Here is a 57,671-nt window from a genome sequence, read left to right as displayed (position 1 = left end):
CGCCGGCCTTGTCGCGGGGTGATTTCATCTGTGGTTGAGCGCCAGGGGTTGCGTGGCTGCTCATGGATTGGGCCATGGCCCAGTCGCAGCTCGCACTCAGCAAGGCCGCCGTCCCTAAAACGCGTAAGATCGCTCGCATTTTTTTTATAACCCTGAAACCCAAGGACTGGCCTGCCGGAAGCAGCATTGTCGTCGTTGGTAAGAATTTAGAGCGCCAAGCCGATATTTGTTGCGCCGGCGGAGGGATTATCTCGACCTCGTCCAAGCCGGCGCTTCGACACGGGAGCGGCCGGTCAATTGCGGCGCCCCATAGGGCGCGCGCAAAATCCGGCCCAGACATTCCTATGGCGAGCCCTGGTCTGAGGTGTTGCTGATCTCCAGTCCCTGGAACGCCATCGCGCCGATGGCCGCCATCAGGCGATCTGGCGTCAAACCCTCTATTTCGGGCACCCATTTGGCCAGCCAGATCAGCATGCCAAGCATCAGATTGACCACCAGCTGCGCCTCGCAGCGCATGATCGAGCCGTCCTCCATGCCATCGGTCAGGAAGCGCTCCAGGTGGCCTTTCAGGAGATCACCCCACTGGGTGATCTCGCGACTCTGATCGTCGTCGAGATAGGAAAACTCCCCATAGTAGAGCTGGGGGCCGTTGCGCGCCGAGTCGCACAAAAGGACGTTGAAAAAGAAGCGCAGTTTTGCCGCGCCCGACCCGCTGGTCTGATCAGCTGAGGCCAGCAGCGCGGCAAACCGTTCCAGGGATTGGCGATGGCAGGCGAAAACCAAAGCCTGCTTGTTGGGAAAATAATAATAAAGCGCGCCTTCGCCTAGATCGAGCGTCGCGGCGATCTCCGCCATCGTGGTGTTGGCGTAGCCCTTAACATTGATGATTTCGATCGCGGCTCGAAGGATCGCGTCGCGCTTCTTGGCCGACTTGCGGCTGTTGGCCAGAGTCCGGGGCTGATCGCGGGCAGCGGGCTTCAAGGCGCTGAGCTTGTTCACGGAAGGCTATCCATCGGCCTTGGTTTAGCGGCCCAGCGAGGCCTGATGCAAGCAAACTTAAATTTTGAGCTTGTGTTGAATTATTGAGGTCTGCTTTAAATTAAGCCTGGATCGAAGGGCGTAGCATAACGCCACGGTCCGGGAGGGAACCCACGGACGCCCGCCACTCGTCGCGCCGTCGTCCGCGCAAAAGCCGATCAAGGCTGCAATCGAGGGAGGACTACCGTGAAGAAGCTTCAGTTTCTGGGCGTTTCATTGGCCGCGCTGATGGCCGCCAATACGGCGTGGGCTCAAGCTCCGGCGCCCGCTGCGCAAGCTGCGCCGCCCGCCCCGTCTGCATCAACGGTTGAGGAGATCATCGTCACAGCGACCAAGCGCGAGCAGACCTTGCAGGACGTGCCAATCTCGGTGGCCGTGACCGGTCAGCAGACCATTGAGCGGGCCCAGGTGCGCGACCTGATTGACCTGCAGTCGGTCGTACCTTCGCTGAAGGTTTCTCAGCTCAACGCCGTAAGTCAGACCAACTTCATCATTCGCGGTTTTGGCAACGGCAACGGTAATGACGGCATCGAAAGCTCGGTCGGGGTTTTCATCGACGGCGTCTATCGCTCCCGCTCGGGCTCGGCCCTGGACGACCTGCCTGAGGTCGCGCGCATCGAGGTGCTGCGTGGCCCGCAATCGACGCTGTTTGGCAAGAACGTCTCGGCCGGCGCGATCAGCATCGTGACGAAGCAGCCTTCGTTCGACTTCGGAGGCAAGGCCGAGGTCAGCCTCGGCAATTACAGCCTTCGCCAGTTCAAGGGCACGATCACCGGGCCTATCGCCAAGGATCTGGCCCTGCGCGTTTCGGGCAGCGTCAACAAGCGCGATGGCTACTCGCATAATCTGACCACAGACAACGACGTCAACAATCGCGATCGCTGGTCATTGCGCGGCGATCTCTTGTGGGAGCCCACAGACCAAACCTCGGTGCGGATCATCGCCGACTACAACAAGATCCACGAGGTCTGTTGCGCGGTGTCGTCGATCTATAACGGTCCCGCCACCCAATTCGTCGGCGCGCCCGCACCGTTCGGCCTTGGCAAACCGGTTGGCGATCCCTCGAAGGTCTTTTCCCGCGATATCATCTTCAACACCGATCCGGACAATCGCCTGACCGGCAAAGGGATTTCGGGGCAGGTCGATCAGGATCTAGGCTTCGCCGCCCTGACCTCGATCACCGCGTATCGCAAACAGACCACCCAATCAGTACAAGACGTCGACTTCACCGGCGCTGATTTGGCCAACAAGGCAGACGGCAACGACATCAAGACCTTCACCCAGGAACTACGCCTGGCGTCCAAGGGCGACGGGCCGTTCAGCTGGCTGATCGGCGGGTTCTACCAACACGAAAAACTCCAAACCGGCCGGACGATCAACTATGGGCGCGACATTCGCGCCTATGGCGATGGTCTAAGCGGCCAGGCGCCCGCGAGCCTGATCGGCGCCCTGCCGCCGGCCCTGCGGCCGGCCCTGACCGGCCGTTCGAACCTCTACGCCCTGGAGTTCCTGCAAAGCCTGGTCACCCCTTCCATCGTGCCCGGTAAGACCTATTTCCAGGCCGGCCAAGGCATCGACGATGACTATGCGATGAAGCAGACCTCGTACTCGATCTTCGGCCAAGCTGACTACAAGGTCACCGACAAGCTGACGATCACCGGCGGGTTGGCCTATCTGAACGATGACAAGCAGGCCACCTCGGGTGTGGTGCTGCGCGATCCGTTCTCGGCCCTCAATCTGAACGCCGTGCCGCAGTTCATCGCCCTGGGCCTGCCAGGTAATATCTACGCGCCCCTAGGCGGCCTGCAGTTCTACTACGGCAACACCCCCAACCACGGGCCGGTCAACTTCCCCAACGCCGCAGAGTCCGGCCAGTTGAAGGGCGACAAGGTCACCTACGCGGTTCGCGCCGCCTACGACTTTGGCTGGATCAACGCCTATCTCAGCTATTCCACGGGCTGGAAGGCGGGGGCGTTCAACCTGTCGTCCGACAGCCGACCAGCGAACGCCAATGGCGTCGGCCGCACGGCGGCTCCCGAGAATGTCAGCGTTTACGAGGCGGGGCTGAAGGCCAAGTTCCAGGGCGGCTACCTCAACCTCGCGGTCTTCGACCAGTCGATCAAGGGCTTCCAGTCCAACGCCTATACCGGGATCGGCTACAGCCTGGTCAATGCCGGCGAGGAGTCGGTCAAGGGCTTCGAGGTCGATAGCGCCTGGCGGCCGACCAGTTGGCTGGCCCTGACCGGCTCGGTCACCTATCTCGACCCCACCTATGACAGTTTCACGGGCGCAGCTTGCGTCAACTATGACACCACCCGCTGTCCGGTGAACCCGGCGACGGGCCTGCGGCCCAACTTCCGCGACCTGACCGGCGATCGGCCGGCCGGCATCGCCAAGTGGAGCTATTCGACCTCCGCGACGCTGTCGCACGACTTGGGCCGGGGCTTTAGCGGCTATCTGCGGGCCGAATATGACCACACCAGCAAAACCCAGCTGACGGAGACCACGCCGCCCAGCCTATCGACCTGGGGCCAGAACCTCGTCAACGCCAGCCTGGGCGTGGTTCACGCCGACAGCCAGGTGGAAGTCATGCTCTGGGCGCGCAACCTGACCAAGGACGACAGTCTGATCGCGACGTTCCCGACGGTCGCCCAGGACGGCAGCTACAGCGGCTATCCCAATGCCCCACGCACCTATGGCGTGACGGTGCGCAAGACGTTCTGACCTACCTCGGAACGCACCTGCCGCCCGGCTCATCCTTCCCGAGCCGGGCGGCTATTTTTCCCATTCCTCGACGGAACCAAGATGTCTGAGCCCGACGAAACGCCCCAAGCCAACGCGCCGGACATGGCCGCCCTGCGAGAGCGCTATCGCCAGGAAAAAGATCGGCGGGCCAGTGCGGGCGACCGCCGCTACCTAGACCTCAGCGGCGACCTTTCGCACCTATTGGCAGACCCCTACGCCGCGCCTGTTGCGCGCGGCCCCGTCGATGACTCGGTCGATGTGCTGGTGGTCGGCGGCGGCTTCGGCGGCCTGCTTTCGGCCGCGCGCTTGAAAGAGGCGGGCGTCGCCTCGGTGCGGATTGTCGAGGTCGCCTCCGATGTTGGCGGGACCTGGTACTGGAACCGCTATCCCGGCGCGGCTTGCGATATCGAGTCCTACATCTACTTCCCGCTCTTGGAAGAGACCGGCTACATGCCCGCCGAGCGCTACTCCAAGGCGCCGGAAATCCGGGCCCATACACAGCGCATCGCCAAGCATTTCGGTCTCTACGACAATGCTCTGTTCTCTACCCAGGTCACGGCCCTGGACTGGGACGACCAGGCCGCGCACTGGGTCGTCGCCACCGATCGCGGCGACACGATCCGCGCCCGCTTCGTGGTCCTGGCCACCGGTCCCCTCAACAAGCCCAAGCTGGCGGCGATCCCCGGCGTCGAGACCTTCAAGGGCCACAGCTTCCACACCAGCCGCTGGGACTATGACTACACCGGCGGCAGCTCGACGACGCCGCTCGACAAGCTAGGCGACAAGCGCGTGGGGGTGATCGGCACCGGCGCGACGGCGATCCAGTGCGTGCCGCCCTTGGCCGCCAGCGCGCAACACCTCTACGTCTTCCAGCGCACGCCCTCGTCGGTCGATGCGCGCAACAACAGCCCAACCGATCCGGCTTGGGCCGCGAGCCTTCAGCCGGGCTGGCAACAGGCGCGGATGGAAAACTTCACGGCCCAGATGGCCGGTCACCTGGCCGACGAGGACATGGTCGCCGACGGCTGGACCGTCCTGGCCCGGGCGATCAAGAAAATGTTCGCGGAAGACCAGGGCGCCGACTTTGGCCAGCTGCTCGAGCGCGCCGACATGGAAAAGATGGTTCAGGTGCGCGCCCGTATCGAGGACCTGGTCGAGGATCCGGCCACCGCCGAGGCCCTGAAGCCGTGGTTCAGCCTGTTCTGCAAGCGGCCCTGTTTTCACGACGGCTATCTGGGCGTCTTCAACCAACCCAACGTCACCCTGGTCGACACCGCCGGACGCGGGGTCGAGAAGATCACCGAGACGGGCGTGGTCGTGGACGGCCAGGAATATCCGCTCGACTGCCTGGTGTTCGCCACCGGCTTCGAGGTCGGCGGCGATTTCGCCAAGCGCTCGGGTTTTGATCTGCGCGGCGTGGATGGCCAGTCCCTGTCGGACAAGTGGGCGCAGGGGCCGGCCACCTATCACGGCATGCACAGCCGCGGCTTTCCCAACTGCTTCATCATCAGCCAGGCCCAGTCGGGCATGTCGCCCAATTTCCCCCACATGCTCAGCGAGCAGGCCAAGCATCTGGCTCACATCATCGGCCATTGCGTCCAGACAGGCGTCGCCACCGTCGAGGCTTCGGCCCAGGCGCAGGACGACTGGGTCGATCAGATCGTTCAGACCAGCGCCGACCGCATCAGGAAGCTCGAGACCTGCACGCCGGGCTATTACAACAACGAAGGTCGCCCCTCGATGGAGACCGCCCGGGCCCTCCCGCACGGCGCGGGCCCGGTGATGTTCATCGACATGCTGCGCCAATGGCGTGAGAGCGGCGATTTCGCCGGCCTGGAACTCGACGGCGCCCCCGTGCGCGCCAAGGAAAGCGTTTGACCATGACCGAGCAAAGCGGCCGCAAGGCCATCTTCATCACCGGCGCGGCCTCAGGGATGGGCCGCGAAACCGCCCTGCTGTTCGCGCGCCAGGGGTGGTTTGTCGGCGCCTATGACGTCAATGCCGAAGGGCTCGTCTCCCTGGAGGCGGAAATCGGCTCCGGCAACGGTCTGTGCTCGACCCTTGATGTCACAGATCCAGAGGCCTTCGCCACGGCGATGACGCGGTTTGGCGAGGCCACGGGCGGGCGCCTGGACCTGATGTTCAACAATGCCGGCATCGCCGTGGCGGGCCTCTTTGACGAGGTCGCCTGGGAGGACATCGTCAAGGTCGTGCAGGTCAATCTGCTGGGGGTGATGATCGGCGTGCGCGCCGCCATTGGCCTGCTGAAGGTGACGCCCGGTTCGCTGTGCCTGACCACCTCCTCGTCATCGGCGATCTTCGGCACGGCCGGTATCGCCACCTATTCGGCCACCAAGCACGCGGTGCGCGGGCTGACCGAGGCGCTGTCTATCGAATTCATGCGCCACGGCGTTCGCGCCGCCGATCTCCTGCCGGGCCTGATCGACACTCCGATCCTGTCGGACACGATCAAGGCGATGGCCCCGCCCGACGGGATGTGGCGACTGACGCCGCCCTCCGAGGTCGCCCAGACCGTCTGGTCCGCCTACCACGGCGACAAGCTGCACTGGTATGTGCCCGAAGAGCTCAAGGCCTTCGACATACAGGCCACCGCCGAGCCAGAGGTGGTGCGCCAGGAGCGCGCGGCCCTGGCGGCTTTCCGCGAGTAGAGAAAGGCAAACCGATGTCGATCCTCGAAGCCTCCGCGCCGATTTCACCACCTGTTGAACGACAAGACCGGGCTATAGCCAACCTTCACATTGGCTTCGGCGCCCAGCGTGAAGCCTTCGCGGCCGATCGCTATCCGTCCCGGCAAGAGCGCAAGCGCCGCATCGAAGCCCTCATCGGCATGATGCTGGCCAATCGCGAGGCCATCAGCGGGCTTCCGATCGCGGCTTTATCCGCAGACGGACGGGGAGGCGGGGCAGACAGTATAGCGCGCACCTGTCTCTACCGCCATCAGCCGCACGCAGGGCGGCGGTGCATCTCGGCAATCAGAGCGAGAACACACCAAAACATGCCCTTAGTTTGCGACGGCGATCTGAGGTTCGAATCGTGATCGTCGCACCTACGCTATGTTGCGCCTGGGTATCCCAGACCTGCCCCGGAACCGCCGAAGCTACGCCAGGAGCTGCCCACTACGATGCGACACGGAGACTTGCTGGCCGTCAGAACTGGGACGTTTTCATCGTCTGAGAAGGGGCGAAAAAGTGGACTTGGCGCCGGTGCAAACCGACAAGCCCATCGACAAATCGCAAGATGCACTCTGGCAAAGATCTGAGCGCGGACGAGCGGAGAGAGAAAAAAACGTAGACTCTTTTTAGATACACGGCGAGGACTCCAATAGTCACCTGGACGGGAGGCCCGGCATGCCGACCTTAGAACCTGAAGTTAAAACGGTGGCTGTGACGATCGTCTCGGCAAGGTCACGTTAGTGCAACTTGAGCTACACAGCGGCGTTTCGCAAACGTGAAAGAGCACGCGGGCTACGACATGGATGCCGTCATCATAACCGGCGATCTCGATCGCCGGCCGTCTAGGGTGTCCGACTTCCAAGCTGAAAATCAGGCGCTCAACTCGCTTGCCGAAGCGATGAACAACAGCCCCGACACGGTGTTTCAACACCTGGTCGAGGTGGCGATGGAACTGACAGGTTCCGATTCCGCAGGGATCAGCCTGCTGGAGCCTGGTGGCGAGAACGGCGCCTTTCGCTGGGTCGCGACAGCCGGAGCCTGGTCGCCTTATCGTGACAAAACGATGCCGCGTGAGGCCAGCCCGTGCGGTGAAGTCATTGCGCGGGAAGCGGTCCTGCTGATGAAGAACCCCGCACGATTGTTCCCGGCGTTGCTACAGGCAGAACCCGGCATCAGTGAGGGGCTGTTCGCTCCGTTTTACATTAGCGGGGTTCCGGTCGGCACGGTATGGACGATTAAGCATAGCCCCAACAATCATTTTGAGGCTGAAGACGCTCGCATCATCAAGAGCCTGGCTCGTTTCGCCTCGGCCGCACATCAGACAGTGCAGGCTCTTCAGTTGGCAAAGTCCTCCGAGCAGCGGGCCGAGTTGCGTTTCCAGCAGCTAGTCACGCTGGCGGAAGTCAGCAGCGAGTTCTTTGGCACGTGCGACATGGAGTTCATGCCGATCTACGGCAACGCTGCGGCAATGCGAATGGTCGGACTAACCGATCTGGAACAGGTTCAGAGAACGCCGCTGCAGGAGTTTTTCTTTCCCGAAGATCTGGCCTTCATCACTGAAGAATTATTGCCGCGCGTGGTGCGTGAAGGTCAAGCCAAGGTCGAGATTCGTTTTCGCCATTTCGTCACAGGTGAGCCAGTCTGGGTCGATTACAGCCTTGTCGTCCTAAAGGACGAGACGGGGCGAGCGACTGGCTTGGGTACTGTCACTCACGACCTTACCGAACGCAAACGAGCCGAGGTCGCGCTTCGGGTCAGTGAGGCGCGGTTTCGTGCGCTTGCAACGGTCGGATCATCCTCAATCTATCGGATGAGTCCGGACTGGCGCGAGATGCGCCATCTCGACGGGGCCGCCTTTCTTGCTGACAGCGACGAGCCGACTGCCGACTGGGTTGATACCTACATTCCGTCCGATGAGCGTCCGCGCGTCCGCGAAGCGATTCATCGGGCGATCGGCGCCAAGGATGTCTTTGAGCTGGAGCACCGCGTGCTGCGCGCGGACGGTACGGTTGGTTGGACGTTTTCGCGCGCTATCCCGCTTTTCGACGACGTTGGGGAGATTTCCGAATGGTTCGGGGCGGCGACGGACGTAACCGCGCGCGTTAAGGCGGATCAGAGCTTCACACGGTTGTTCCGTGCATCACCAGCACCGTTCCTGGTCGTCAAGCCCGACGCGCCGCGCTTCACCATCGCCGAAGTCAACGACGCCTACCTGTCCGCTACCATGCGGACGCGCGACGAGGTGGTCGGGCGTGGGATTTTCGAGGCCTACCCCGATAATCCGTCCGACGAGACGACTGGAAGCGTGAGCACCTTGCGGGCCTCGCTTGAACATGTGCTCGCTTCACGACAGCCAAACACACTGCCCCGCCTGAAGTACGACGTCGCGCGGTCAGATGGCACATTCGAGGAACGCTGGTGGAGCCCAGTCAACTCAGTGGTGCTCGATGACGACGGCGAGGTGGAGGCCCTCATCCACAATGCCAACGACGTGACCGAGGAGCGCCGGGCCGCAGTCCTGTTGCGCGAAAGCGAGGTGCGGCAGACGTTTCTGCTCCAGCTGAGCGACGCTCTTCGTCCGCTTTCCGACGCGGCTGAAATTCTCGCTACCACAACTCATCTGCTGGGCAAGCACATAGGCGCGGACCGAGTGATGTATGCTGAGGTCGATGGCGAACTCGGCGCGGAGACAGGGACCATACGCGGCCAATATGTCCGGCCATCGAGTGGGGGGACGCCGTCAGCCGCGCCCTTTCCGGAGCGCTTCGCATTCTGTCCTTTTGGCACGCATACAATGGCCGCACGCCATCGTGGCGAAACGCTGGTCGTTGCAAACATCGACACCAACCCTGGCTTCGCCGATTTGGAGCGAACGGCTTGGGCCGTCGCCGACGTGCGGGCCGCCGTAGTCGCGGCCTTGGCCAAGGGCGGCCGACTGGTGGCCGAATTTGGCGTGCACGCCACGGCTCCTCGCGATTGGACCAAGGCGGAGGTTTCGCTCGTTGAAGAAGTCGCCGAGCGTAGCTGGGCAGCGGTCGAGCGCGCCCGCGCCGAAGCAGCGCTGCGAGACAGCGAGGCCCGCTTCCGCGAGTTCAGCGAAGCTTCTACCAATATCCTCTGGATTCGGAATGCGGCGACGATGCGGATGGAGTTCGCTAGTCCGGCGTTCGATAGGATTTATGGAATTGCGGGTCCCGATCGGGGCGGCGACCCCGGTTTGCGGGCCTGGGCTCGGCTGATCGAGCCGAAAAGTCGCAAGACCGCGCTGGCTAACTTTCGGCGGGTTCGCGCCGGCGAGCGGATCGAGGCGGAGCTTCAAGCCAGACGGGCCACAGACGGCTCGCTGCGCTGGGTCCGTAACACCGACTTCCCGATGTTTGATGCGGCAGGGCGCGTAACGCGGATCGCGGGACTGGGTGAAGATATCACTGACCTGAAGGCGGCGGAACATGCGCTGGCAGACGCCGAAGCGCGCCAACGCACGTTGATGGAAGGCATTCCGCAACTTGTCTGGCGGTCACGCGACGAGGGGCTCTGGACCTGGGCAAGCCCGCAGTGGCTCGAATTTACGGGGCAGGGGCAGGAGGAGAGCCACGGAATGGGCTGGCTCGACACCGTTCACGTAGATGATCGCGCGGCGACCACGCTCGCCTGGGAACAGGCTCGGTCGCACGGGAGGCTGGACGTGGAATACCGCGTGCGGCGAGCGGCCGATGGGGCGTGGGTATGGCACCATACCCGCTCTGCCCCGGTGCTCGACGCCGAGGGACGGATCTTGGAATGGCTTGGCACTTGCACCGACGTTCAAGACTTGCGCGAGTTGCAGGAGCGACAAAAAGTGCTGGTCGGCGAGCTCCAGCACCGCACCCGTAACGTCATCGGGATCGTCAGATCGATTGCGGAAAAGACTGTGCGGGAGAGTGCCGACCTGGCGGATTTCCGCGCCCGGTTCACGGACCGGCTCGACAGTCTCGCGCGAGTACAAGGCTTGCTCTCACGCCTGAACGAGCATGATCGGGTCTCCTTCGACGAGCTGATCGAGGCCGAACTCTCAGCTATGGATGCGGCTGGAGAGCGGGTGACGCTGGTGGGGCCGGTAGGCGTTCGTCTGCGCTCCTCGACAGTTCAGACCTTGGCCATGGCTCTTCACGAGCTGGCTACCAATGCGGTCAAATACGGCGCCCTCGGCCAGGCCTCGGCTGGAGCGCGCTTGGCCATCACCTGGTCCTTGGAGCCCATCGGACCCAAGGACCAGCCGTGGCTTCACGTTGATTGGCGAGAGAGCGGTGTCCAGATGGCGTCGGATGGAGCGCCGCCGCGAGGCGGGGGCCATGGGAGGGAGCTGATCGAGCGCGCCTTGCCCTATCAACTCGGCGCGAAGACCAGCTACTCGCTTGGACCGGATGGCGTGCATTGCACGATCTCGATGCCGGTCTCGGCAGACGAACCGGTGGGAATGCAAGTATGACTGAGCGGACACTGAGGGACTGCCACATACTTGTTGTTGAAGACGAGTATCTGCTCGCCGACGAACTCGCCACAAACTTGAGCGATGCCGGCGCCGTGGTGATTGGACCGGTTGCGACGGTTGAGGACGCCTTGGCGTTGATTGACGCCGAGCCGCGCATCGATGGCGCCGTTCTTGACGCGAACCTACAGGGTGCGTTGAGTTTTCCCGTGGCTGACCGGCTGCTTGAGCGCGGCGTGCCTTTTGTCTTCACCACAGGCTATAACAGGTCCATGATTCCGAGCCCCTACCGAGAAATCGTCCGATGCGACAAGCCCGTGGATTTAGCTCAGGTAGCGCGCGTCATCGGAAAGGTGATCCACTCGGAGGCCAAGTAATGGCCGCTTGAACGAGGCTGAGTGGCGTCGCGTGAAACCGACCAGATCAGCGCGCTTCACAGATCATCTGGGCAACGTCATTGCATTGACGGCAGTGCTGACCGATTGTTAGGTATGGCAAAGCGTCGATCATCTTCACCTATCCAGCCTGCGGTTCCTCCGCCGTCAGCCGCTAAGGTGCAGTCGGGCGGCGGCGCAATCGATAGCGGCCCCCCGCGGGTAGATCATCTGATCGTAGGCATCGGCGCCTCAGCGGGCGGACTTGATGCTTTCCGGGCATTTTTCGCGCAAATGCCAGCCGATAGCGGCATGGCCTTTGTCTTGGTCCAGCACCTGGACCCGGACTACAAGAGCGCCTTGGCCGAAATCATTGGCGAATGCACCGCGATGCCCGTGGTGCAGGCCTCCGACGGAACGGTCGCCGCCCCGAACACCGTCGCGGTCATTCCTCAAAACGCCATCCTGAAGATCGAGGCTGGCGTCTTGCGAGTCGCCCTCCCGGAAAGCCCGACGGCGCGACGGTCCTCCGTCGACACCTTTCTCGTGTCGCTGGCAGACGATCAGGGTGAAAACGCCGTCGGGATCATCCTCTCGGGCTACGGGAGCGACGGGACGATTGGGATCGCGGCGATCAAGGAAGGGGGGGGGCTGACCCTAAGCGAAGCGGCGTTCGACCACCGCGCAAAGTTTGGGATGCCGCAGAGCGCCACCGCCGGCGGCTTTGTTGACTACGTCCTCCAACCCGAGGAGATGCCTGCACGCCTGTTGGAGCACCGAGACTTCAAATCCCGAGAGGCGATCCATGGCCTCAATGAAACCGCCGAGCCCGGCCGGGTCAACCACCTGATGACCATTTGTGCGGTGCTCAACAGCCGCCTGGGTCGCGATTTTGGGCAATACAAATCCAGCACGCTGATGCGTCGCGTTCGCCGGCGAATGCAGGTGCTCCATATCGAAGACCCGGCCGAATATATCGCCCAGCTACGCAGTCTGCCGAATGAACCCGAGCTGCTGTTCCGCGAGATCTTGATCGGCGTAACCCGCTTTTTCCGCGACCCAGCCATGTTTGATGCCTTGGCAGCGACAGTCTTGCCGGACTTGATCGCCAACGGCGGTGCTGAAGGACCGATCCGGGTATGGGTCGCTGGCTGTGCGACGGGCGAGGAGGCCTATTCTCTCGCTATCCTGTTCCGAGAAGCGTTGGCCCGTGCGGAGTCGCCACGAAAGGTAACGATTTTCGCCACCGATATAGATGATCGCGCCGTCACGGTTGCCCGGGCAGGCCTCTACAGCGATGCAATCGAGGCAGATACCACAGTCATCCGACTCGAGCAGAATTTTTGTAGAGAAGGCCAACGCTATCGCGTCGCGAAACACATTAGAGAAATGTGCGTTTTCTCAACACATGACTTAGTTAAAGACCCGCCGTTTTCGAGGCTCGACATGGTTACTTGTCGAAATTTGCTAATCTACTTTGAGTCTCCGCTACAGCAGCGCGTCATTGCAACCTTTCATTATGGACTTAAAGCCAATGGCCTCCTTTGGCTCGGCCCTTCAGAGACGATCGCCGCGAGTGGGCGTCTGTTTAAGGCGTTCGACAAGCGCAGCAAAATCTTCAGGCGTCTCGACGTCGCCCCCGAAATCCCGCGCCCCAAACCAAGTAGCCGAATGAGCCCAGCTTCTCCTTCTCAGCGAACCGCTGAGCCCGACAACATCGACGCTCAAGCAACGCGGATGATCGCGCAATACGCGCCCGCCTATATCGTTTTCGATGGCCAGCACGAGATCCAGCGGTTCTCGGGACCGGTCGAAAAGTTCATGCAGCCAACAACCGGCGGCGCCAGCCTGAATCTCTTCCGGATGCTGCACGCTCAGTTGCGGTCACCCGTACGCAGCCTCATTCGCAAGGCGCTCGAGCAGCAGCGTCCGGCCCAGGAATACGTCACCTTCCAGGTGGCCGGCCAGCCGCACACCATCAATCTGATCGCTGAACCGATGGCGGAGCCGGCCGGGGGGCAGCGATGTTTCTTGCTGGCGTTCCAAGAGCTGACGTCGGCAGCGCCACAAGCTGATTCCGCGAAGCCTGATCAGCCCGTCGCGGCTGCGGATCCGGAGCATAGCGAACTGATCACGGCACGCGAAAAGCTGCAGACCATCACTGAGGAACTGGAGACGGCGAACGAGGAATTGCAGAGTTCCAATGAAGAGTTCCAATCCGTCAATGAAGAATTGCATTCGACTGTTGAGGAATTAGAGACTTCGAAGGAGGAGTTGTCGTCGATCAATGAAGAGCTCCAGACCGTAAACGCAGAGTTGAATAACCGCGCGGACAGCTTGGTGCGATCCAACAGCGATCTCGCCAACCTGTTCGATAGTACTTCGATCGCGACGCTCTTCCTCGACAATGAATCACATATTCGGAGGTTCACCCCGGCGATCACCGAGATTTTCAATGTCCGGGAAGGGGACGAAGGTCGCCTCATCAGCGATTTTTCATCCCGCCTGGCCGGCTCCGCCCTGACCCAAGACATCGTCACGGTGCTGCGTGATCTGGGCTCGATCGAACGCGAGGCGGAGTCTGAGGACGGCGCCGCGACCTATCTGGTTCGCGTGAAGCCATATCGTGACCTGAACAATGTCATCGACGGCGTCGTCATCACGCTCATCGATATTTCCGACCGCAAGAAGCTTGAGCGGGACCGGGCTCACCTTGCCGCCATTGTCGCGTCCTCTGAGGACGCGATCATCAGCCACGATCTCGAGGGGACGATCAGAAGCTGGAACGCTGGCGCGGAGAAGATTTACGGCTATACGGCGAGTGAGATGATTGGGCAGCCGATGTCGACCTTGCTGGACGACGTGCAGATCGACGAATGGCCGACCAATCTGGCCCGCCTACGGCAGGGCGAGCCCATTACCGACATCGACATCAGCCGGGTCACCAAGGGCGACCGGGTCATCTACGTATCACTGAACATCTCACCGATGCGCGACGCGCAAGGCGTTATCATTGGAGCCTCGGCCGTGGCGCGGGACATCGCCATGCGAAAGATGGCGGAAGAGCGCGCTGAGATGCTGATGGAGGAACTCGATCATCGTGTGAAAAACATTTTGGCCGTTGTCTCGTCAGTGGTCACTCAAACGCTCAAGGCAGGGGGCACTGCGGAGGCTGCGGGAGCCGAGATTGAAGGTCGGATCCAGGCAATCTCGCGCGCTCACGGCCTCTTGACCGAACTTGGCGGCGTGGAGGGGTCGCTGCGCGGGCTCGTGGCGACGGAGTTACAGCCTTACCAGCACCGCTCGAACGTCACGATGTCGGGCGAAGATGTTGTGCTTTTATCGAGGGCAAACCTGAGCGTGGCGTTGGCGATCCACGAACTGGCGACAAATTCGGCCAAATACGGAGCCCTTTCGACCGAGGAGGGGCGCCTTAACGTCACCTGGCGCGTTGTTCGAGTTGATGGGAAATCAGAGCTCGAAATCATGTGGCTAGAAACCGGCGGCCCGCCCGTTACTCCCCCCACGCGCCGGGGCTTCGGAACCAAGCTCATCGAGCTTAGCCTGGTTCGAGGACTGAAGGCCAAGGTGGATCGGGAGTTCCTTGCAACCGGGGTCCGGTGCCAAATCTCGGTGCCGTTTACCGAGGAGATCGGTCGCGTCCTTTCCGCAGCGGGTTCTGAGACGCCATCTCGATGACTGGTGGTTTAGCCAGATTGCGTGTGCTCGTGGTCGAGGATGAGCCTCTGATCGGGATGGACATAGAGGACGCCGTTGCAGGACTTGGTCATGAAGTCGTCGGTCCGATAGCCGAGCTCGATGAAGCCTTGAACGTAGCCACCATCGCGACGCTCGGTTGCGCAATTCTCGACATCAATATCATCGGCGGCCATTCCTATCCCGTCGTTGACATACTTCTAAAGCGTGGCTTGCCAGTCTTGCTGCTGAGCAGCTACCGCGCCGAGACGCTGCCGGTGCGACTGCACCAAGAGTCGCGCCTTCCCAAGCCCTTCACGAGCACGCAACTGGTCGAAGAAATACGAGATCTGTGCGCCAGGGCCGTAGACTCGAGTCGTTAGAGGCCCGGGCCCCTTTGCTAGGAGGGGGACGACGATCAAACTAGCGGCGTTGGCGCGGGGCTCGCTGAGGTAGGCATCCGCTTTCGGCAACTTGCATAGGTGGCTAGGTTATGGCGAAGGACTTCCCGGTCGTTTGTGTCGGCGGCTCAGCTGGCGGTCTAGAGGCCTATATCCGGCTACTGAAAAATCTGCCGAGCGACCTGGGTGTGGCGGTCGTCATCGTCAATCACATCCGAACCGTTGCCACCAGGCTGCACCAAATTCTTCCGAACTCCACGCGCATGCCCGTGGAGTTGATTTCAGACAGGCTGGTCGTCCGCCCCAACTGCGTGTTCATCATCCCAGAAGATCGTGATCTGCACGTCCTGAACGGGGAGTTTCGACTAAAGCCAATCTCGAAACCAAGGGGTTGGCCCGACGTCATTACGGTCTTTCTGCGCTCGCTGACGGAGAACTGGTCCGGCCAGCTGATCGCGGTGATTGTCTCGGGCTATGACGGAGACGGGGCAGCCGCATTGTGCGGGATAAAGGGCGTCGGCGGGATCACGATCGCTCAGAAACTCGACACTGCCGGTCAGCCCGACATGCCGCAAAGCGCCATCGACAGTGGCTGTATTGATTTCGTTCTTTCCCCGGAGGAAATCGCACATGAAATTCGGCGGATTGCGGACGGGGACCCGGTTATCCGCTGACGCCTCCATCCTGGGCGACGGGCGACGGGCGCCGTGGCGACGCCGATGTTCGGGTCGCCGCCGGGGATGCGCTAGAGCATTTCACGGCCTGACTGGGTCAGGCCGTGAGCTCCAACCTTCTGTTTTGACGCATTTTTCTTGACGCGAACCGGAACCACTTCGCTCGAAAAATGCTCTAGTGGCGGTGATGGACTGGGCGATGAGGAAGGTGCTGTCCTGGCGGCTGTCCAACAGCATGGACGCCGAGTTCTGCATCCAGGCCCTGGAGCAGGCCATGGCCCGTTACAGGCCGCCAGAGATCTTCAACACCGACCAGGGCAGCCCGTTTACCTCGCCCCGCTTCGTCGACGTGCTGAAGGACGCCGGCGTGCGGGCCTCCATGGACGGCCGCGGCCGCTGGATAGACAATGTCTTCATCGAGCGGCTCTGGCGATCGCTGAAATACGAGTGCGTCTACATCCATGCCTTCAAGACCGGATCGGAGCTGCGGGCCGGCCTGACCAAGTGGATCGGCTACTACAACACCAACCGGCCCCACTCGGCCCTTGCCGGGGCCACCCCCGATGAGGCCTATGGGCAAATCCAGGCGCCGCCCTGTCCGGGGCTCGCCCCGGATAGGGCCAACCTCGAGCACAAACTGGCGGCGTGATCTGAACCTGAACCAACCTTAGCCAAGCCGCCAAACCGTGCGGAGAACCGGCGCCACCTCAGACCCTTCCGGCTTCAACCCGAAGCCCGCTGTTTGTCTAGGGCAGCACTATAATTAGTAGTCCGCGTTTTAATGGTGCAAGGTGAAGACTGACCTGTCCCGAGGCGGCCGTAGTATGTCAACGAAGTCAGCTGGACGCTCAATGCCCTCACCTCGATCGCGAGCAAGGTTTTCTCTGAATAGCGCCGCGTTCGAGCATGTTCCTGAATGAACCGAACTACTCCGAAGCTGCGTATCTACGCTGAGCGTCTCATCGCCTATGAGATGGGCCAAAATGCGTATTCTAAATCAAAACCCACTGCGGGCTTTGTCGTCATAGAGACGTTGAATCCACATTTTGGCGCACTCATGGGCGCCGCAGGGTTTCGCGCGCTCATTTCGCGCGCCCTCGTGCTGGCTAGCGCGGAAGTTGCTTGGCTGAGTGATCTGAATGTCAAAGCGGATTGCTCTTTCGAAGGGCTGAACCAAGTTGAAGCCCAAGCGAACCCAGAAGAAATCGCTACTGGCGGGCTTGTTCTGCTTGCCCGGCTGCTAGGGTTGCTAGTAACTCTCATTGGCGAAAATTTAACACTGCAGTTGTTGAACAACGTCAACGGCTTTCAGTTGGTCCCGGAAGACTAAGATGGCAAAGAAACCTAACCCCGCAGCTACCCGCAAACTGACGGACAACGCCGCGAGCCAACCGGCAAAGGTCGCGATCCGTAAACTGCCGACCGGCGTTCGCGGCCTCGACGACATCATGGGCGGCGGCGTTCCGGAATTTTCGTTCAACGTCATCGCCGGCCTGCCCGGCTGCGGCAAGACCACGATGGCCCATCAGATCGTTTTCGCCAACGCGACGGCGGAAAAACCCGCGCTCTTCTTCACCGTCCTCGGTGAGCCCGCCATAAAAATGTTGCGCTACCAACAGCAGTTTTCATTCTTCGACGGATCCAAGTTGGGAAAGGCCGTCCGCTTCATCAATCTCAGCGACCTGGTGTTGAATCAGAACCTGGATGCGGTCCTTGCTGAAATTATCAAGCAGGTCACAGCGACCAATCCGGGCGTCGTGGTGGTGGACTCCTTTCGCACCGTGATGCGCAAACCACAGGCCGCCGCCGGTGAAATGGAGATGCAATCGTTCATTCAGCAGCTCACTCAGTTTCTAACCAGTTGGGAAGCCACGACGTTTTTGGTCGGCGAATTTGGGCAGGAAGAGACCCAAGGCAATCCGCTGTTCACCATCGCTGACGGCCTCTTCTGGCTTTCGCAGAAGGTGGAAAGAAATTCCGTGGTGCGAAAACTGCAAATCCTGAAAGTGCGCGGGTCCGGTTCGGTGCCGGGACTGCACACCGTCCGCATCAACGACGACGGGTTGCAAGCCTTCTCGCGCACGCTGGGATTCATCCCCAAAACGGGGAAGCCGGCCAAGCCCCGGCGGCTTTCAATGGGCATTCCCGATTTGGACAAGATGATGGGCGGCGGCGTTCTCGAAGGCGACAGCCTGCTCATCGCGGGGCCGTCGGGAACGGGCAAGACGGCGCTGGCCACCCAATTCATCGCCGCGGGGCTGCGCAATGGCGAGCCGGGGATCATGGCGATCTTCGAAGAACGACCGAAAGGCTATGCCGATCGCGCCGACGGCTTTGGTTTGAATTTGAAGACGCCGCTGGAGAAGGGAAAGCTGGAAATCATCTACCTTCGTCCGCTCGACCTTTCGGTGGATGAAACCATGCAAGAGATTCTCGACGCCGTCGAAAGGGTCGGCGCGAAACGTCTGGTGATCGATTCTTTGGTCAGTCTCGAGATGGCGCTGGCGCCCGGTTTCCGCGAGGACTTTCGCGAGTCGCTGTACCGGCTGATCGTGGCGTTGACGGGAGCCGGGGTCACGATTCTCAGCACCGTCGAAATCGAGGATACGTTCACCGGGTTTTCCTTCAGCCATTACACGATCTCGTTCCTGACCGATGACATCATCAGGATGCGCTATGTGGAAATCGACGGCCAGCTACGGAAGGTCATGGTCGTGATCAAGATGCGCGGCGGCAATCACAGCAAAGACATCCGCGAGTATGTCATCACCGACAAGGGCGTGGTCGTCATCCAGCCGCGATCCACCGACTATGACGGACTGACCACCGGAATTCCCACGCGAACCGGCCCGAGCCCGGCGCAAAAAGCAGAGCCCCCTCCGGAGCCGAAGGCTGGGGCGAAGCCGAAGGCGAAGGCGAGGATTGTGAAATAGAAGCCTGGCAGCAAATAGACTTGAGGTCCGGTCTCTGGCAGGCCATCCGGGCCGCGCTTACCCTCGACAGGAGGGGGGTAGCCAAGCCTAGCCGCCCGTTCGATTTTCCGGCGCTGCCTCACGGTTGTGGTATACACGTTGGGAGACGAGCCTCTCGTCGGGCCGATGACCCAAATGACTGAAGCCACGCAGTTCCATAAAAATACGATCGCGATGAACGAGGCGCTGATCCTCAGTTCGTTGCGCCAGCAAGAATTCGTCGACACAGCAGACGCATTGAACGTTAGACTGCAACTCGAAATCACTGAGCGAAAGCTAGCGGAGGCAACGCTAAGCGCGAGCGAGGCGAGATTTCGGATGCTCTTCGAGTTCATCGACGAGGGCTTCTGCACACTCGAAAAGCTCGTTACCCGCGCCGGCGCGCCCAGCGACTTCCGCTACCTCTCCGCCAATGCCGGTTTTGAGAAACAAACTGGTGTCGGCGGCGTCGTCGGCAAGACCATTCGGGAAGCGTTTCCTGACGAGCCCCAGGAGTGGTTCGACACCTACGACGCCGTCATGGCGACGGGAGAGCCGATTCGTTTCGAGCGCGAGCTGGCGTCGCAAGGGCGGACACTGGAGTTGTTCGCTTTTCGCTTCTTGGATGGGGCCGTCCTGAAAATCGGTGTGATCTTCCTCGATGTGAGCCTGCGCAAACATCATGAGGAGCAGCAGGATCTGCTCCTCAAAGAGATGGATCACCGGGTCAAAAACCTGTTCGCCATCGTTGGGGGAATGGTGGCGTTGAGCGCCAAGTCGGCGACCACGCCCAAGGAACTGGCCGAGACAATTCAAGGCCGGCTCGGCGCGCTCGCCAGCGCCCACCAGTTGATCAGACCGCGGCTTGCGGCGGCCCCGGCCGAAAAGCGGGAAACCACCTTGGGCGAATTGGTCCGGCACGTGCTCTCGCCCTACGTCGATCCGGCGGGGACGGGCGAAGGCGCGCGCACCGAAATCGACGGGCCGGAGATCGCGATCGGCGCGGAGGCCGCCACGAACGTCGCGCTCGTCGTGCATGAGTTGGCGACGAACGCAGCCAAGTACGGCGCCCTCTCGGTCCCCGGCGGGCGTGTCCGCATTTCGTGGGCGGTGGCCGAGGGCCGCCTCGCTCTCTCGTGGCAAGAGAAGGACGGACCCGTGATCGAGGCCCCGCCCGACCGAGAGGGCTTCGGCAGCGTGTTGGCCCGCAGAAGCGTCAACGGGGGGCTCCGCGGGGACCTGATTTTCCACTGGAATCCCGATGGGTTGGTGGCCCTTCTTTCAGCAGAAACGGAACGTTTGGCACTTTGAGCGCTTACCCGTATGCGACGTTTTCCAACTTCGCGTCGCGGCGCCTTAATTGCTCAACCACTATCAGTCCTCGTGGCCGAGGATCAGCCGCCCATTGCCTTGGACATGACGCTCGTCGTGGAGGGCGCCGGCGGCAGAGTTCTCGGTCATGGCCCGGACTGCCATGTCCCGATCGGTGAACATTCCCACCAATCGGTCGTTCTCACCGACCGGCAAGAGACCGGCGTCGTTCTCCTTCATGGTCCGCGCCGCGTCCCCGATGGTGTCGTCCAGCGCGCAGACGCGCACATCGGTGCTCATGCATTCGCTGACGTTCATGTCGATTGTCCTTCGCTGACCAGAACTGCCTGATGAAGCAACCGTTCAGACACTTGAGAGACGACAACATGGATCAGTACACGTTTCGATAGAGCGGAGGTCGAGGCGGACCTGTGTCTTGCCTTGGCTCGGTGGCCTCGCGAAAGCCACCAGGAGGACGTCATGAACAGGCACTTGCCTCGGGCCGCGCGCCCAACACGCTGCCGGCCGGCATCGGCGGGCAGCGGCCGCTTGAGGGACGCGACCATCGCTGGTGAGGCCCCGGACATTCTGAAGGGCGAAAACACGGTGGAGGGCGGTGTCGAGAACAACGCCGGTCTCGTCGGCGGCGTCGATTCTGATCAGCGCCGCCGAAGCAAGTCCCTGAGGGTTCCGCCATGTTGGATCTGACCCATGCCCGCGAGTTGATGGTCGATCGCCAGATTCGGCGTCGCGGGGTGAATGACGACTACGTGCTGGCGGCGATGAGCGAGGTCCCACGCGAGATCTTTGTGCCTGAAGGCCTGCAGGAGTTCGCCTATGAAGACTCGCCGCTGCCGATCGAAGCCGGACAGACCATCTCCCAGCCCTATATTGTCGGGCTGATGATTCAGGCCGCCGCGATCCGTCCGGGCGACCGGGTGCTCGAGATCGGCGCCGGGTCAGGCTATGCGGCAGCGGTGATGAGCCGAATCGCCGACCAGGTCTTCGCCGTCGAACGCCACGACGCCCTCACAGAACTCGCCCGAGAGCGCCTGCAGCGTCTGGGTTATGACAACGTCGAGCTGCGCACCGGCGACGGCACGCGTGGCTGGCCCGAGGCGGGACCGTTCGACGCGATTCTGGCGGCAGCCGGCGGTCCGGCGATCCCTCAGGCGTTGAAGGACCAACTCGACCTGGGCGGGCGTCTGGTCATGCCGGTAGGCGAGAGCCAAGCCGAGCAGCGCCTGGTCAAGGTCACCCGGGTCAGCGCCAGCCATTTTGAGGAGGACGACCTGGGCGGGGTCCGCTTCGTTCCGCTGATCGGCGAGCATGGCTGGCCGGAGGCTAAGAATGAGCCCCGCCGGGACGCCGAGCCACGCAGCTTCCGCAAGGTTGAGCCGGAGCCTTCAATCTCGGCGCTGATCCGCGCGGCCGCCGAGCCGCTGCCAGACCTCGACGACCCTGCCTTCGGCCCGCTGTTTGACCGTTTCTCCGAGGCGCGCGTGGTGCTGCTCGGCGAGGCCAGCCACGGCACCTCGGAATTCTACCGCGCCCGCGCCGCCATTACCCGCCGGTTGGTCGAGCATCACGGCTTTACGATCGTCGCGGTCGAAGCGGACTGGCCGGATGCGGCCAGCCTGGATCGCTACGTCCGCCAGCGCCCGTCGCCGACGCATGCGCAGCCGCCATTCCGGCGCTTTCCGACCTGGATGTGGCGCAACACCGATGTCGAGGCCTTCATCGAATGGATGCGCGGCTGGAACGAGGGGCGGCCGGCTGAAGCGCGCACGGGCTTCTACGGCCTCGACCTGTACAATCTGTCCGGCTCGATCCAGGCCGTGCTGGATTACCTAGACCGGGTCGATCCCGAGGCGGCCAAGGTCGCGCGCGAACGATATGGCTGCCTGACGCCCTGGGCCACGGAGCCGCAGGGCTATGGTCGCATGGCTTTGACCGCCGGCTACTCGCGGTGCGAACAGGGCGTGGTCAGGACCCTGACGGAGATGCTGGAGCGACGCCTCGAGTACACCGCCCAAGACGGCGACAGCTTCCTCGACGCCAGCGCCAACGCGCGGCTGGTCAAGAACGCGGAGGCCTACTATCGCGAAATGTATTACGGCGCCGCTGCGAGCTGGAACCGGCGCGACACTCATATGTTCGAAACGCTTTGCGCCATCCTCGACGCCAAGGGACCGGACGCCAAGGCGGTGGTCTGGGCCCACAACTCGCATATCGGCGATGCGTCCAAGACCGAAATGGGCTTGGTCCGGGAAGAGCTCAACATCGGCCAGCTGTGCCGCGAGCGCTTTGGCCGCGACGCCGCCCTGATCGGCCTTGGAACGCATGCCGGCACGGTCGCCTGCGCCAGCGACTGGGGCGAGCCGATGGAGGTCAAGCCCATCAACCCTTCACGACCCGACAGCTACGAGCGCCTGGCCCACGACAGCGGGGTCAGACGCTTCCTCCTCGACTTGCGCGAGGGTGTGCATGAACCGCTGCGACAGCTTCTGCTCGCTCCGAAGCTGGAACGCTTCATCGGCGTCATCTACCGGCCGGAAACCGAGCGCTGGAGCCACTATTCGGGCTGTTCCCTGCCGCAGCAGTTCGACGCCTGGGTCTGGTTCGACGAGACTACTGCTGTCACGCCCCTGCCCACGCGCCAGTTGGAAGGCGAGGACGAAACCTGGCCGTTTGGTCTCTGATCAACCCGACCTTCTGATCCGACGAGGAAGAGAGGCCTGCTGTGTCTCAACGGCAGGGCTCCCCTCAGCAACGGCTCCCGCGTGACGACGACACGGGGGGTGTCAGGATGAGTTTTTCGGCTCGTGCAACAGGATCTTGAGCGAAAACCGGCGGCTGAGATCATTCCGAATTTGGCTGGCCGCTGTGTGGGTCTAAGCCTAGAGCATTTTTCGAGCGAAGTGGTTCCGTTTTGCGTGAAGAAAAATGCGTCAAAACAAAAGATTAGAGCTCACGGCCTGACGCAGTCAGGTCGGGAGATGCTATAGACGCAGTTAAGGCGACGGCAGATGTAGTGACGCTCGCGGACCATGGCACGGGCGCCGTCCACGCCGAAGGGCCGGACAATATCAACAGCATCTTCGACCGCATGGCGCGCGGCGAGATCGAAGGCCGGTTGGCGCTGGACTTCGATGATCGGCTGTGAGCGGCGTAAGGACGATCGGCGCTGGACTGGTCGCCATCTTGGTCCTGGGCATGGCGGCCCAAGCTTCGCCAAACCCAAGCCGCTGCGGTCTTCGCAGACGTTTTGGCGCCAGGCGATCGCCCAGTGCGATTGCGGGATCTGCCATGCCGTGGACGCCCGGCCCAGCCCGCTGGCCGATGCGCCGCCGTTCGCGACCTTGTATCGGCGCTGCCCGCCAGGCGGTCTTGACCAGATCCTGACCGAAGGCATGCTGGCGCCCAGCCGCAACCCGGGGAGGGCTCTGCCGAACGCCATCCGCGCTTGCCGACGGTCGAACTGGGTGACGAGGAAGTTGCTCAGTTGAAGGCCTCTCTCCGGAGCCTTGATCCTCGGCCTGGGACCAAGCTGCGGAAGGCGGCGCATTGAGAAGCCGTCTCGCGGAGCGCCGACAGCGCCTGCGGCGGCCAAGTTTTTTTCCCGCGATTGAGCAAGATCAAGTTCATCGGCGCGGCGCGGCGAGATCATCGGACAACGAACAGGAGGTTCGCGTCATGACCGTTCTTCAACTGGCCTTCGTCATCTTGAATGTCGCCGCATTCGCGACCGTCGTCCTGACCTTGAGCGCGGTGTCGGTGCAGGCCGCCGCCGGCGAAGGGACGGTCATGCGCAGGTCAAAAAGGCCCTGGGACGGGAGAACCGAACGATGACCCGCCGGCCTTCCTTCAAGCTTCAAGCCGCTTTGGTCGCGGGTCTTGTCGTTCTGGCCGTGGCGTCGGCGGCCGGCTGCCAACTGCGGCAGTTTCGTCAGCCCCATCACGAGCCAGCCATTCGGCCGCTGAGCGTTCGCTAGCCCTAGGACGTCCAAGGAGCCTTCCCGATGCCTATCCTTGCGGACATGCCCATCGACGCCCCTCGGATCATGGGGCGCGACGGGTGAAGCGACGATCGGCGCGGCGGTTATGCCTTGACCCGCGCTGGATCTTTCCAACCGTCGCGCTGGCCGCTCCGCTGGCGAGCGGCTCCTCGGCTTCGCTGTTGCAGTTTCGCCCTGCTCGCCTGAGGCGGCTTAACTAGCGGCTTCGGCGCCCTGCTGGCCATCCGCGATGCGCCCAACGGCCAGAGCCTCACCCTGGTGGTGCTGGTCGTGGCTGGGGCGCAGGCCTTGGCGCTGCTGGCCCTCGCCAGCCTCGCGACGACTGCGGGATGGCGCGCGCGAATACGGGCGCTGCTTTCGCTTTGCGGGCTCTTGGCCTTGGTGATCCTGGCCGTCAACGCCATGCCCGACTGGCGCAGCCTCGGGGCCGCCTTGGCGGTGGCGCTCGATCGGAGTGTCGCGCACCAAGATAGGGAACCAGGGGGAAATCGGAGAGTTGAGTGGAGGCGCCGCTTGCCCTGAGCGATCCCGCTTGTGGCGTCCAACTCGCTTATGGCCTCGTTTTATGGCCTGGTTTCAAGGAACGCATCGAGGCAGCCTCCAAGACGGCCGGATTGCCAATGAACCGTCTTCTGCTCGTGGCCCTGGCCTCCGTTAGCATGACCGCCGCCGCCGCGAACGCTGCATCTCCGGCCTCGACGCTGAAGGGCCACGAACTCGCAGCCCGGGCCAAAATCACGCTCGTAGCCTTGGCAAGGAGCTCGAGGTCGGGGTCGATGCCAAGACCGGAAAGGCGCCTGAGAACGGTTCCGAGACATTGGTCAAGGAGGCCCAGGAAGCCGTTGGGAAGGTCACCGCAGAAGTATTAAAAGCATCTCGGCGCATCGCCAGCATCGGCTTTTGGCGAGCGGGCATCTGGCTGTTTCTGGCGCGAACCCGCCGCCAGGGCCATCGATCCGATGGCCACTCTCCACCGAGCATGGGCGGATGCAGCGAGAGTAGCTTAGATTTCTGACCATCAGCTTTGGGTTGGGCTGAAGCGGTTCCCCGCGCCGCTCCGGCTCAGCATTCAGTAGATGTCAGGCCAAGCGCTTGATGTCGCTCAAGGCAGGGTGGGAGCCAGGGGTAGAAGAGTGAATGAAGCAGGAGCGACCGCCATGACCTATGCCAGCATTCTCGCCATCCTGACCAGCGGCCCGGACGATGCCGTCGTCCTATCCGCTGGCGCGCAGTTTGTCCGCGGACAAGGCGGCGAAGTGAGGGCCAGGCTGGCCCTGCCCACGGCCTCCAGCCTGATGTTCTCGGAAGGAATGTCCGGCGGCTATATCAGCCAGGAGATCGTCGCTCTCATCCAGCAGGCCAATGACGACGCTCGTCGCAATACCGAGACGTTGGTCTGCGAGACGTCCAAGCGCGAGGGCCTTACACTCGACGCAGAGGGCGGTCGCATTGTCTTACTACCGGAGGGGTCTATGGCCGAGTCGGACATGCTGGGCGAGACTCCGCTCTGCGATCTCATCATCGTCGGCCAATCGACGTTCAAGAGCCTAGGGCTCTGGAGCGGCCTGGTTTCTGGGGCGTTGATGCAGGCCAGGCTGCCATTCTACATCGCGCGCCGGGTGGCGCCCGAACATGGCGTCGCCGCGATCGCCTGGGATGGAAGCCAAGGAGCCGGTCGCGCGGTGCGTGCTGCTCTGCCGCTGCTGACCGCCGCATCGAAGGTAGTCCTCCTGCAGGATGCCGACCACATCAGCGCCACCGATCGTCTCGCCGCAGACCTGACAAGTCTGGGGGCCTACCTCAAGCTCCACGGCGTCAAAAACATCCTTGCCGTTAGCCAGTCTGGGCTGAGCCGTGGCGGCGGCCTGGGCGCAGCCGCGCGGCAAGCCCGCGCTGATGTGCTCATCGCCGGCGCGTTCAGCCATGCGCGCGCCATGGAGGCCCTTTTCGGCGGCGCCACCGACGACATGCTGCTGCAGCCCGCAGGCGATTTCAACCTGCTGCTGGTCCACTAGCCAGGTCACCCTTAGGCGCGTCTTCGCCCCGCCGAGCGACGCAGCGCTGCTTGAGAGCATCCGCCGATGAGGGCGCGCAGGTTTTTCATGGGTCAAAGTTTCTTACTTCCCACGAACCTGGAAGTTTGCCTCCTGCTCCGGTTATACTTGGACGAAAATGGGTGTGCTTCTCACCATGGATCTGACGCCTCTTAGCGTCCCAACGCTGCGCATTGGCGCGCTCGTCAATACGTCGAGCGGTGGCTACGCACCCGGTTTCGAAAACGAGTTGGAAGCCGTGCTGAAGGAGATGGGCTGCCGGGTAGCCAAGATCTGGTGTGTCCGGGGCGAGGCCGTGGACGCCGCATTGCAGGAGGCCCGGTCTCTTCAGCTCGCCGTCCTAATCGTGTTGGGAGGCGATGGCACGCACCGCGCCGCCGCCGAGGCGTTTCCGATTGGTGGCCCTTACCTGGTCCCACTTCCCGGCGGGACGATGAACAGACTACCCAAGGCCCTCTATGGCGCCCTCAGTTGGCAAGACGCGCTGGGCGCAACGCTAGCGGCGCCTACCGTGCAATCGATTGGCGGCGGACGCATAGGGGAGAAGCCGTTTTTTGTTTCCGCCATCATCGGCAATATCTCCCTGTTCGCCGAAGCTCGCGAGGCCCTTCGGGATGGCGATATCGGCGAGGCTGTTCGCGAAGGCCTTGAGGCGATTGGCAAGAGTTTCGAGGGATCCCTGCACTACGATTTCGAAGGCCAATCCGGCCAGGCGCAGGTCGTGTATGTTGGATGTCCGCTAAAGCCGATGGGCCTAAAACCCGATATCGTGGCCTTCCGCGTTGCAGTGATCACGCGCGATGGGGCTCTCGACGCCCTAATGCTGGCGCTACGAAAAGTTATTCCGGGGGCGGCAGCAGATCAAATGATCCGGAGCGCCAATGTCCGGCACGTGGAAGTACGATCGGACGAGCCCATGTCGGCGGTTCTCGACGGCGAAACCGTCGATCTAGGCAAAGTCGCCATCGTGGACTTCGTGCAGGCGGCTTTCAACGCCCTAGTCCCCCGTACACTGCCGGATCCTGCACAACTCAAGCGGGGGCGCTCCCTAGGTTGAGAATGTAGGCGATGACGTCTTCGCGATGACGCCACCGTCGGTCAGGCTCCAGACCGCCCACGATCACGTGGAATCGGTGCCCACCATCGCCTGGTACGGCTGCCCACGATCACTGGAATGCGCACGTGTCCGTAGCGGCTGGTCGTGCAGCCATTCCACGAAGAGAGCCGCAACGCCGGCCAGTCGAGGTCATCTTGTAGGCGCCCACCATGATTTCGATCAAGCCCATCGTCGATCGGTATCGACAGCCAGATCCGGTCTCGACGCTTGGTGGTCACGACGCTAATCCGGCGCCTCCATGGTCTGTGCCGCTTCACGTAAGGAACCCGGAACGACACGAACCGGCGATCGCCACGGACCGAGCCGCATCTTCGGAGTCATCCTGGCCCTAATGCCTGTCGACGTGAATCAAAGCGGCTCGCGCAGCACGACGCTTACTTGCGCTGGGATTACCCGCAGCAGCCTTTGCCAAGGTCGCGCGTTGCTAAACCACCAGCCAATAGAGGGCCTGCGCGATGATCACCTTCAACGTCGTCAAAGAGAGGCACGGATGGGCCATCCGGCTGGGTGAGGGCATGTCGACGCCATTCTGGTCAAGGGATTTGGCCGTTCGAGAGGCGAACTGCATCGCCGATGCGATCGGCCGTCACGGCGAGCGTACTGAGGTGGTCGTCGAACCCTCAGATCACCATGAGCGGGCGCGGGGTTGAGTTAGCCCGCCCACAAAGAGCGCACCGCCGCGGTTGCTGGGTAGGACTGTGGCGCACCAATGACTCCCCGCCCGGTAGAGGGCCTGCAACATCATGCGTTACGAGACAAATGCTCCCTCGCGCGAGCGCCGACTGCGCCACGGGTCGGATTTGATCGCCCCGCTCCACGGCTTGCTCGCTAGCGCTCGACAGAGACCACCCTGGGACGACGGAGCCCCCATCCGCGCCGAACTTTTCAGCGTCGATCGGCTTGAGGAGCACGCGAGAAGCCTGGCGTCCGCGCAGGCCGTGACGCCTCGCGAGGTGAAGGGCGCTTCGCTCGCGAAGCGGCTCGCCGACAACGAGGTTGTGCTCCTGTCAGCCTACCGTGACGTCTCTGACGCAATCGACGCGGGCGCAGCCATCACGCCCGCAGCCGAATGGTTGATCGACAATTTCCATGTCGTCGAAAAGCAGATTCGTGAAGTCCGGGGCGATCTGCCGCCGGGCTATTATCGGCAGCTGCCCAAACTTGCAGGGGGGCCCTTGGCGGGGTACCCGCGGGTCTTCGGGGTGGCCTGGGCGTTCGTGGCCCATACCGACAGTCTCTTCGATCCCGAAATCCTGCGTCGCTACCTCCGCGCCTACCAAGAAGTTCAGCCGCTGACCATCGGCGAGCTTTGGGCCGTCGCCATCACGCTCCGGATCGTTCTTGTCGAAAACCTCAGACGGATCGCCAAGCGAGTCATGGACAGCCGCGCCGGTCGCCGGAGCGCCGACATACTGGCTGACCGACTACTGGGCGCCAGGGGCCGTGAACCTGAACCGGCCGCGGCTGTCCTTCAGTCGCATCCCAAAATGACCTTCCCCGACGCCTTTCTGGTGCAACTGGTCCAGCGGCTCCGCGATCAGGATCCTAGCATCTCACCGGCGTTAGACTGGCTCGAAGAACAACTTCGACGAGCGGGAACGACCGCTGACGCCGTCGTCCGCGATGAGCACCAGAGGCAAGTGTCCGGCAGTGTCACAGTGCGAAACATCATCACCAGCATGCGTCTGATCTCTGACGTGGATTGGACGGAGCTGTTCGAGCGCGTCAGCCTGGTCGATGAAGTGTTTGAGGCCGGAAGCCCCTTTGGCGACATGGATTTCCCGACACGAAATCTCTACCGCAGCGCCGTCGAGCACCTCGCACGCAGCTCCGATCTCACCGAACTTGAAGTCGCGCATCGGGCCGTGGCGGCTGCGTCACGAGCGCTAAAGACCGACCAAGATGCGAGCGACGCTCGGATGGCCGACCCGGGCTACTATCTGATCGCTGGAGGCCGGGCCGGGTTCGAAGCGGCGATCGGCTTTCGACCGCCTGCCCAGGCCTGGCCGGGACAGTTCTATCGCACGTTGGGGATCGGAGGCTATGTCGCCGCGGGCGCCGCGGTCGCAGCCAGTCTCTTGGCCATTCCTCTAGCCATCGCGGCTGCAAGCGGCCTCGGCGCGACCTCGCTACTTGTGCTTGGGATTCTGGGACTGATCCCGGCGGTGGACGTCGCCGTCGCCATCGTGAACCACGTGGTGACCCAAGGATTTCGGGCCACCCTGCTGCCGGCGATGGCGTTACGTGGCGGGATCAGCGCGGATCTCCGCACGCTGGTGGCAGTGCCCACTCTCCTGACTTCGCTCTCGGAGGTCGGGGAATTGGTCGCCCGCCTGGAGGTTCACTACCTGGCGAGCCCCCCGGGGGACCTCCACTTTGCGCTGCTGTCGGACTGGTCCGACGCGACGAGCGAGCACGTAGGGGGCGACGAAGAACTATTGGCCGCAGCCAAGGAAGGCATCGACCGTCTGAATCGACGGTACGGGCCAGCTGCGGGCGGAGAGCGCTTCCTGCTGCTGCACCGGCGGCGGGTCTGGAATAAGGGCGAAGGACGCTGGATCGGTTGGGAGCGTAAGCGCGGAAAACTTTGTGAACTCAATAGGCTTCTTCGCGGTGCTTCGAACACGACATTTCTCTCGCCGCCTGTTGTGCCATCAAGTGTCCGTTTCGTCATCACCCTCGACTCAGACACACGCCTCCCGCGCGAGACCGTCGGTCGACTCATCGGCAAGATGGCCCATCCTCTCAATCGACCGCGCTTCGACGCTGAGCTAGGCCGGGTCGTCGAGGGCTACGCCGTGCTGCAGCCGCGGGTGACGCCGGCGCTTCCGGTCGGGCGCGAGGGCTCGCTGTTCCTTCGTATCTTCTCCGGCGCTTCCGGCATTGATCCTTACGCGGCCGCCGTGTCCGACGTGTACCAAGACCTGTTCGGCGAAGGGTCTTACACGGGTAAGGGCATCTACGATGTAGACGCCTTCGAGGCGGCGCTTGCAGGCCGTGTCCCCGAATCCAGCCTCCTCAGCCACGACTTGTTCGAGGGGATTTTCGCCCGCGCTGGACTCGCCTCGGACGTGGAAGTCGTGGAGGAGTTTCCTGCCCGTTATGAGGTCGCCGCCCAGCGTCACCATCGCTGGGTCCGGGGGGACTGGCAACTTCTGCCATGGATCGTTGGGCGCGGGCCGAAGGGGGCCTCCCATCGGCCGCGACGCGGCGTTCCCGCTATCGGGCGCTGGAAGATGCTCGACAATGTCCGACGTTCGCTCTCTGCGCCCTCGATCGTCATCGCGCTTATCGCCGGTTGGGCCCTTCCCATCCACGCCGCCGCGACCTGGACGATCTTCATCCTGTCGACGATGGCCCTGCCGCCCCTAATCCCGGTGATAATCGGGCTCGTCCCGCGTCGGCCCGGCGTGGCGCTTCGCAGCAATCTCCGCGCCCTGGACGCGGAGATTCGTGTCGCGCTTATCCAGGTCGGCCTGATGATCGTCTTTCTCGCGGACCAAGCCTGGCTGATGGGAGACGCCATCGCCCGCACCCTGATCCGCCTCGCGCTGACCCGCCGCCACCTGCTCGAATGGGTACCGGCGGCCCAGGCGGCGTCGGGTTCTAGCTTGGGGGTGCGCGGCTCCTACAAGCGGATGGGCGGCGCGGTGCTAACCGGCGCCGCAGCCATCAGCGTGGCGTGGATTTGGGGCCACGGCACTTGGCCCCTGGCCTTGGCGTTTGCGCTCGCCTGGTTCGCCTCCCCGGCGGTGGCGTTTTGGGCGAGCCTCTCGCCTCGGGTATTGGGCCGGCGTCCGTTGGCCGAGGCGGACGCCCGGTCCTTGCGATTGATCGCCAGACGGACATGGCGCTTCTTCGAGGACTTCGTCACGCCCGCCGAAAATGCCTTGCCGCCAGACAACTTCCAGGAGTCGCCGGAGCCTGTGGTGGCCCACAGGACCTCACCAACCAATATCGGCCTTTACCTGTTGTCGGTCGCTAGCGCGCGGGACTTCGCCTGGATCGGAACCGTCGAGGCCGTAGATCGGCTGGAAGCGACCCTGGCCACCATGGCTCGCATGGCTAAGCATCGCGGTCACCTTTACAATTGGTATGATACGCGTGACTTGCGTCCGCTCGATCCGCAGTACGTATCCTCGGTCGATAGCGGAAATCTGGCCGGACATCTGATCGCTTTGGCCAACGCCTGCGGTCAATGGCGAGGGGACACGTTGCCAGAACAGCGGCGGTTCCAAGGTGTCGCCGACGCTCTAGATTTGGTCCGGGACGAGGCACGTCGATTGCGCGATCTGCGCGATCTGCGCAAATCGCAAGACGTGTCGTGGCGGAGGCTAGGCGAAGAGATCGAACGTCTCGCGGGCGGTCTGCTTGAAGCAACCGCGCTCGGCGGCACGGTTGAAGGGCGTGTTGAGAAATTCTCGGAGCAGGCTGCGATCCTGGGGGACGCGGTTCGTGAAATTGTCCTTGAAGAACACGACGACGCTGGCGCGGATCTGCAGTTCTGGGCGGACGCCGTAGGCGCCTGCATTGAAAGTCATGGGCGTGATCGCCGGGCGCCTTTGGCCGCTCCGCTTGTAGCAAGACTTCAGGCGCTTGAAGATGCCGCGCGGTCGATGGCGATGGCGATGGAATTTGGCTTTCTGATCGACCCCGACCGCCTTCTGCTATCGATTGGGTATCTGCCGTCCGAGGGCGCGCTAGATCCGAGCTGTTACGACCTCCTTGCTTCTGAGGCTCGGCTGGCAAGCTTCATGGCGATCGCTAAGGGCGACGCGCCCGCCCGCCACTGGTTTCGCCTGGGCCGCGCTGTGACGCCGGTGGCCAATGGCGCGGCGCTGATCTCGTGGTCCGGATCGATGTTCGAGTACCTGATGCCGTCCATCGTCATGCGGGCGCCGGCGGACAGCCTTGTGGAACAGACCAATCGGCTCGTCGTCCGCCGTCAGATTGACTACGCGGCGACACGGGGGACCCCGTGGGGCGTATCGGAATCTGCCTACAATGCGCGCGACCTCGACTTGACCTATCAGTATTCCAACTTCGGCGTGCCTGGCCTCGGCCTAAAACGCGGGCTCGCCGACAACGCCGTCGTTGCGCCTTACGCCACCGCCCTTGCTTGCATGATCGATCCTCAGGCGGCAGCGCGCAACTTCGAGCGCCTCGAAGCTCTCGGCGCGCGCGGTCGCTATGGATTCGTCGAAGCGCTGGACTTTACCCCGGCCCGGATCCCGGACGGCGGGACTGTCGCCTTAGTGAGCGCTTTCATGGCGCACCACCAGGGTATGACGATCACTGCGATCGCCGATACCCTGCTGGATGGCTTGATGCGCAGCCGCTTCCACGCAGAGCGCATGGTGCAGGCGACGGAGCTCCTTCTGCAGGAGCGGGCGCCTCGCGAGGTTACCGCGACGCCGCCGTTGGTTTCCGAGACCACCTCTGAAGCGAAGGTCCGCGAGATTGAAGGGCCTGCTGCTTGGCGCAACACCAGCCCGCATAGCGCCACCCCCGCCACGCAGTTGCTGTCAAACGGCCGCTACGCGGTCATGCTGACGGCCGCGGGATCTGGCTACAGCGCCTGGGGGGATCTAATGGTGACCCGCTGGCGAGAGGACGCCACCAGCGATGACTGGGGCTCGTACGTCTTTCTGAAAGACGTCGCCAACGGGGACGTCTGGACGGCGGCGTACCAGTCGATCGGGAGCGAGCCGGAGGCTTACGAGGTCACGTTCAACGAAGATCGGGCCGAGTTTGCCCGCCGAGACGGGGCATTCGCGACCAATCTCCAGGTGCTTGTCTCTGCGGAAGACGACGCAGAGGTGCGCCGCGTGACGATCTCAAACCTCAGCGATAGCGCCCGCGAAGTCGAGGTCACATCCTACGCCGAACTGGTTCTGGCGCCCCAGGCCTCTGACGTGGCGCACCCGGCCTTCTCCAAGCTGTTCATCGAGACCGAGCACCTCGCCGGACTGGGCGCCATTCTCGCTACGCGGCGGCAGCGGTCGCCGACGGAGCCTCAGGTCTGGGCAGCGCACTTGGCGGTTGTCGATGGCGAGGCCGTGGGCAAACGTGAGTTTGAGACAGACCGAGCGCGATTCCTCGGTCGTGGCGGCAGCATTCGTGCGCCCGGCGCTATCATGAGCGGCCGGCCGCTTTCAGGCGCCACCGGCGCGGTGCTCGATCCAATCTTCGCACTGCGCCGGCGTGTACGGATTGCGCCCGGGGCGACAGCTCGCATTGATTTCTGGACGATGGTCGCCTCGTCCCGCGAAGCGGCGCTAGATCTGGTCGACAAGCACCATGACTTGGGCGCGTTCCAGCGCACGGCGGTTCTGGCCTGGACCCAGGCCCAAGTGCAATTACACCACCTTGGCATCAATCGAAACGAAGCGGGCCAGTACCAGCGTCTTGCCGGTCACATGCTCTACGCCGCGCCGATGCTGCGTCCGCCATCTCAGACCATCGGCAGCGGGAGTGGCGGTCAGCCGGGTCTGTGGTCTCTGGGGATTTCCGGCGACTTGCCGATCATTTTAGTCCGGATCGATGACGTCCATCAGCTGGGTCTCGTGAAGGAGGCGCTTCAGGCCGTCGAGTATTGGCGGATGAAGCAACTCGCGGTCGATCTAGTGATCCTCAACGAGCGCGCTTCATCCTATGTACAAGAACTGCAGATCGCGCTTGAGACCTTGGTGAGAGCGAGCCAGTCCCGGCCACAGATCGGCGACAAGCGGCCACCCGGGCATACCTTCATGCTTCGGTCGGACCTTGTTCCGCCCGAGGCCCGAGCCCTCCTTGGGTCTGTCGCGCGGGTCGTACTGGTAGGCGACCGCGGGCGGCTGGTCGATCAACTCGAGCGAGCTTCAGACGCCGGGCTTGCGAGACGCGTCCCTCCAAGGCGTCCTCTCGCCACCTCCCAGCTTCAAGTGTCGCGTCCGGCGCCGGGAGTGGAATTTTTCAACGGACTTGGTGGCTTCGCCGAAGACGGCCGAGAATATGTGACGATCCTGGGGCCAGGCCAGTCAACGCCCGCCCCCTGGATCAACGTAATCGCCAATCCAGGCTTCGGCTTCCAGGTGTCGGCGGAGGGTGGCGGCTACGCCTGGTCGGTGAACAGCCGCGAACATCAGCTAACGCCCTGGTCGAATGACCCGGTGACCGACCGACCTGGTCAGGCCTTCTATCTGAGAGACGAGGATAGCGGAGATCTGTGGAGCCCCACAGCGCTGCCGATCAGGGATGAAGCGGCGACCTATGTTGCGCGGCATGGCTGGGGGTATAGCCGGTTTGAGCATACCTCTCACGGGATCGCCGCCGAGCTGCTGGAGTACGTGCCGCTCGCCGACCCGCTGAAAATCTCCCGGCTGAAACTGCGCAACCTCACTGGCCGCGCAAGGCGCCTCTCGGTGACAGCGTATGTCGAGTGGGTGCTCGGACCTTCACGGGCGGCAGCGGCGGCCTTCGTGACAACGCGGGTCGATGCCGAGAGCGGGGCGGTGCTTGCGAACAATCCGTGGAACCCGGCGTTTGGCGAACGGGTCGCCTTCGCCGATCTCGCGGGACGCCAGACGGCCTGGACGGGTGACCGACGAGAGTTTATCGGCCGAAATGGAACGCTGGCTTGGCCTGCGGTCCTGGCCAACGGCACTTTGCTTTCGGGGCGGGTCGGCTCTGGCCTCGACCCCTGTGCCGCGCTACAGACCACGGTCGAGATTGCGCCGAACGGAGTCGTCGAGATCGATTTCTTCCTCGGCGACGCTCTGGACGAGACCGAGGCGCGGTCACTGATCGCCCGCTACCGCGGGACCGATCTGGACACCGTGCTCTCCGACGTCCGGGCCTTCTGGGACGATATCGTCGGCACGGTTCAGGTGAAGACCCCCGACCGGTCGATGGACATTATGCTCAATGGCTGGCTGACCTATCAGACCCTTGCCTGCCGGGTCTGGGCCCGGTCGGGGTTCTACCAGGCCAGCGGGGCCTACGGCTTCCGCGACCAGTTGCAGGACTGCATGGCCCTGGCCACGGTGCGGCCATCGATGACCCGTGAGCACCTGCTGAGAGCCGCGAGCCGGCAGTTCGGGGAGGGCGATGTCCAACACTGGTGGTTGCCTCATTCCGGCCAAGGCGTGCGGACGCGGATCTCGGACGATCGGGCCTGGCTCGCCTATGCAGCGGCGCACTACATCAAGGTGACTGGTGACGCCGCCATACTGGATGAAGTGCGACCCTTCCTGACTGGTCCGATGCTTGAGCCGGGCGAGGGCGACAGCTTCTTTCTGCCGACCGTAAGTGATGAACTCGGCAGCCTCTACGAACATTGCGCTCGCGCCTTGGACGCCAGTCTGGCGGTCGGCCGCCACGGACTGCCGCTGATCGGCGGCGGCGATTGGAACGACGGCATGAACCGCGTCGGGGAGGGCGGAAAGGGTGAGAGCGTCTGGCTCGGCTGGCTATTGTACGCCGCGCTGGGCGACTTCGCAGACGTCGCTGTGATCCGCGGTGACAAGGCGCGAGTCGCGAAGTGGCGGGCGCACACCAAGGCGCTGAGCGACGCCCTTGAACGCGAGGCCTGGGATGGCCACTGGTATCGGCGAGGCTGGTTCGACGATGGCTCCCCGCTCGGCTCGGCGACCAGCGAGGAGTGCCGCATCGACTCCATCGCCCAGTCGTGGGCGGTCCTGTCCGGCGCTGCGCGGCCGGACCGCGCGGCCCAGGCGATGGAAGCCGTTGATCGCGAATTGATTCTGCCAAACGACAGACTGGCCTTGCTGTTCACGCCGCCGTTCGATCATTCGGCGCCCGACCCCGGCTATATCAAGGGCTATCCGCCGGGCCTGCGCGAGAACGGCGGGCAGTACACCCACGCCGCCCTATGGTCCGTGATGGCTTTCGCGGGCCTGGGGGAGGGCGACAAGGCCGCCGCCCTCTTCGGGCTGCTTAACCCGATCAACCACGCTCGTACACGCACCGACATGCATCGCTATAAGGTCGAGCCCTATGTGGTCGCGGCCGATGTCTACGCCGCACCAGGCCACGTGGGGCGGGGCGGCTGGACTTGGTACACGGGCTCGGCCGGCTGGATGCAGCGCGCTGGCGTCGAGAGCATCCTTGGGCTTCGGATTGAAGGCGGCCTGCTACGGCTCGACCCCTGTATCCCAGGGTCCTGGCCTGGCTTCAATATGACATTACGTCATGGTGCGTCACACTACGAAATCACGGTCGAAAACCCGCAGGGCGTGCAGCGGGGGGTCGCGGTCGCCGAATTCGATGGCGTGGCGATCGCGGCGAGGCCGGTGTCAGTCCCCCTGGATGACGACGGCGCCGTTCATCGCCTCGTCGTCCGGCTCGGGTGATCGATCAGGGCTGCAAGGCGAGACCGTGGACCTCATCAATCCGATGGCGGCCCGGGGCCCTGAGTGGTGACGGGCAGGCCAATTCGATCCGCATCAGAGGCCGCAGGTGCGGGACGCGGGAGCCAAAGGAGATAGAAGCTGATGTTAGGCGATGTCGATCCAGGGCTCACCTCATATGTGGACGACCCCCTCCTCGCAAGTTGATAGGCAGTCGTTTGGATTAGATCTGTAGGGTCCCGGAATGAGGTGGCGCGGGTTGATCTTGAAGATTGACGGGCCTTTCGTCCAGGCCTCGCAGATCACCTGGTAGGGTGTTCGCCATCGCAGGACTTCAGGTGCTTGGCGAAGTTGTAGGCGGTGACGAAGACCACGACATGGACCTTGAGGCTTTCCAGGTCGTCGTAGTGGTAAATCTTCACCGTGGCGTCCTTGATGGTGCGGTTTATCCGCTCGGCTTGGACGTTGGTCCACGGATAGTAGGGCTTGGTCAGCCTATGCTCGATACCGGTTTCGATGCAGACGCGGCCGAAGATGTGACCGCCGGCGGAGCCATGGCCTTGGCTATCGCGATATGTGGGCAGGTCGGCGAAGGCCATGCCGTCGTCGGTAAGCACGATATGGATCTTGTAGGGGAAGGCCTCCACGACGTTCCTGAGGAAGGCTGAGCCTGCCATCTTGCCGGCTTTGTCGTGGAACTCGACGTAGGTGAACTTCGAGACCCGGTCGATGGCCAGGAACATGATCGGCTTGCCGTCGGCATGGCGCAGCTCGCAGCTGTCGATGTGGACATAGCCGATCTCGTAGGTCTTGAACCGCTTGCGCTTGTCCTTGGTCTCTTCGACCGGCAGCCGGGAGATGCAGTGGCGCTGCAGGCAGCGGTGCAGAGCGCTGGGGCTGAGGTTGGGAATGGTGTCCCTCAGGCAGCCGAGCACGTCGTCCAGCGGCAGCAGCGTCTTCTGCCGGCAGGCCACCACGATGGCTTCCTCGGCCGGCGTCAGAACCGGCTTTTGGGAACCTTCGGCCCCATAGGCGCATCGGCCGTCGTCGTGCGCTGGCGCCACTTGCGTACCGTCTTGGGGTTCACGCCGTAGCGGGCGGCAAGGGTCCGGCTACTCTCTTGCGACGCTTGGAACTCGGCTCGAACACGCGGTGTCGTGCGGGCGCCGCCGTGAAGAACGCTTGCCATAGGCCATCCTCCTCCTGACGAGACAGGACCGATGATGCACCATCAGATTCCGGGACTACACACCTATTACCAGCTTCCCCGATTGCCTGATTCAGGATTCAGCGTTGGGGATGGTTCCCAAGGCTGCTGTGGTCCGGTTGCGTCCGGAAGGTCGTGTTGTTCTGGAGGCTCGGGTTCGGGCCCCGACGTCGCAGCAGCGTGACGTGCTTCGGGCACGGATAGTGTTGCTGGCTGACGAAGGGCGCTCGACGCGTTCGATCGCCAAGGCGGTGGCGGTGATGCCGCGCACGGTGAGCCTTTGGCGCGGTCGCTGTGCGCGCGAGGGGCTTGCGGGACTGGCGGAAAGGCCGCGCCGCGGGCCGCCGGCCAAGTACGACGCCCATACCGGACGGCGGGTTCTGGCGGGTTTGGATCGGCCGCCGCCGGCGGGGTTCGCCCGCTGGACGGGGCCGCTGATCGCCGCCGCGTTGGGGGATGTGCATGCCCAGCACGTCTGGCGGGTGCTGCGCGCGCAAAAGCTCGACCTGGCGGCCAGCAAGTCCTGGTGCGGGAGCCGCGATCCGGATTTCGTGGCCAAGGCCGCAGACGTGGTCGGGCTCCACATGGAGCCGCCCGAAAATGCGGTGGTGATCTGTGTTGACGACAAGCCGTCGATTCAGGCCCTGAAATTGCCCAACGGCCGGGCGCTCAGCGGCCATAGCCACGACGACAAGCGCCACGGCACAGTGAGGTGGCGCCGGTTCTCCGCACGGTTTGGCGGCTTGGCCAAGGTTGGTTCGGGTTCAGATCACGCCGCCAGTTTGGGCTCGAGGTTGGCCCTATCCGGGGCGAGCCCCGGATAGGGCGGCGCCTGGATTTGGCCACAGGCCTCGTCGGGGGTGGCCCCGGCAAGAGCCGAGTGGGGCCGGTTGGTGTTGTCGTAGCCGATCCACTTGGTCAGGCCGGCCCGCGTCTCCGATCCGGTCTCGAAGGCATGGATTTAGGCGCACTCATATTTGAGGCTGCGCCAGAGCCGCTCGATGAATACATTGTCCATCCAGCGGCCGCGGCCGTCCATGGAGACCCGCACGCCGGCGTCCTTCAGCACGTCGACGAAGCGGGGCGAGGTAAACGGGCTGCCCTGGTCGGTGTGGAAGATTTCTGGCGGCCCAGGTACAGGAAGCCCCGCCGCATCGGGATGTACGTAATGTCGGCGCACCAGACCTGATTGGGCTTGTCGATGGTCAGCCCGCGCAGCAGGTACTTGCAGGCCCGGTGCTCCGGGTGCGGGATCGTCGTACGCGGCTTCTGATAGATCGGCGCCAGGCCCATCCTGGCCATCAGCCTGCGCACCCGCATCCGGCCGACCCTGTAGCCTTGGCGGCGGAGATGGCGGGCCATCTGGCGCGAGCCGTACCAGGGCGTCTCCAGGAACGCCTCGTCGATCAGCCGCATCAGCGCCAGGTTCAGCGGGGTCTCGCCCGGCGGCTGGTAATAGAAGGCCGAGCGGCTGATCGACACCAGGGCGCACTGGCGCTGGATCGAGATCTTCGGGTCGTTGGGGTCGATCATCGATCGCCTCCCCTCGGTCGCCTCGGCCTTGCCCGACAACACCCCGGAAAGCCCCTCGATGGCCTGTTTGCGCCACGCTGCGATCATCGTCTGGTGGACGCCGTGCTTTGTCGCTCGCCAACTGCGACAGGGTCAGCTCCCCCTTCAACGCCTCCAGCGCCACCTTGGCCTTGAAATCAGCCGCGTATCGCTTCCGCTTCCCAGTCATAAAGTCCGCCCTTCATCGAGGTCAAACCTACCTTGGCCAACTGTCCGAATTTCCGGCGCCGCCACATTGGTCAACAGCGACCACGCCGAGGCCGGCGATTATGTGGCGATCACAGTGACCGACACGGGCCTCGGCATGCCGCCCGACGTGCTGCAGAAGGTTTTCGACCCCTTCTACACGACCAAGCCTCTGGGGGAGGGCTCCGGCCTGGGGCTGTCGATGATCTATGGCTTCATCCAGCAGTCCAGGGGCCACGTTGTCATTGACAGCAAAGAGGGACGGGGCACCACCATCCAGCTTTTCCTTCCACGTCATCAAGGTCCCGTGGAGCCGACGGCTCCGATCGACGAGGCCTTCGCACCGGCCGGCGCCGGCGAAATCGTTCTCGTTATCGAGGATGGCGCCGCTGTGCGCCTGCTGGTGATGCAGGTGCTGGAGGAGCTTGGCTATCGGGGCGTCGAGACCGCAGATGGTCGCCAGGCTGTGCCTATCCTTGAATCCTCGATGCATATCGACCTGCTGATCAGCGACGTGGGCCTGCTGGGCCTGAACGGGCGACAGCTGGCCGAGATCGCCCGCGAGAGCCGGCCGCAACTTCCGATCCTGTTCATGACGGGCTACACCAGGCAGGCCGCCGACCAGGCGGCTTTCCTCGACGGCGGCATGGAGATCATCAGCAAGCCGTTCGCCATCGAACAGCTTGGTCGTCGCATCGGTGAAATCCTGCGGCGCAACATCTCCTGAGGTCCACGACCGGATCCCGATGCGGCGAATTCCAAGCGGGAAATTGGCGCCTCAGCCGAACGATAAATTCAGGAACCTTGTCGGGTTGAAAAGTCTTTCTCTCCCACCTCTGGGAGATCCAAGACATGCTGAAATCAATGACGGGCCTTGCGCTGGCCGCGATACTGCTGGCCGCTTGCGGCCAGAAAAATGCCGACCATGAAAAGGTCGAGGGTCCCGCCGTCTCCACAGCTGAAGCGCCGACCAACGCCGCTGTCGACACGGCGCCGACGACCGGTGAAACAGGTCCCACGCCGGGCGCCAGCTCCTACACCGCCGACCAGGCACGGGCCGCGATTGAGAAGGCTGGATACACCGAACTTGGTCCGTTGAACCAGAACGCCAACGGCGTCTGGCAAGGCAACGCGACCAAGGACGGCAAGCAGGTCAGCGTTTCGATCGACTACAAGGGCGCGATCACCACGCTCTAGCTCTGACTAACCGCACCACAATCCATAAAAACCATAAAAATCTCGGGAAAAAGCCATGAGCAAGACGATTACCCGGCTGTTCGACAGCCATACCCAAGCCCTTGACGCGGTTTCCGACCTGGAAGCCCGCGGCATTGATCACGACAAGATCAGCCTGGTCTCCAACAACACCGATAAATGGCACGACGGCCACGCGCACGCCGGCGGGGCGCCCGGCGCTGACGGCCCGCTTGGCGATCGTAATGGCGACGGCGAGAACGATGTCGCCGACGGTGCTGGCAAGGGCGCGGCCACGGGCGGCGTCATCGGCGGCGGCGCGGGCCTGCTGGCCGGTCTTGGCATGCTGGCCATTCCGGGCCTGGGTCCAGTCGTGGCTGCGGGCTGGTTGGCGGCCACCGCCGTCGGCGCCGTGGTCGGCGCCATGGCTGGCGGCGCGACCGGTGGCCTGCTGGGCGCGCTGAAGGAAGCGGGTCACAGCGACGAAGAGGCCAATGTCTATGCCGAGGGGGTGCGCCGCGGCGGCGCCTTGGTCAGCGTCAAGGCGCACGACGACGAGATCGCGACCGTCGAGACCATCCTCAATGAGCGCCGTGGTGTCGACGCAACTAGCCGTGGTGGAGCCTATCGCGACACGGGCTGGACCGGCTTTGACTCGGCCGCAACACCCTATAGCGCCGACCAGATCGGTCGGGAGCGCACCTTGTACGGCGAAGATCGGGCTTTCAACTCGAATGATGAAGTCGCCGTCACGGACGACGAGTTGAGCCGCAGCGATCGTCCGGCCGCGCCGCCGACCACACGGTCCTACTGATCAGGCGCCGCATCCCCGGTTCGCCGGGGGTGCGGTCGTATCAGACCCAGAGGCCGTAACGAATCGTGATGCGACTCTATGCTGCACTGCAGCATTGTCTTGCTGGGCTCGTTAGCGGCCCGGGCGGACACACCGATGCAAGGCCTTGGCGAAACCACCGCGATGCTGGCGCGCCTGCGCCGTTCGATGCCCGGTTTGTTGAATCCTGCCGTTACCTCGCTGGACGGAATGGTGGACACTGAGACCTTCGGTGAGAACCCCGGTGCGCTACGCATGCTATCCTACTCGCCACCCGGCCTACCCCCGGGCGCGCCCTTGGTGGTCGTGCTCCATGGCTGCACCCAGAACGGTCAGGGTTACGCGCGCGACGCTGGCTGGATCACCTTAGCCGATCGCCTGGGCTTTTCCGTGCTGGCCCCCGAACAGCGGGCCGCCAACAATCCCAATCGTTGCTTCAACTGGTTTGAGCCAGGAGACACTCGGCGCGGCCAGGGCGAGGCCGCCTCGATCGCCGCCATGGTGACTACCGCGCTGGCGGCGTGCGAAGGCGATCCTCGCCAAGTGTTCGTCACCGGCCTGTCAGCGGGCGGAGCGATGAGCGCGGTGATGCTCTCCGCATACCCCGAGATGTTCGCGGGCGCGGCGATCATCGCCGGATTGCCCTATGGCGTGGCGCGCGGCGTTCCCGACGCGCTGCGGGTGATGGGCCAGGGAGACGGGCGCTCGGGCGCGGCCCTGGGCGGTCTGGTGGCCCGCAAGACAGGGGCGACCCTCAGGCTGTCGATCTGGCACGGCGACGCTGACTATACCGTCAATCGGGCCAATGCCGAAAATCTTGCCGATCAGTGGACAGCGGCGACGGCGCTGGACGGCGGGTCGGCGACGATCGAGCGACTGAAGGGCAGGACCCGTTCGGTCTGGCGGGGCGAGACTGGCGGTTCGGTGGTCGAACTCAACATCGTCCACGGCCTGGGTCACGGTACGCCGCTCGCGACCAAGGAAGCGGACGGGATTGGCCGTCCGGCGCCCTACATGCTGGAGGCGGGCATCTCTTCGACGCAGGAGATCGCGCGATTCTGGGGCTTGGGCGCCGGTGTGGCGCGTCGGGCTGAGGCGGGGCAATCCCCCGTGCGGCCGGAAGAGCAAGACGCCGCCGCCGAGGAGGCTCCCGTGCAGAAGTTGGGCCAGGACGCCGGTCCCGCGCGACCTTCGGGTGAGGCGGCGCAGGTGCTGGACGCGGTATCGGCCCACGTGCCAGCCGATGTGCGCGCGGTCATTGCCAAGGCGTTGCGCGCCGCCGGACTCATGACCTGATCGGCTGCGGCGCAGCAGGCCGAGTGCGCTATGAGCGACGCAGTCCAGCCGGCCATCTCTCTCTCTGCGGTGATCAACCCGCCGCGTCCACGGCGCAGGGTCGCGCCGACCGCAAGGAACTCGCGTTCGTCGCGGTCGAGCGCACGCGCATGCCCATGGTGATTGCCGACGCGCGAAATGGCGACCATCCAATCGTCCTGGCCAACCAGGCGTTTCTGGACCTGACGGGCTAAGGGCCTGATGAGGTGGTCGGGCGCAATTGCCGATTTTTACAAAGGTGGGAAACCTCGAAAGGGGCCATTGCCGAGATTCGCGCGGCTGTTGGCGAGGGCCAGGAGTGCGACGTCGAGATTCTCAACGATCGCAAGGACGGATCGGCGTTCTGGAACCAGTTGCATCTGAGCCCGGTCCGCGATGAAACTGGACAGTTGCTGTACATTTTCGCCACCCAGCGCGATGTCACCGAGTCTCGCAAGATCCGCAGTCTGGAGGCCGCCGAGCACCGGCTGCTTCGGGAAGTCGATCACCGGGCAATGAACGCTCTGGCCATTGTTGAAGGCATCGTCCGGCTGACCCGAGCCGATAATCCGTCTCAGTATGCCGCCGCTATCCAGATCCGAGTGCAACCCCTCGCCAGGGCCCACGCGCTCTTGGGGCCAGAAGGTTGGCGCGATCTTCAAGTCGACGTGCTGCTGCGTGCATTGGTCGAGATGCAAGGTGGCCGGCGTATCACGTTGCAGCGGCCGCCGATCGAGGTCGGCGCGGCGCTGGTTCAGCCCTTGGCGATTGTTCTGCATGAAATGATCGCCAATGCGGCCCAGCATGGGGCTCTGTCGGCGCCGAATGGCGAGGTTCGCCTGGGGTGGTCGCAAGGGGGCGGTGGGGGTCTCGTCCTGACCTGAACGGAAATGGGCGGACCGCCACCGGCGGCCGCGCGCCCACGCGGGTTCGGCGCGACAATGATTTCGGCGATCATCGAGCGGCAACTGCGAGGCCAGGCGCTGCTGGAATGGCGGCCGGAAGGCCTGTCGGCGCGATTTGACCTTCCGCGGCGCAACCACGCGCGGGGTTTCACGCTTTCGGCGGCGAACGAGGACGGCGCGTCGCGAGGCTGAACACGACGGCTGTGTTTTGCTGGGGCTCCGTGTCGGCAGGCCTCCAGCGAGCCAAGGTCGAGCTGAATCCTGATCATCGGTCGGTGGCTGTAGAGATGCGGCCCGCGATAGGTGGGCACCTCTGACGCGCATGTCAGGCGGCTTTGGCGCTGATCAAATGATGATCTCGGACGGGCGCTTGCGCCGCGCAGATGTCGCGGATCACCAGAGCCGCAGCCAAGACCTTGGATCGGACGACGCCACTCGTGCGCCTTCGGCCTTGCGCATCCAAGGTCTCCCAGCGCCAGCCGTCAGCCCGCAGACGGATTGAAAACCGCACCATGCTTGATTGGTCGTTCATAGTTCCCGCCCTGCCGGAGAAGGATGCAAAAACGGCAGGTGGTCAGCGTGGTTGCCTAGGGCGGGTTGGCGACACATCGCCTGATGGCCCACGGCTCTGGCCATCGGTCGCGGCGCTGCGCCGCCGATCGTCTCAAGTGAGCGGAATTGGCGAGTCGCAGTTCCCGTGTTTCAAGACCTGCCACAGCGATCTGTGTTTTCGCTTAACGGTCCCACACGGGAGCCAAGCCCGTGCGGCCTGTAATTATGCGAAATGGAAAGACGAAACGGCCGGAACAAAATTTTTCCCTGGGCCTTATTGCTGGCGACCGGCGCGAAGGCGCGCCATTCTTTAGGGAGGCAAACATGTCTATTCTCGCATGGATCGTTCTTGGCCTTGTCGCCGGGTTCATCGCCAGCAAGATCGTGAATCGTTCGGGCGGAAGCCTAGTCCTCGACTTGGTTCTGGGCATCATCGGCGCCGTCGTCGGCGGCTTTCTGTTCAATCAGTTCGGTAGCGCCGGCGTTTCTGGCCTCAACCTCTACAGCCTGCTCGTCGCCACGATTGGCGCGGTGGTCGTTCTGGTGATCTACCACATGCTTTCGGGCCGCCGCGCGCTCTAGCGCCGAGGTTCATCACGAACGCGAAAGCCCCCTGGCGACAGGGGGCTTTTTGCGTTTGGTCCCCCGCCGAAGGTCCATCAAATGAGGTCACTGGACCCGAACATTGGGCTTCGCGCGATGGGCAAAGGCGTTCCGTGGGCTAGCACGGAACAGCCTGACGCACTGGGATTGGGATTGGAGGCGAGCATTTCCATTGAAGGGGGTGTCCTGGCCCGCCTGCGACTGAACTTCACCATCGAGACACAATCCTGATCGCGGTGCGATCTTCCGCCTGCCGAAGCTGGGCGCCCTTCAATCTTCTTGAGGCTCTGCAGAGTTCGGTGGGTATGGACGACCGACATGCCAGGGGCGTTCGCGGTGTCCGACTGCGGGGCGGGGAAGGGACAGCGGCCGCGCACATAGCTCGGGATTGGAACGGGCCAGGGGTAAAGAGCCTATCGGCGTCCCATGCGCCTTGGTTCGGCGCATGGGACGAAACGACGGTTCAGGAGACCTAGAACACCTTGCGAACCGTGGGCTCGCGCGCCCAGATCCGCCCCGCCTGGGCCGCTGCGATGAAGTCGGCGACGGCCGCCTTGGGCAGGTTGATCAAACCGGCGTCGGCGTCCGGATTGGCCTCGGAGAGGCCGCCCTTGACGAACAGCGGCGCGGCTGACGGCAGGTAGGCGATCACCTTCAGATGGCCGAACGCGTCACGCACGAAATTTATCGCCGTGGCCTCTAGCGCCAGAGCCGCCCCGCCTTCATCCGACGGCAGCAGGACCACGGCGTCGAACAGCATCGAGGGACCACCATCAACCCGGAAGTCGGCGGCAACGAGTTCGCCGCTCGCCGTCACCACGCCGGAGATCGTCGGTGCGACGATGGCCAGCTTGGCGCCAGCGGCCGCCACCGCTTGGCGGACTTCAGCCAGAATGGCGTCGTCCACGCCGTCGGTCACCAGGCAGCCGACCTTTCGACCGATCAAACCCGGCGCGGCCTTGGCCAGGATACTGAGGGCCGGGGAGAGCTCCATCTCGCTAGCGGGGATGGGCGCAGGCGCCGGCGTGATTTCGCCACGCAGGCCAAGACCGGTCGCGACGCGCAAGGCCAGTGTTTCGTCGATATTGACCAGGCGCGACAGCATGGCTTCACGAACGGAGGCCAGATCGCATTTGCTCAGCTCGAAGATCAAGGCGGCGACGATATGGTTCCGTTCCGGCTCGGTCTGGCTGAAGAAGAACATCCGAGCCTGGGTGTAGTGGTCGGCGAAAGCGTCTGGACGCACACGCAACTGCTCGCCCGTCTCGAGCGCGGGGAAGGTCTTGTAGCCCGTCGCCTGGGATTCCCGCGCCACGTCCGCACCCATGTTGGAGGGCTCGTAGTTCACCTGACCCTTGGGGACGTTCATCTGCATGTGGCCGTCGCGCTGCAGATTGTGGAACGGACACTTGGGCTGGTTGATCGGGATCTGGTGGAAATTGGGTGAGCCCAGGCGCTTGAGCTGGGTGTCCTGGTAGGAGAACAGCCGGCCTTGCAGCAGCGGATCGTTGGTGAAGTCGATGCCGGGCACAACGTGCGAGGCGCAATAGGCGACCTGCTCGGTCTCCGCGAAGAAGTTGTCGGGGTTACGGTCAAGCACCATGCGACCGACGACGCGTAGCGGAATGACTTCCTCGGGAATGAGCTTGGTGGGGTCCAGGACGTCGAACGGGAGGGCGTCGGCCTGTTCCTGGGTGAAGGTCTGCAGGCAGAACTGCCATTCGGGGAAGTCGCCGGTGTCGATGGCCTCCCACAGGTCGCGGCGGTGGAAGTCGGGATCGGCGCCGTTGATCTTCACCGCTTCATCCCAGACGACGGACTGGGCATTGAGCTTGGGCCGCCAGTGGAACTTGACGAAGGTCGAGGCGCCGGCGGCGTTGACCAGCCGGAAGGTGTGAACACCGAAGCCCTCCATCATCCGGTAGGAGCGCGGGATGGTCCGATCTGACATGATCCACATGATCATGTGCATGCTCTCGGGCGTCAGGGAGATGTAGTCCCAGAAGGTGTCATGGGCCGTTTGGGCCTGCGGAAATTCCCGGTCGGGATCCTGCTTGGCCGCATGGATCAGGTCGGGAAACTTGATGGCGTCCTGGATAAAGAACACCGGGATATTGTTCCCGACGAGGTCGAAATTGCCCTGTTGAGTGTAAAACTTCACCGCAAAGCCGCGCACATCGCGGGCCAGGTCGGGCGAGCCCTTGTTTCCGGCCACCGTCGAGAACCGGGTGAACACCGGGGTTCGCTCGCCGGGCCGCTGCAGGAAGTCAGCGGACGTGATGTCGGACAGGTTCTCGAGACACTCGAAAAAGCCGTGGGCCGCCGAGCCGCGGGCATGGACAACGCGCTCGGGAATCCGCTCGTGGTCGAAGTGCATGATCTTTTCGCGCAGGATGAAGTCCTGCAGCAGCACCGGTCCGCGCGGGCCGACCTTCAGCGAATTCTGATTGTCGCTGATCGGCACGCCCTGATTGGTGGTCAACTGGCTGGCCGGGTCGCCGGCCTGCTGGTGCAGTTCGCCGCCCGGCGCGACCAGGGTTTCACCGACGGAGCCATTTCGGTCCTGGGCGCCGTTCACGGGAGATTTCGCAGTGGTGTTGGAGGGGCTCTTGGCCATGGGGTGTCCTTCGAGCCGCGTGGGCTCGCCGTGGAGGGAGGGGGGGGCTGTCAGACGGGAACGGGGGGAACGGCCAGCAAAGCCATCAGCTCTGCCTTACGCGCGACGAGCTTGGCGCCCAGAGCGTCCAGGTCGATCGTGGTCTGGCGGACTTCGGGAAAGAGCTCCTCCTCCTCCTCCTTGACGTGGTGGCGGACCTGCTCGCCCAGCACCTTGACCTTGGCGTCGTAGAGGGGCTGACGTGGCGCGCCGGCCTTGATCTGAGCGATGAGGGTCTTGGGCCCCATGTGCTCGACGATGGCCTCATCGATCAGGTCGTTGTCGCCAGTCTCTTCGCGGGCTGTTGGGTAGAAGAGCTCTTCCTCGATCCGGGCGTGAACCTTGAGCGCCAGGCAGATCTTGTCGGCCAGCGCCTTCTTGGCCGTGTCGTCGGTGAGGGTCTCGTATTGGTCGAAATAGTCGTCCACGTCGCGGTGGTCGGCGATGAGCAGCGAAAGGGCGTCGGGTCGGCTGGCCTTGGGTGCGGCAGCGGCCTTGGTCGCCGCGCGTGTCGAAGTCTTCCTGGCTTTGGTCTTAGCCGTGCTGGCCATGAGAGGAATTCCAAACGGGGATGAAGCCTGATCAACCGACCCCGTGGCCCCTCGTTCCAGTCATCGCGGGCAGCAACGTTTTTCCGAGCGGCTTGCAGGACTCACCAGCGAGGAGGGTTTGCGCGTGCGCGCCACCGAAATGGCCGGCAACACCCAATTTCATGGCTGTCGACCAGTTTGGCTTGATTGAGGATCACGCCGGCCAGATCGGTCGGCCGGTCGTCCCATCGGTCTCAGCGGGCTCGGAGCTCATTTATCAAATGATACATTGGCGGCGCGCTGTGGAGACTGCTCGATATCGTCGTCAATGAACTGGCCGTCGTTGCGAGGACGCCCCACAATCCGCGCCACGGCCAGGTCCGTGGTTACATTGCCCAAGGTTCGGAAGATGTCGGGGACAGTCTCGACCGCCAGCAAGACCGGCAGGGCGTCGAGGGGCACGCCCATCGCCAGACAGACCGGGCCGATGGTCGCGAAGAATGAGACCTGAGCGGGCAGGCCGACGGCCGCAAGGCTCACCGCCGCGGCGACGAGAACGCCTATGCCCAGATTGGCTGGCGACAGACCGACGCCGTGAAGATGGGCCAGATAGATGGCCACGGCGATATTGGCCGCCGCGCTCGCGGCCCGGAAGATTGACACCGAAAGCGGCAAAACGACCTCTGCGGCCCCGGGTGAGGTTCGCAGAGCACGGGTCGCGGTGATCATCGCGGGCAGGCAGGCGAGCGAGGACTGCGTGCCCAGGGCCACGACCTGAACGGGCAGGGCCGCCTTGGCGAAGGTCATGGGAGAAATTCGCCCCACCAACGCCGCCAGGACATACGCCGCAAGGGTGATCGCCAGGCAGGCGGCGACCACGATCAGGACGTAATGAGCCAACGCGCCAGCCGCCCCCAGCCCCATCTTGGCCCCAACCCCGAAGCCGAGCGCCATCACGCCAAGCGGGCCGGCCAGCAGCACCCAGCGAACGATGACCAACATGGTCGCCACGACCGCCTCGAAGAAGGTCGTCAGCGATGTCCGCAGGTGGGTTTCGATCCGGCTCGCCGCGAACCCGAAGAAGAGGGCGAAGACGACCAGGGGGGCCATGTTCATCTCGGCTGCGGCCTTGACCGGGTTCGCGGGGATCACGCCCTTGAACCATGCCCCAGCTTCGGCCACGACGGGCGGAGCTGAGCCGGCCACATGCAGGGCGCCGCTGCCCGCGAGGATCGGCGCCCAGGTCAGCGCCAGGGTCGTGAGCACCGCGCTCAGCGCGCAAGCCGCGACCAGCAAGACCACGAACCAGACCATCGCCCGGGCCGCGACGCCGCCCGCCGCGGCGCTGGCCGTCGCCGAGCCGACCCCCGTGACAAGCAGGCCAAACACCAGGGGAACGACCGTCATCGTCAAGGCGTCGAGCCACAGCTGGCCCATGGGCGCGGCGATGGCCGAGAGCAGATCGAGCATCCCCGAAGAACGCCCGCTGAGCGCCGCGCCAGCCAAGAGCCCGACGACAAGCCCCAGGAGGATTCGCGTGGACAATGTGTTCCAAAGTCTGGTGGTCAAACCTGGTCGCGGCGGGCTCATCGTCTGGCTCCTGTTGAGCAACGCAAACGACGATGAGGGACAATCGCTCCGCCGTGACGGCCGACTCGCGCTCGCGGAACAAGGCGCGAAGACAGGGGTTTGAGGAGGGCTTCGCGATCAAGCGGGCGTCAAACCAGCGGGAACCGGTGATGGACGAGCAAATGACGGGCGTGGCCAACCAGGGCCTGGGACGCCTTCAAGACGGGATTGGCGGCCTGACCGGCAACGACGAGCTCCAGGCCAAGGGCAAGCTCAAGGAAGCTGTCGGCTCGGTGCAGCAGGCGTTCGGCGAGGCCAAGAGCAGCGTCCAGGATGCGTTCGAAGACACGCTGGAAGGCGTGCGGGGCCAAGTTCACGAACAGCTCAATGCGGTTGAGACCTATGTGGTCTCCAAGCCGCTGCCTGCGGTGGCCATCGCCGGCGCCATCGGCATCGTCCTGGGGCTTCTCCTGCGCGGCCGCAGCAAGACCATCTATCTTCGCGACGCGCGCTGATATTTCGCAGCCGGCGACGATGAAGACGCTCTCGGAACGCGGTTCCGAGGGCGTTTTCCATGGGGCGACCACCAGCAGCAGGCGTTCGACGGGCTCGCGTCGCTCCGCGTCGCTGTCGGTCGGCGACGTAACCACGATCTTGCCGTTGTCCAGAGAGAACCCGGCCGCCACGCGCGACAGACGTTTCGCGGCGGCCTGGGCGGCGAGGGCCGTCAGGGTCAAGGCCACGCCCTTGGGGACGGCTCGGACCTGACGCACACCCGTGGCACGGGCGATGGCCTGTAGACGCGCCCGAGATAGCAGCGTCGTGCCCTGGGTTGGGATCGTGCCGAGCGCGGGACGACGACGAAGCTCTGGCCTCGCCGCTTCTCGCGAAGCAGGGCGACATCATTTGATGTGGAGCCCCAGACCCTGTCGATTGTCGCGCCCAAGCGCTCGCCGCGCCATACTTCAGGCGTTTGCGCCTAAGCGCCCTGTCGCATTTCAGACATGGGAAGCCTTTGACTTCGCGGCAGGAACACCTGTCCGCGCGAGCGGTTGGAGCCGGGCAGGAGGAACTTCCCCATGTCCGATAAGACCATTGCCCGCGTCTTGGAAAGCGATGCGCCTCTGACCGCCACCGTCCACCAGCGCGACATCGCCCACGAGGTCGCCGAGGAACACGGCTGGAACAACGCCGCCCTGGTCGGCCGTACGGTGACGACCAATCGGCCGCGCGCTGAGCTCTACGCCTTCTGGCGCGATTTCCGGAACCTGGCCCTGTTCATGGAGAACGTCGAGAGCGTCACGCCAAGCGACGGTGAGCGCTCGCACTGGGTCGTCAAGGCGCCGGCCGGCAAGACGGTGGAGTGGGACTCGGTCCTGACCGAAGAGGTCGAGAACGAGGTCCTGGCCTGGGAGTCGGCCGAGGGGGCCGACATCAAGAACGCTGGCCGGATCGAGTTTCGCGACGGCCCGCCCGGACGAGAGACCGAGGTCACCGCGACCATCGTCTACGCCCCCCCGGCGGCGACCTTGGAAAGCTGACCGCGAAGCACTTCCAGAAAAAGCCGAAAATCCAGGCCCGCCGCGAGCTTCGCCGCTTCAAGCAGTTGATGGAGACCGGCGAGATCTCGACCACCAAATCCGCGGACGCCGCGCCGCAAGGCTGACCCAAACCTCACATTGATGGAGAATCCCACGTCGCCGGAGCTTTGGCCCTGTCGCCGAACCTGGGCTACCGCAAAGGCGGAACAAGTGCTCTGATCCGCAGTTGCTTTGGCGACGGCGTCCTCTGGCGCGAACGCTTCGCTGACCTCAGAACTCTGTTGAAGGAAATTGAGCCATGACCGACGTCGCCCTGAAGCCCGGCACGCAGGACATCGTGGCCGACGAGGTGTTTTCCACATGCGCAGGAGACGCTTTGGAAGGCACTCACGACAGGTGACCTGATTGCCCGCCGGCTGATGGAGCCCACCGGCTTGGCGTGGATTGGAAAGTTTCGGAGTTCGTTCTGATCCACAGCCTGGTCGGCCAAACCCGGCACATTCCCTTGGGGCGACGGAAGCTTGCCTGATGTCCCAAAGGACATCGCTCTCCGGACTGAACCAATCGTCAGCTGGCGAATTGTCTAGCCGTATCCCCCTCTTGATTTGCACTGTCCCGGAGCTTCGCGCTCCGGGACTTTTTCGTTCAGACGACCAGGCGCTGGCCCGGTCCCCTGGCGAGTAGCGCCGCGACATGGCTCAACGCCTCGCGCAGCACAGATTGCTTGGCCGGGCCGCCCAGCGAGATGCGCAGGCCGTTGGCGTGGTCTGGCGTAGTGGCGAAGGCCTCGGCGGCGACCAGCGACAGGCTTTGGGCGGCCCCCTGGGCGTGCACCCGTCCCGCATGCCAGCCCGGAGGCAGGTCGAGCCACACATGAATAGACTCCGCCGCGCCCCTCGCGGTCGGCAGGATTTCGCCGGCCAGGGCCCGCCGCGCGCGAGCCTCGAGACGGACCGCCGAAAGAACGCGCTCGGCGGCGCCGTCGCGGATCCAGCGCACGGCCACCGCCGTGGTCAAGGGCGAGCCCATCAAGGCCGTGGCGCGCAGGCGCGACGTGATCCGCTCGGCCATTCCGCTGGACGGCGCGACCACGAACGCCGTCCGTAAACCCGGAGACAGCGTCTTGGACAGTGTCGCTACATGGAAGGCCAGATCCGGCGCAAGCGTGGTCAGGGCCGGAAGCGGAGCGTCGAACAGGCGGCTATAAGGATCGTCCTCGATCAGCCAGACGCGGTGTGCGCTGGCGATCGCGGCGACCTCGCGGCGTCGGGCCAGGCCCATCGTCGTGGCGACCGGGTTCTGGGTCGTCGGCACCACATAGATCGCCGCAGGCCGCTGCTCGCCGCAAAGTCTGTCCAGCGCCTCGGGCACGAAGCCCTGGTCATCGACCGGACAGGCCAGCAAGCGAAGGTCCAAGGTCTCGGCCAGGGCGAGCAGGCCGGGATAGGTCAGCGGCTCGACGACCAGACTCTGGCCGCGGCCGGCGATCGTCAGCAGGAGAGCGGTGAGGGCGGCCTGGGCGCCGGGGCAGACCATGATGCGGTCAAGGGCGATCTCGCCCATGACGGGGGCGAGCCAGGCCGCGCCGGCCGCGCGCTGACCCGGCGTGCCGGGTCCAGCGTGATAGGCCATCAGGGTGGCGAAGTCGGTGCGATCCAGGATGGCGGCGGTGGTCTCCTTCAACAGCGCGGCCAGCGACAGGCCGGTCGGCGGCGGCGGAAGGTTCATGCTCAGATCCACTACCCCCGCGTCATCGTCGCCGACCCGGCGGCGCACGAAGGTGCCGCGTCCGACAGCCCCCTCCACCAGGCCCTTGGCCCGGGCCGCGCCATAGGCGCGGGTTACCGTCGTGAAGTCGATGCCGAGCTGAGCGGCGACGGCGCGCTGTGGAGGAAGTTGGTCGCCTGGTTGCAACTCTCCCCCCCGGATCGCGGTTTCAAGAGCCTGGACCAGCGCCAGATAGATCGGCAGGCCGCCGTGTGGCTCGATACGCCTCAGCCAGCCGGCGATGGGAAGGTCGCGGGTCACGGTTGTGTATCCATGACGAAATACATACATTCTAATCATAATGTATGCAATTCGCTCCACTTTGTATGTAAGGCCCGGCGATGACTCCCGTCCTCAATTCTCCATCGAGCCTGAAGGCGGGTTTGCTCTGCCGGTGTCCGCGCTGCGGTGAAGGGCGGCTCTACAGCGGGTTCCTGACGCTGGCGAAGGCCTGCGATCGCTGCGGCCAGGACTTCGCCTTCGCAGAACCCGCCGACGGCCCGGCCTTCTTCGTCATGACCGGCGTCGGCATATTGGTGATCGCCGTCTGGGCCTGGAGCGTCGTGGCTTTCCAGCCGCCGATCTGGGTTCAGTTCGCGACGGTTTTCCCCGCGCTGCTGGTGGGTTGCCTGGGCACGCTACGGCCGGTGAAGGCCTGGCTGGTCGCCGAGCAATATATTCACAAGGCCAGCGAGGGCGGCGCTTCGAGCGTCCAGAGCCGACCGGAGTAGCGGGGAGCGCCGCCTGGTTTCAAGATCACCAGTTGAACAGTGCGCCGTCTTCGAGGCGGTTCACCGGCAGGCTGGCGGGGCGGTAGGGTGCTGGGCGGCCAAGGCCTCGTCGATATCGACGCCATGGCCCGGCGCTTCGCCAGGGTGAAGTTCGCCATCCTTGAAGGAGTAGGCGGGGAATGAGCCCGCCCTTTTTCCGTTTTGCCCGATGGCGCGCGAACTCTACTGTGGCCAGAACAAGAATCTGACCGCGCACGGAGCAATCGGCGTGACGACCACGATCTACGGGATCAAGGCCTGCGACACGATGAAGAAGGCGCGCGACTGGCTGGACGGTCACGGCGTGGCCTATGGATTCCACGACTACAAGGCCGCCGGTGTCGATCCCGCCAGCCTGGAGGCCTGGGCCAAGGCCGTGGGCTGGGAGACCCTGCTCAACCGCGCCGGCACGACCTTCCGCAAGCTGCCCGAGGCCGACAAGCAGGACCTGGACGAGACCAGGGCCATCGCCCTGATGTTGGCCCAACCGTCGATGATCAAGCGTCCGGTGCTCGACTTTCGGGGCCGACTCCTGGTTGGGTTCAGGCCCGATCAATACCAGGAGGCGATGGGCTGATGGGCGCCCGCATCGATCTCGTCATCTTCGACTTCGACGGCACCCTGGCCGATAGTACCGCGTGGGCGATGCGCGCGGTGCGGCCGCTGGCCGAGCGGTTCAAGTTCAAGGCCGTGACCGAAGACGAGATCGCCATGCTGCGAGGCCGCTCCAGCCGCGAGATCATCGCCTATCTGGGCCTGCCGCTCTGGAAGGTTCCGCTGGTCGCCGCCCAAGGCAAGAAGATGATGGCGGCCGAGGCCCATTCCATTCCGCTGTTCTCCGGCACCGGCGACTTGCTGCGCAGCCTGTCGGCGGCGGGGCGGAGGCTGGCGATCGTCAGCTCCAATTCCGAGGCGACCATTCGTTCTATCCTCGGGCCCGACCTGGCCGTCCTGGTCAATCACTTTGGCTGCGGCGCGGCGATCTTCGGCAAGGCCGCCAAGTTCAGGTCCGTGGTCAAGGCCTCGGGCGTCGCCAAGGACCGCGTGCTGTGCATCGGCGACGAGACTCGCGACATCGAGGCGGCCCGCGAGGCGGGTCTGGCCTGCGGAGCCGTGGAATGGGGCTACGCCACCCGGCGGGCCCTGGCCGACCACGCACCGACCATGATGTTTTCGGCCATGGATGAAATTATTTCCAAGGTCGCCGCATCCAATCAGGGCCTCGGCGCCGACTAGTCTGGCAATGCGGCGAGCAGCCAGGTGTTGGCCCATCGCTAGGCTTACGAAAGTTTCATGTGCCCGGGCGCCTCCAAACGCCATGGCCCAGGTCTCTTACTTACAGAGGGCGATGGCGAGACGCCGCCGCCAATACCGTTGAGGGGACTTAAGCCATGGACCTGGGATTTCTGATTCCGATGTCACCGTTTTTGATGGTCGCGGCCATCGTCATCGTGCCAATTTGGCTGAAAAGCCGCGAGCGGCGCGAAATGCAACAAACCGTCCGAGCGGCCATTGAAAAAGGCCAGACCCTTCCTCCGGAACTGATCGAAGCGCTGTCCAAGGATACGAGGTCGCCGCGAGTGTCCTCCGCGCATCGCGACATGCGGATCGGCATCATTCTTCTGTTTATCGCCGGAGGCACCGCACTGACCGGCCTCGCCCTGGGGCAAGTCAACAATACTGGGATGCACATCGCGATGTATTGCACCATGGCCGGCGCGGCTCTCCCTGGTGCTGTCGGCCTAGCCTTCGTCATTCTCAGCTTCTTCAATCCCGTCAAGCATCCGCCGCAAGACTGATTCCGAACGCGGGGAAGAGGGGACAGATCTGATGGGCATCGGGCGCCCACCCACCGGCCACGATATCGAGCTGGCCGCCTTGGCGGCGGCGGGAGATCGGATGGCCTTCGGCGAGCTGGTGCGTCGCCACGGCTCGGCCGTGCGGGGCCTGCTGCGCCGGCTGGGCGCGGACTCCGCCACGGCTGACGACATCGCCCAGGACGCTTTCCTGGTCGGGTTCGAGCAGATCGCCGACTATCGCGGCGAGGGGTCCTTTGGCGGGTGGATCAAGAAGACCGCCGCCCGGCTCTATCTGCGCCGGGTCAAGCGGGACTCGCGGTTCGTGCTGACCGAGACCGCCGAGGACTCCGCGCCGATCGCGTTGGACGGCCCCGGGGCGACGGCCGACCGTATGGATCTGGACGAGGCGCTCAAGATCCTGTCGCACGCCGAGCGCCTGTGCGTATCCCTCTGCTACGGAGCCGATTGGTCGCACACCGAGGCCGCAGAGCTCTTGAATATCCCCCTGGGGACGGTCAAATCCCATGTCAAACGTGGTCTGGATAAACTCAGGACCCGAATGGCCTCGCCATCGGGACGCGTCTCGAACGACTCCGCGAGGAGGGAAAACCTTGGCTGACCTCGATTTCGAAACCCAACTTTCGCGGCTCTATGGCCAGCCGCCCGTGTTCCGCGATTCCGAACAGTTCACCCAGCGCGTCACCGACAAGCTGGATCGTGGCTGGGCCCTGCGCCGCGCGGTGATCGGCGCGACTGGCGTTGTCGCCGGTTTGGCGGTGGCCGTGCAGTTGATCGGTAGCCGTTTCGCCGAGGAGTTCTCAAACGTCTCGCGCGACGGCGCTCAGCAGCTCGACCTGGGCCTGGGCAAGGTGGTGGCCCGCTACGACCAGTTTTTCTCGATGGGCAGCACCGAGACCATCTGGCTGGCGGCGGTGCTGGCGGCCCTGGCGCTGGCCTTCGTGGTGACCCGGCTGGTGGACGAGGTTTAAACCCGCCTTTTTCATCGATCATGTTGCGGTGCGGAACGATCTGGCGGAAAACGGCGCACGCTTTTTCCAGGAGGGCTCGCCTTGTCCGCTCATCGTGAAGAAAAGATCCGTCGCCTGGCGGCCCCTGATATCACCGCCCGCAAGGGGGGCGAGCCTCTGGTTTGCCTGACGGCCTACACCGCGCCGGTGGCCGCTGCCCTGGACGACGCCTGCGACGTGCTGCTGGTGGGCGACTCGCTGGGCATGGTGGTGCACGGCCTGCCCAACACCGTTGGCGTCACCATGGAAATGATGATCCTGCACGGCCAGGCGGTGATGCGTGGCTCACGCAAGGCGATGGTGGTCGTCGACATGCCCTTCGGCTCGTACGAGGGCCCGCCCGAAGAGGCCTATGCCAACGCCGTGCGGCTGATGAAGGAAACCGGCTGCCAGGCGGTGAAGGTCGAGAGTGGCCCTACGGTGCCCGAGACCATCGCCTATCTGGTGCGGCGCGGGATCCCGGTCATGGGCCATGTCGGCCTGCGCCCGCAGGCGGTGCTGGTCGATGGCGGCTTCAAGGCCAAGGGCAAGGACGAGGCCGGCCGGGCCGTCGTGCTCGAAGAGGCTCGCGCCACCGCCGAAGCCGGGGCCTTCGCCGTGGTCGTCGAGGGCGTCGCCGAAAACCTGGCTCGCGAGATCACCGCCGCCATCGCCCCACCGACCATCGGCATCGGGGCCTCGGCGGGGTGCGACGGCCAGATCCTGGTCACCGACGACATGCTGGGCCTGTTCGACTGGACGCCGAAGTTCGTGCG

43 protein-coding genes and 4 pseudogenes (2 of these 47 cut by a window edge) are annotated in these 57,671 nt (G+C 63.8%); 36 read left to right on the top strand and 11 right to left on the bottom strand.

Features of this window, described 5'->3' with window-relative positions; translation table 11 throughout:
• Positions 1–139, bottom strand: partial view of a DUF305 domain-containing protein gene (locus ACP696_RS14785; RefSeq protein ID WP_426043984.1) — the 5' end (the start) only. Its footprint begins 245 nt before the window's first position; the window shows 139 of its 384 coding nt (coding positions 1–139); the start codon lies at positions 137–139; the stop codon falls past the left edge of the window.
• A 203-nt stretch (positions 140–342) separates the two neighbouring features.
• Positions 343–999 (bottom strand): TetR/AcrR family transcriptional regulator, encoded by a 657-nt coding sequence (locus ACP696_RS14780; protein WP_426043965.1) that lies wholly within the window; start codon positions 997–999, stop codon positions 343–345.
• A 225-nt stretch (positions 1,000–1,224) separates the two neighbouring features.
• On the opposite strand from ACP696_RS14780, the gene ACP696_RS14775 reads away from it, so the two are divergent.
• From ACP696_RS14775 to ACP696_RS14745, 7 genes are all read left to right on the top strand, one after another.
• Positions 1,225–3,762, top strand: a complete 2,538-nt coding sequence (locus ACP696_RS14775; RefSeq protein ID WP_426043964.1) for a TonB-dependent receptor — start codon at positions 1,225–1,227, stop codon at positions 3,760–3,762.
• 81 nt (positions 3,763–3,843) lie between these two features.
• The gene (locus ACP696_RS14770) at positions 3,844–5,661 is read left to right on the top strand and encodes a flavin-containing monooxygenase (RefSeq protein WP_426011341.1); all 1,818 of its coding nucleotides are present in this window, start codon (positions 3,844–3,846) and stop codon (positions 5,659–5,661) included.
• 2 nt (positions 5,662–5,663) lie between these two features.
• Positions 5,664–6,452, top strand: a complete 789-nt coding sequence (locus ACP696_RS14765) for an SDR family oxidoreductase (protein ID WP_426011342.1) — start codon at positions 5,664–5,666, stop codon at positions 6,450–6,452.
• A 14-nt stretch (positions 6,453–6,466) separates the two neighbouring features.
• Positions 6,467–6,841 (top strand): hypothetical protein, encoded by a 375-nt coding sequence (locus ACP696_RS14760; RefSeq protein ID WP_426043963.1) that lies wholly within the window; start codon positions 6,467–6,469, stop codon positions 6,839–6,841.
• A gap of 434 nt (positions 6,842–7,275) precedes the next feature.
• Positions 7,276–10,944: a PAS domain S-box protein gene (locus tag ACP696_RS14755; protein WP_426043962.1), complete on the top strand. Its 3,669-nt coding sequence runs from the start codon at positions 7,276–7,278 to the stop codon at positions 10,942–10,944.
• Positions 10,941–11,321: a response regulator gene (locus tag ACP696_RS14750; RefSeq protein ID WP_426011345.1), complete on the top strand. Its 381-nt coding sequence runs from the start codon at positions 10,941–10,943 to the stop codon at positions 11,319–11,321. Before ACP696_RS14755 ends, ACP696_RS14750 begins: the two co-directional genes overlap by 4 nt.
• A gap of 114 nt (positions 11,322–11,435) precedes the next feature.
• Positions 11,436–15,017, top strand: a complete 3,582-nt coding sequence (locus tag ACP696_RS14745; RefSeq protein WP_426043983.1) for a CheR family methyltransferase — start codon at positions 11,436–11,438, stop codon at positions 15,015–15,017.
• An 8-nt stretch (positions 15,018–15,025) separates the two neighbouring features.
• On the opposite strand, the gene ACP696_RS14740 is transcribed toward ACP696_RS14745, so the two are convergent.
• Positions 15,026–15,211 carry a hypothetical protein gene (locus ACP696_RS14740; protein ID WP_426043961.1) on the bottom strand — a complete coding sequence of 62 codons (186 nt, stop codon included), beginning with the start codon at positions 15,209–15,211 and terminating at the stop codon, positions 15,026–15,028.
• 296 nt (positions 15,212–15,507) lie between these two features.
• Between ACP696_RS14740 and ACP696_RS14735 the strand changes: the two genes are divergently transcribed.
• From ACP696_RS14735 to ACP696_RS14715, 5 genes and pseudogenes are all read left to right on the top strand, one after another.
• Positions 15,508–16,089: a chemotaxis protein CheB gene (locus tag ACP696_RS14735; RefSeq protein WP_426029656.1), complete on the top strand. Its 582-nt coding sequence runs from the start codon at positions 15,508–15,510 to the stop codon at positions 16,087–16,089.
• Between the two features lie 175 nt (positions 16,090–16,264).
• Positions 16,265–16,738, top strand: a pseudogene (locus tag ACP696_RS14730) (transposase); the annotation flags it as partial.
• 267 nt (positions 16,739–17,005) lie between these two features.
• Positions 17,006–17,419 carry a hypothetical protein gene (locus tag ACP696_RS14725; RefSeq protein ID WP_426043960.1) on the top strand — a complete coding sequence of 138 codons (414 nt, stop codon included), beginning with the start codon at positions 17,006–17,008 and terminating at the stop codon, positions 17,417–17,419.
• 1 nt (position 17,420) lies between these two features.
• Positions 17,421–19,022: an RAD55 family ATPase gene (locus tag ACP696_RS14720; RefSeq protein WP_426011350.1), complete on the top strand. Its 1,602-nt coding sequence runs from the start codon at positions 17,421–17,423 to the stop codon at positions 19,020–19,022.
• Between the two features lie 174 nt (positions 19,023–19,196).
• The gene (locus tag ACP696_RS14715; protein ID WP_426011351.1) at positions 19,197–20,351 is read left to right on the top strand and encodes a sensor histidine kinase; all 1,155 of its coding nucleotides are present in this window, start codon (positions 19,197–19,199) and stop codon (positions 20,349–20,351) included.
• A 63-nt stretch (positions 20,352–20,414) separates the two neighbouring features.
• Here the strand turns inward: ACP696_RS14715 and ACP696_RS14710 are convergent, their stop codons facing one another.
• Entirely contained in the window at positions 20,415–20,669 is a 255-nt protein-coding gene (locus ACP696_RS14710; RefSeq protein WP_426011352.1) for a CBS domain-containing protein, read from the bottom strand.
• A gap of 377 nt (positions 20,670–21,046) precedes the next feature.
• Here ACP696_RS14710 and ACP696_RS14705 point away from each other — a divergent pair, with 377 nt between their 5' ends.
• Entirely contained in the window at positions 21,047–23,053 is a 2,007-nt protein-coding gene (locus ACP696_RS14705) for a protein-L-isoaspartate(D-aspartate) O-methyltransferase (protein ID WP_426011353.1), read from the top strand.
• 332 nt (positions 23,054–23,385) lie between these two features.
• Positions 23,386–23,517 carry a hypothetical protein gene (locus ACP696_RS14700; RefSeq protein ID WP_426011354.1) on the top strand — a complete coding sequence of 44 codons (132 nt, stop codon included), beginning with the start codon at positions 23,386–23,388 and terminating at the stop codon, positions 23,515–23,517.
• 541 nt (positions 23,518–24,058) lie between these two features.
• Here ACP696_RS14700 and ACP696_RS14695 read toward each other — a convergent pair.
• Positions 24,059–24,310: a hypothetical protein gene (locus ACP696_RS14695; RefSeq protein ID WP_426043959.1), complete on the bottom strand. Its 252-nt coding sequence runs from the start codon at positions 24,308–24,310 to the stop codon at positions 24,059–24,061.
• Positions 24,311–25,527: 1,217 nt separating this feature from the next.
• On the opposite strand from ACP696_RS14695, the gene ACP696_RS14690 reads away from it, so the two are divergent.
• From ACP696_RS14690 to ACP696_RS14675, 4 genes are all read left to right on the top strand, one after another.
• Positions 25,528–26,385 (top strand): hypothetical protein, encoded by an 858-nt coding sequence (locus ACP696_RS14690; protein ID WP_426011356.1) that lies wholly within the window; start codon positions 25,528–25,530, stop codon positions 26,383–26,385.
• 175 nt (positions 26,386–26,560) lie between these two features.
• The gene (locus tag ACP696_RS14685) at positions 26,561–27,481 is read left to right on the top strand and encodes a diacylglycerol/lipid kinase family protein (protein ID WP_426043958.1); all 921 of its coding nucleotides are present in this window, start codon (positions 26,561–26,563) and stop codon (positions 27,479–27,481) included.
• Between the two features lie 515 nt (positions 27,482–27,996).
• Positions 27,997–28,191 (top strand): hypothetical protein, encoded by a 195-nt coding sequence (locus tag ACP696_RS14680; RefSeq protein ID WP_426011358.1) that lies wholly within the window; start codon positions 27,997–27,999, stop codon positions 28,189–28,191.
• Positions 28,192–28,284: 93 nt separating this feature from the next.
• On the top strand, positions 28,285–36,894 hold the full coding sequence (locus tag ACP696_RS14675) for a GH36-type glycosyl hydrolase domain-containing protein (RefSeq protein ID WP_426043957.1): 8,610 nt from the start codon (positions 28,285–28,287) through the stop codon (positions 36,892–36,894).
• Positions 36,895–37,065: 171 nt separating this feature from the next.
• Here the strand turns inward: ACP696_RS14675 and ACP696_RS14670 are convergent.
• Positions 37,066–38,080: pseudogene (locus tag ACP696_RS14670) on the bottom strand (IS481 family transposase).
• 110 nt (positions 38,081–38,190) lie between these two features.
• Between ACP696_RS14670 and ACP696_RS14665 the strand changes: the two are divergent.
• Positions 38,191–38,805: pseudogene (locus ACP696_RS14665) on the top strand (IS630 family transposase); the annotation flags it as partial.
• A gap of 62 nt (positions 38,806–38,867) precedes the next feature.
• Here ACP696_RS14665 and ACP696_RS14660 read toward each other — a convergent pair.
• A pseudogene (locus ACP696_RS14660) lies at positions 38,868–39,839 on the bottom strand (integrase core domain-containing protein).
• 66 nt (positions 39,840–39,905) lie between these two features.
• Between ACP696_RS14660 and ACP696_RS14655 the strand changes: the two are divergent.
• The 8 genes from ACP696_RS14655 (at position 39,906) to ACP696_RS14620 (ending at position 45,235) form a co-directional block, all read left to right on the top strand.
• On the top strand, positions 39,906–40,583 hold the full coding sequence (locus tag ACP696_RS14655; RefSeq protein WP_426011360.1) for an ATP-binding protein: 678 nt from the start codon (positions 39,906–39,908) through the stop codon (positions 40,581–40,583).
• Positions 40,584–40,708: 125 nt separating this feature from the next.
• Positions 40,709–41,053 (top strand): hypothetical protein, encoded by a 345-nt coding sequence (locus ACP696_RS14650; RefSeq protein WP_426011361.1) that lies wholly within the window; start codon positions 40,709–40,711, stop codon positions 41,051–41,053.
• A gap of 55 nt (positions 41,054–41,108) precedes the next feature.
• A complete protein-coding gene (locus ACP696_RS14645; protein ID WP_426011362.1) occupies positions 41,109–41,864 on the top strand; it encodes a hypothetical protein in 756 nt (251 codons plus the stop codon).
• Positions 41,865–41,999: 135 nt separating this feature from the next.
• The gene (locus ACP696_RS14640; RefSeq protein ID WP_426011363.1) at positions 42,000–43,178 is read left to right on the top strand and encodes an extracellular catalytic domain type 1 short-chain-length polyhydroxyalkanoate depolymerase; all 1,179 of its coding nucleotides are present in this window, start codon (positions 42,000–42,002) and stop codon (positions 43,176–43,178) included.
• Between the two features lie 23 nt (positions 43,179–43,201).
• Positions 43,202–43,411, top strand: coding sequence for a hypothetical protein (locus ACP696_RS14635; RefSeq protein WP_426011364.1), 210 nt, complete (start codon positions 43,202–43,204; stop codon positions 43,409–43,411).
• A gap of 12 nt (positions 43,412–43,423) precedes the next feature.
• The gene (locus ACP696_RS14630; RefSeq protein ID WP_426011365.1) at positions 43,424–44,080 is read left to right on the top strand and encodes a PAS domain-containing protein; all 657 of its coding nucleotides are present in this window, start codon (positions 43,424–43,426) and stop codon (positions 44,078–44,080) included.
• A gap of 57 nt (positions 44,081–44,137) precedes the next feature.
• Positions 44,138–44,293, top strand: coding sequence for a hypothetical protein (locus tag ACP696_RS14625; RefSeq protein ID WP_426011366.1), 156 nt, complete (start codon positions 44,138–44,140; stop codon positions 44,291–44,293).
• 684 nt (positions 44,294–44,977) lie between these two features.
• Positions 44,978–45,235: a GlsB/YeaQ/YmgE family stress response membrane protein gene (locus ACP696_RS14620; RefSeq protein WP_426011367.1), complete on the top strand. Its 258-nt coding sequence runs from the start codon at positions 44,978–44,980 to the stop codon at positions 45,233–45,235.
• 493 nt (positions 45,236–45,728) lie between these two features.
• Here the strand turns inward: ACP696_RS14620 and ACP696_RS14615 are convergent, their stop codons facing one another.
• From ACP696_RS14615 to ACP696_RS14605, 3 genes are all read right to left on the bottom strand, one after another.
• Positions 45,729–47,873 (bottom strand): catalase, encoded by a 2,145-nt coding sequence (locus tag ACP696_RS14615; protein WP_426011368.1) that lies wholly within the window; start codon positions 47,871–47,873, stop codon positions 45,729–45,731.
• Positions 47,874–47,923: 50 nt separating this feature from the next.
• Positions 47,924–48,463, bottom strand: a complete 540-nt coding sequence (locus ACP696_RS14610; protein ID WP_426011369.1) for a hemerythrin domain-containing protein — start codon at positions 48,461–48,463, stop codon at positions 47,924–47,926.
• Positions 48,464–48,712: 249 nt separating this feature from the next.
• Positions 48,713–50,032, bottom strand: a complete 1,320-nt coding sequence (locus ACP696_RS14605; protein WP_426011370.1) for a dicarboxylate/amino acid:cation symporter — start codon at positions 50,030–50,032, stop codon at positions 48,713–48,715.
• A 149-nt stretch (positions 50,033–50,181) separates the two neighbouring features.
• Between ACP696_RS14605 and ACP696_RS14600 the strand changes: the two genes are divergently transcribed.
• Positions 50,182–50,526 carry a CsbD family protein gene (locus ACP696_RS14600; RefSeq protein ID WP_426011371.1) on the top strand — a complete coding sequence of 115 codons (345 nt, stop codon included), beginning with the start codon at positions 50,182–50,184 and terminating at the stop codon, positions 50,524–50,526.
• A gap of 564 nt (positions 50,527–51,090) precedes the next feature.
• The gene (locus tag ACP696_RS14595) at positions 51,091–51,552 is read left to right on the top strand and encodes an SRPBCC family protein (RefSeq protein WP_426011372.1); all 462 of its coding nucleotides are present in this window, start codon (positions 51,091–51,093) and stop codon (positions 51,550–51,552) included.
• Positions 51,553–52,197: 645 nt separating this feature from the next.
• Here the strand turns inward: ACP696_RS14595 and ACP696_RS14590 are convergent.
• Complete coding sequence (locus tag ACP696_RS14590) at positions 52,198–53,580, bottom strand: PLP-dependent aminotransferase family protein (protein ID WP_426043956.1); 1,383 nt, start codon at positions 53,578–53,580, stop codon at positions 52,198–52,200.
• A gap of 80 nt (positions 53,581–53,660) precedes the next feature.
• Between ACP696_RS14590 and ACP696_RS14585 the strand changes: the two genes are divergently transcribed.
• The 7 genes from ACP696_RS14585 to panB all read left to right on the top strand — a co-directional run.
• Entirely contained in the window at positions 53,661–54,050 is a 390-nt protein-coding gene (locus ACP696_RS14585; RefSeq protein WP_426011374.1) for a DUF983 domain-containing protein, read from the top strand.
• Between the two features lie 268 nt (positions 54,051–54,318).
• On the top strand, positions 54,319–54,666 hold the full coding sequence (locus tag ACP696_RS14580) for an ArsC family reductase (RefSeq protein WP_426011375.1): 348 nt from the start codon (positions 54,319–54,321) through the stop codon (positions 54,664–54,666).
• Positions 54,666–55,325, top strand: a complete 660-nt coding sequence (locus ACP696_RS14575) for an HAD hydrolase-like protein (protein WP_426011376.1) — start codon at positions 54,666–54,668, stop codon at positions 55,323–55,325. Before ACP696_RS14580 ends, ACP696_RS14575 begins: the two co-directional genes overlap by 1 nt.
• Before the next feature lie 155 nt (positions 55,326–55,480).
• Positions 55,481–55,888 (top strand): DUF6249 domain-containing protein, encoded by a 408-nt coding sequence (locus ACP696_RS14570; protein ID WP_426011377.1) that lies wholly within the window; start codon positions 55,481–55,483, stop codon positions 55,886–55,888.
• 31 nt (positions 55,889–55,919) lie between these two features.
• Positions 55,920–56,507: an RNA polymerase sigma factor gene (locus ACP696_RS14565; RefSeq protein WP_426043955.1), complete on the top strand. Its 588-nt coding sequence runs from the start codon at positions 55,920–55,922 to the stop codon at positions 56,505–56,507.
• Positions 56,500–56,877: a hypothetical protein gene (locus ACP696_RS14560; protein ID WP_426043954.1), complete on the top strand. Its 378-nt coding sequence runs from the start codon at positions 56,500–56,502 to the stop codon at positions 56,875–56,877. The genes ACP696_RS14565 and ACP696_RS14560 overlap by 8 nt, the downstream gene beginning before the upstream one ends.
• Positions 56,878–56,958: 81 nt before the next feature.
• A protein-coding gene (panB, locus tag ACP696_RS14555; protein WP_426011380.1) for a 3-methyl-2-oxobutanoate hydroxymethyltransferase crosses the window boundary here: on the top strand, positions 56,959–57,671 show its 5' portion. 115 nt of this gene lie beyond the right edge of the window; 713 of the gene's 828 nt are visible here — the first part of the coding sequence; it begins with the start codon at positions 56,959–56,961; its stop codon lies beyond the right edge, outside the window.

It is taken from the genome of Caulobacter sp. DWR3-1-2, assembly GCF_049896225.1.
Classification (GTDB): domain Bacteria; phylum Pseudomonadota; class Alphaproteobacteria; order Caulobacterales; family Caulobacteraceae; genus Caulobacter.
Note: the sequence above shows the minus strand (reverse complement) of the source record. Positions and strands in the feature narration are given on the sequence as shown.

Bases quoted from the DNA above. Each gene is read 5' to 3' on its own strand.
- ACP696_RS14770 (WP_426011341.1), top strand. From the start codon at position 3,844: ATGTCTGAGCCCGACGAAACGCCCCAAGCCAACGCGCCGGACATGGCC.
- ACP696_RS14765 (WP_426011342.1), top strand. From the start codon at position 5,664: ATGACCGAGCAAAGCGGCCGCAAGGCCATCTTCATCACCGGCGCGGCC.
- ACP696_RS14760 (WP_426043963.1), top strand. From the start codon at position 6,467: ATGTCGATCCTCGAAGCCTCCGCGCCGATTTCACCACCTGTTGAACGA.
- ACP696_RS14755 (WP_426043962.1), top strand. From the start codon at position 7,276: ATGGATGCCGTCATCATAACCGGCGATCTCGATCGCCGGCCGTCTAGG.
- ACP696_RS14750 (WP_426011345.1), top strand. From the start codon at position 10,941: ATGACTGAGCGGACACTGAGGGACTGCCACATACTTGTTGTTGAAGAC.
- ACP696_RS14745 (WP_426043983.1), top strand. From the start codon at position 11,436: ATGGCAAAGCGTCGATCATCTTCACCTATCCAGCCTGCGGTTCCTCCG.
- ACP696_RS14740 (WP_426043961.1), bottom strand. From the start codon at position 15,211: ATGGCCGCCGATGATATTGATGTCGAGAATTGCGCAACCGAGCGTCGC.
- ACP696_RS14735 (WP_426029656.1), top strand. From the start codon at position 15,508: ATGGCGAAGGACTTCCCGGTCGTTTGTGTCGGCGGCTCAGCTGGCGGT.
- ACP696_RS14725 (WP_426043960.1), top strand. From the start codon at position 17,006: ATGAACCGAACTACTCCGAAGCTGCGTATCTACGCTGAGCGTCTCATC.
- ACP696_RS14720 (WP_426011350.1), top strand. From the start codon at position 17,421: ATGGCAAAGAAACCTAACCCCGCAGCTACCCGCAAACTGACGGACAAC.
- ACP696_RS14715 (WP_426011351.1), top strand. From the start codon at position 19,197: ATGACTGAAGCCACGCAGTTCCATAAAAATACGATCGCGATGAACGAG.
- ACP696_RS14710 (WP_426011352.1), bottom strand. From the start codon at position 20,669: ATGAACGTCAGCGAATGCATGAGCACCGATGTGCGCGTCTGCGCGCTG.
- ACP696_RS14705 (WP_426011353.1), top strand. From the start codon at position 21,047: ATGTTGGATCTGACCCATGCCCGCGAGTTGATGGTCGATCGCCAGATT.
- ACP696_RS14695 (WP_426043959.1), bottom strand. From the start codon at position 24,310: ATGGGGCTGACGAAACTGCCGCAGTTGGCAGCCGGCCGCCGACGCCAC.
- ACP696_RS14690 (WP_426011356.1), top strand. From the start codon at position 25,528: ATGACCTATGCCAGCATTCTCGCCATCCTGACCAGCGGCCCGGACGAT.
- ACP696_RS14685 (WP_426043958.1), top strand. From the start codon at position 26,561: ATGGATCTGACGCCTCTTAGCGTCCCAACGCTGCGCATTGGCGCGCTC.
- ACP696_RS14680 (WP_426011358.1), top strand. From the start codon at position 27,997: ATGATCACCTTCAACGTCGTCAAAGAGAGGCACGGATGGGCCATCCGG.
- ACP696_RS14675 (WP_426043957.1), top strand. From the start codon at position 28,285: ATGCGTTACGAGACAAATGCTCCCTCGCGCGAGCGCCGACTGCGCCAC.
- ACP696_RS14650 (WP_426011361.1), top strand. From the start codon at position 40,709: ATGCTGAAATCAATGACGGGCCTTGCGCTGGCCGCGATACTGCTGGCC.
- ACP696_RS14645 (WP_426011362.1), top strand. From the start codon at position 41,109: ATGAGCAAGACGATTACCCGGCTGTTCGACAGCCATACCCAAGCCCTT.
- ACP696_RS14640 (WP_426011363.1), top strand. From the start codon at position 42,000: ATGCAAGGCCTTGGCGAAACCACCGCGATGCTGGCGCGCCTGCGCCGT.
- ACP696_RS14625 (WP_426011366.1), top strand. From the start codon at position 44,138: ATGATTTCGGCGATCATCGAGCGGCAACTGCGAGGCCAGGCGCTGCTG.
- ACP696_RS14620 (WP_426011367.1), top strand. From the start codon at position 44,978: ATGTCTATTCTCGCATGGATCGTTCTTGGCCTTGTCGCCGGGTTCATC.
- ACP696_RS14615 (WP_426011368.1), bottom strand. From the start codon at position 47,873: ATGGCCAAGAGCCCCTCCAACACCACTGCGAAATCTCCCGTGAACGGC.
- ACP696_RS14610 (WP_426011369.1), bottom strand. From the start codon at position 48,463: ATGGCCAGCACGGCTAAGACCAAAGCCAGGAAGACTTCGACACGCGCG.
- ACP696_RS14605 (WP_426011370.1), bottom strand. From the start codon at position 50,032: ATGAGCCCGCCGCGACCAGGTTTGACCACCAGACTTTGGAACACATTG.
- ACP696_RS14600 (WP_426011371.1), top strand. From the start codon at position 50,182: ATGGACGAGCAAATGACGGGCGTGGCCAACCAGGGCCTGGGACGCCTT.
- ACP696_RS14595 (WP_426011372.1), top strand. From the start codon at position 51,091: ATGTCCGATAAGACCATTGCCCGCGTCTTGGAAAGCGATGCGCCTCTG.
- ACP696_RS14585 (WP_426011374.1), top strand. From the start codon at position 53,661: ATGACTCCCGTCCTCAATTCTCCATCGAGCCTGAAGGCGGGTTTGCTC.
- ACP696_RS14575 (WP_426011376.1), top strand. From the start codon at position 54,666: ATGGGCGCCCGCATCGATCTCGTCATCTTCGACTTCGACGGCACCCTG.
- ACP696_RS14570 (WP_426011377.1), top strand. From the start codon at position 55,481: ATGGACCTGGGATTTCTGATTCCGATGTCACCGTTTTTGATGGTCGCG.
- ACP696_RS14565 (WP_426043955.1), top strand. From the start codon at position 55,920: ATGGGCATCGGGCGCCCACCCACCGGCCACGATATCGAGCTGGCCGCC.